The organism is Micromonospora sp. CA-240977 (genome assembly GCF_050942285.1).
Lineage (GTDB): Bacteria > Actinomycetota > Actinomycetes > Mycobacteriales > Micromonosporaceae > Micromonospora.
Genome location: NZ_CP192055.1, coordinates 5,009,855 through 5,065,601, shown reverse-complemented (window position 1 = coordinate 5,065,601; position 55,747 = coordinate 5,009,855). Strand labels below are relative to the sequence as shown.

Sequence of the window (55,747 nt, the reverse complement as noted above, 5' to 3'; positions counted from 1 at the left end):
TCGATGAACCGGAAGACGATGTTCACCGTGAGCCCGAGCAGGCCGGTGACCACGACCAGCGCGTACAGGCCGGCGGCGTCTCCGGCGGACCGGGACAGCTCGATCATGCGCCCGAGGCCGGGGTTACCGATCACCATCTCCGCGGTGATGGCGAGGATGAGCGCGACCGCGGCGGCGAGGCGCAGGCCCGTCATGAGGTACGGCAAGGTGGTGGGCAGGACGAGGTGCGACAACTGCTCCCGCCGGGTCAGACCGAAACTGCGGGCGGTGTCGCGAGCCACCGCGTCGACGTCGGCGACGCCGTAGATCACCTGCACGAACACCTGCCAGAACGACGCGTAGATGATGATGACGAGGGCGGCCTGCCGCTGGATGCCGAACATCAGCACGGCGAGTGGGATGAGGGCGACTGACGGGATCGGTCGCAGGAACTCGACAATCGTGTGCGTCGCGCGCCGCAGGAACGGCACCAACCCGACGACAGTGCCGAGGACGACGGCGGCGACGGTCGCCACCGTCAGGCCGATCGCCCAGGACGTCATGGTGCTGCCCAGCCGTCGCCAGAACGCGAGGTCGACGAGATGCTCGAACAGCCGCGCCAGCACGTCCGTCACGTACGGCAGATACAGCGGGTTGATCAGGCCCAGCGTCGGGATCAGCTGCCAGACGACGAGGAACCCGGTCAGGCCGACGACGCCCAGCATCGCTTTGCGTAAGGCGCGCAGGCGTCGGGTGGGGAACACGCGCATGTCACTCCCGTCGTCAGGCGGGCGGCGAGACCCTCCCCGGTCCGGGGGTCGGGGAGGGCGGGATCGCGCCGGCTACTGCTGCTGGATGAGACGGTCGAGGTTGGGTTGCTTGTCGAGAACCTTGTACTTCTGCGCGAGCTCGGCGAGCGTCTGCAGGCTCGACCGGTCGACCTCCCAACCGAAGGCCGGCAGCCGCACCGACTCGGCGACCGGCGGGGGCAGCTCCAGGTTGTCCTTGATGGCCTGCCGTAGCGCCGCCTCGTTGGCGGGGTCCTTGGCCCACTCCAGCGTCTTCTTCATCGCCGCGGTGAAGTCCTCGACCAGCTTGGCGTCCTTCTCGGTGCGTTCCTTGGTGGTGATGGTGGTGAGCGTGGTCAGGCCGGGCACCACCGCCTGGTAGGGCGCGACGACGAAGGTGTCGCCGCGGGCCTTCAGTTGGGTGACGAAGGGCTCCGGCACCCAGGCGGCGTCGATGTTGCCGGATTCGAGTTGGGCCGGGGCGTCCGGGAAGGCGACCTCGACGAACTTGACTTTCGACGGGTCGCCGCCGTCCTTCTCGACCGCCGCCATGATCGTCACGTCGCCGGCCGCGCCCAGGCTGTTGACCGAGACCCGCTTCCCGGCGAGGTCGGCCGGCCGCTTGATGCCGGACTTCGCGGAGGCGACCACGGCGTTGATGTCGTCGCCGTCGGCGTACGAGGAGGCGTAGTTGCCGATGATGACGACGCCGAGATCCCGCAGGTCGGCCCGGAACGGGCCGAAGGGCTGGCCGATCGCGAAGTCGATGTCGCCGTTCATGAGCGCCGGAATGGCCTGCGCGCCGCCCTGGGCGGGCAGCACCTCGACCTGGAGCCCGCGCTCGGTGAAGATGCCCGCCTTGATGCCGCCCCAGAGCGCGGCGGTCTCGGTGATGGGCAGCGCCGCGACCCGAACCTTGCGCAGGTCGCCCGAGGTCTGGTCGGACGGGTTGGACGCGTCGGAGTCGGTACATCCGGTGAGGGCGATCGCGGTAGCGGCGATCAGCCCGAGAGCCATGACCTTCTTCATTGACGAGGCCCTTCCTGGGCGGGGGTGGTGGGTGCGTCGGAAGTCGGCGGATGCCTCGGATCTGCAGGTGAACTACCGCTGCGTGGGGGCGCACGCCGCTGTGTTGGCCATGGTCAGTCACCCCGGCATTGAAAGTCAATAATATCTGACGCCCGTCATGAATAAGTTGAACAACGCTCTGCTGTGGCGACGTCGCACCAGCTCGCGCTCACACCTCGGGCAGGCCCACGTAGTTCTCGGACAGGCTCCTGGCGTACGCCTCGGAGGTGGCGACGTACCTCAGCGTGGCGGTCTGCAGCTTCGTCTCGTACGGGTCGTCGCGCTCCAGCCGGTGCAGCATGGAGGTCATCCACCAGGAGAAGTGCTGGGCCCGCCAGACCCGGCGCAACGCCGTGGCCGAGTAGCCATCCAGCAGATCGGTGCGGCCCCCGTCGTACCACGCGGCGAAGGCGTCCCCGAGCAGCGCGACGTCGGCGAGGGCAAGGTTCATGCCCTTCGCGCCGGTGGGTGGGACGATGTGCACGGCGTCCCCGGCCAGGAACAGCCGCCGCCACTGCATCGGCTCGACCACGAAGCTGCGCATCCCGGTGATGGACTTCTCCAGGATCGGTCCCTCGTTGAGCGACCATCCCGGCACCGTCTCCAACCGGGCCCGCAGCTCCGTCCAGATCCGCTCGTCCGGCCACGCGGCGATGTCCTCGTCCGGCGCGACCTGCAGGTACAGCCGAGAGATCTCGGGCGAGCGCATGCTGTAGAGGGCGAAGCCCCGTTCGTGGTTGGCGTAGATGAGTTCGTCCACCGCCGGCGCCGCGGCGGCGAGGACGCCCAACCAGGCAAAGGGGTACGCCCGCTCGTAGGTGGTCAGCACCCCCTCGGGCACCGCGCCGCGGCTCACCCCGTGGAACCCGTCGCAGCCAGCCACGAAATCGCAGTGCAGCTCCTCTTCCCTCCCGTCCCGTCTGAAGTGGACGACCGGCGCGTCCGAGTCGAGACCGGCCAGGCGTACCGCGTCGGCCTCGAAGAGGATCGCGCCACCGGCCGCGAGCCGGGCGGCGATCAGGTCTTTGACCACCTCCTGCTGCCCGTAGACGGTGATCGCCCGCCCGGTCAGATCTGCCATCGGCACCCGGTGCGACTCCCCGGCGAAGCGCAGCTCGATGCCCTCGTGGCGCAGTCCCTCCCGTCGCAGCCGCTCACCGACGCCGCTGCGGCAGAGCAGATCGACCGAGCCCTGTTCGAGGACCCCGGCGCGGAGCCGGTGCTCGACGTGGTCGCGGCTGCGGCTCTCCAGCACCACGGACTCGATTCCGCGCAGGTGCAGCAGGTGCGACAACATGAGCCCCGCCGGCCCGGCGCCGACGATGCCGACCTGGGTACGCATTCCCGGCATGCTCCTCTCCTCCCGGCGTCAGAACGGGTACCGCGTGATGGTGCCCTGCACGGTGAGCCACTGGGTCTCGGTGAACGCCTCGACGTTCGCCGCGGGCCCACCGAACCGGGAGCCGGTGCCGGACGCCCCCACCCCACCGAACGGCGCCACCGCCTCGTCGCTCACCGTCTGATCGTTGATGTGCACGATCCCGCTGGGAATCCGGTCGGCGAGGGCCATCGCCCTCATCACGTCGCGGCCCAGGATTCCCAGCGACAGGCCGTACTCGGTCTGCCGGGCCAACTGCACGGCCTCGTCCTGGTCGGCGAAGGTGATCACCGGCGCGACCGGGCCGAAGACCTCCTGGGCGTACGCCGGGGTCGCGGGGGTGACGTCGGTGAGCACCGTCGGCCGATAGAACAGCCCCTCGTACGTGCCCCCGGCCGCCAACCGGGCACCCGCGTCGACGCTCGCCGTGACCAGTGCATGGACCTTGTCGCGCTGGCGCTCGTCGATGATCGGTCCGAGCGCCACCTGCTCCTTGGCCGGATCGCCGACCGGCAGGTGGTTCGCCTTCTCCGCCAGCCGCTCGACGTACCGCTCGGACAGACTCTCGTGCACCAGGTGCCGGCCGGTGGTCATGCAGATCTGGCCCTGGTGCAGGAACGACCCCCAGGCGCCGGCGGAGACCGCGAGGTCCAGATCGGCGTCGTCGAGCACGATCAGCGCCGAGTTGCCACCGAGTTCGAGGTGCGCGCGTTTGAGGTGGCGTGCCGCCGCCTCGCCGACCTTGCGGCCGGCAGCGGTGGACCCGGTGAAGCTGACCACCCGTACGTTCGGGTCGGCCACCAGCGCCTCCCCGACCTCGACCCCGCCGGGAAGGACGTGCAGCAGCCCGTCGGGCAGGCCGGCCTCCTCGAAGACCCGGGCGATCGAGACACCGCCGCAGACCGCCGTGCGCGGATCGGGCTTGAGCACCACGGCGTTGCCCAGCGCCAGGGCCGGGGCGACGGAACGGGTGGCCAGGATGAGCGGGAAGTTGAACGGCGCGATGACCCCGACGACGCCGACGGGCAACCGGCGAGCCAGGCTGAGCCGCGGTTGCGCGCTCGGGATGATCTCGCCGAGCGGGTGCGAGGCCAGCGCCGCCGCCTCGTAGCACTCCTGCGCCGCGGTGTCGGTCTCGACGCCGGCCTTGGGTGGGATGGACCCGGACTCCCGCACGATCCAGTCGCCGATCTCGGCGGCGTGCCGCTCGAACAGCTGCCCGGCCCGGCGCAGCACCGCGGCCCGCTCGGCATAGCCGGTGGCGGCCCAGGCGCGCTGGGCGGCGGCGGCGCGGGCGCAGGCGCGCGTCACGTCCGCGGCGTTCGCCACGCCGACCTGGCCGATCTCTTCGCCGGTGGCGGGGGATCGCACGGGTGCCGTGCCGCCGGCCGGTTCCACCCAGCCGTCGCTGTGCAGGGTGCCCTGCCAGGTCGTGACGTCCAGCAGTGTCATGGCGGTCCTCCTCGGAGCGTGGGGCCGGTGGGCTGGTCCCGGGGTGACCGGGCGGACTTCCGCTCACGAAGGGCCCGAAGGTGTTCGCTTACCGAACGGCCGTTCTCTCCATGAACGTTGGCACGTGGCCCGGCTCGCGTCAACGCATCGCCCGGCGTGATTGCCGCGCACTGTGGACGGCGGGTCCGGCCTGTCGTTGACGGATGTCGTTCCCCGTCGTACGTTCGAGATGAGTACGGCAGTCCGCATAGCGAACGGCTGCGGCGGCATGGTTCGGGCGGGAGGCGGGAGGCCCATGGCGAAGCTCGTCTCGCTGGCAGACGGCGTGGCGGACCTGGTCCGCGACGGCGATGTGGTGGCCCTGGAAGGGTTTACCCACCTCATTCCGTTCGCCGCCGGTCACGAGATCATCCGCCAGGGGCGGCAGGATCTGACCCTCGTGCGGATGACCCCCGACGTCATCTACGACCAGCTCATCGGGGCGGGCTGTGCCCGTCGCCTGGTCTTCTCCTGGGGTGGCAACCCGGGTGTCGGGTCGCTGCACCGCTTCCGGGACGCCGTGCAGCACGCCTGGCCACGTCCACTCGACCTGGAGGAGCACAGTCACGCGGGCATGGCCAACCGGTACGTCGCCGGGGCGTCCGGGCTGCCGTTCGCCGTCCTGCGCGGCTACACCGGCACCGACCTGCCCGGGCACACCACCAACATCCGGCCCATCACCTGCCCGTTCACCGGCGAGACGCTGACCGCCGTCCCCGCCCTGCGTCCGGACGTGACGGTGGTGCACGCCCAGCGCGCCGACCGGAACGGCAACGTGCAGATGTGGGGCATCACCGGCGTGCAGAAGGAGGCGGTGCTCGCCGCCCACCGGTCACTGGTCACCGTCGAGGAGATCGTGGACGAGTTGCAACCCGTACCCGGGCAGGTGATCCTGCCCGGCTGGGCGGTCACCGCGGTGGCCGAGGTGCCCGGAGGCGCGCACCCCTCCTACGCCCACGGCTACTCGGTGCGGGACAACGACTTCTACCGGGACTGGGACGCCGTCAGCCGACACCGCGACACCTTCCGCGCCTGGCTGGACGAGCACGTGCACAGGGCCGGCGCGGCGGCATGAGTCAGCCCGGCGAGCGAGGGAACGCGATGGCGGACTGGACCGCGGACGAGATGATGACCGTCGCCGCCGCACGGCAACTACGCGACGGCACCGCCTGCTTCGTCGGGATCGGGCTGCCCAGCACCGCGGCGAACCTCGCCCGGGCGACCCACGCCCCGAACCTGGTGCTCATCTACGAATCCGGGTGCCTCGGCGCGAAGCCGGACCGGCTTCCGCTCTCCATCGGAGACGGGATCCTCGCCGACACCGCTGACGCGGTCGTCTCGGTGCCCGAGGTGTTCAACTACTGGCTCCAGCCCGGCCGGATCGACGTGGGCTTCCTCGGCGCCGCGCAGATCGACCGCTACGGCAACATCAACACCACTGTCGTCGGCGGCGACTACGACGCCCCGACGGTCCGGCTGCCCGGCGCCGGTGGCGCCCCGGAGATCGCCGCCTCCTGCGGCGAGGTCGTGGTGATCGTCCGGCAGGACCTCCGAACGTTCACCGAACGGGTCGACTTCGTCACCTCGGTCGGGTACGGGACGGGCCCGGGCGACCGGGAGCGACTCGGTCTGCGGGGCGGAGGCCCCCGAGTGGTGATCACCGACCTCGGCGTCCTCGAACCCGACCCGGTCACCTGCGAACTCACACTGACCCATCTGCACCCCGGCGTGACCCGGGAGCAGGCGCGGGCGGCCACCGGCTGGGACCTCGCCGTCGCCGGGGGACTGGCCACCGGTGCGCCGCCGACGGCACGCGAACTCGAGGTGCTGCGGGCGCTGGAGGCGACGAAGTCCGACGGGAGACGACAATGACCACTCAGGACACCCGGACCAGCAGCGGCCTGGTGCTACCGCGGTACCGGCGCGACGACGTCGACGCGCACCCGCCCCTGCTCAGCCCCGGCTACAAGTCGACAGTGGCGCGGGCGCCGAGACACCCACTGGTCTACCTACCGCAGCGGCTGACCGAGGTGACCGGGCCGTTGCTGGGGGAGGGGCGGGTCGGTGCGCTCGACCACGACCTGACCCGCCAGCACGACGGCGAGCCGCAGGGACAGCGGATCATCGTGCACGGGCGGGTCCTCGACGGTGACGGCCGACCGGTACCCCACACGCTGGTCGAGATCTGGCAGGCCAACGCCGCCGGTCGGTACCGCGACGCACGGGACACCTGGCCGGCACCGCTCGACCCCCACTTCGAGGGGGTCGGCCGGGCGCTCACCGACGACCAGGGGCGCTACCGGTTCATCACCGTGCAGCCCGGCGCCTACCCCTGGCGTAACCACGACAACGCCTGGCGGCCGGCGCACATCCACTTCTCCCTCTTCGGCCGAGCGTTCACCCAGCGGCTGGTGACGCAGATGTACTTCCCGGGCGACCCCCTCTTCTTCCAGGACCCAATCTTCAACTCGGTCCGTGACCCGAAGGCCCGGGAACGGATGATCGCCCGGTACGACCACGCCAGCACCGCACCGGAGTGGGCGCTGGCGTACGAATTCGACATCGTGCTGCGTGGCCGGGAGAGCACCCCTTTCGAGGACGAGGACGACGATGAGTGAGCGGTTGGGCGTCATGCCCGCGCAGACCGTCGGGCCGTACCTGCACATCGGTCTGCGCTGGCCCGACGGCCCGTACGTGGTGCCCGAGGGCACGCCGGGCGCGTTCTGGATCAGCGGTCGGATCGTCGACGGCACCGGGACGCCGGTGGTCGACGCGATGGTGGAGAGCTGGCAGGCCGACCCGGAGGGCCGGTTCGACCATCCGGACGACCCCCGGGGGGCCCGGCCGCCCGCGCTCGCGGGTTTTCGCGGATTCGGGCGGAGCGAGACCGACGGGCAGGGGTGGTACCGGCTGCTGACCGTCAAGCCGGGTGCGCTGCCCGAGCCGGACGGCGGCACCGAAGCCCCCCACCTGACCCTGTCGGTGTTCGGGCGTGGGCTGCTGCATCGCCTCGTCACCCGGCTCTACTTCCCCGACGAGTCGACGGCGAACGCCGCCGACCCCGTGCTGCGCAGCGTCGACGCCGACCGCCGTGACACCCTGCTGGCCAGTCCTGCCCCGGACGGGCTCCGGTTCGACATCCACCTTCAGGGCGACCATGAGACCGTCTTCTTCGCCCTCTGACGGCCTGCTCGGCGGCCTCTCCGGCACCCCGGACGTCGACGCGGAACTCAGCGACCCGGCCCTGCTCCAGGCGATGCTCGACGTGGAGGCCGCACTCGCCCGGGCCGCGGCGGACGCCGGCATCCTGCCCGTGCCGGCGGCCGAGGCGATCGCCGAGCAGTGCCGCGCCGAACGGTACGACCCGGCGGCGCTCGGCCGGGCCGCCGACGCCACCGGCAACCCGGTCGTCCCGCTCGTGCGGGAGCTGACCGCCGCCGTGCCGGAGCATGCCCGAGCCTGGGTGCATTCCGGAGCGACCAGCCAGGATGTGCTGGACACCGCGCTGGTCCTGGTGGCGGTGCGGGCGCTCGGGCCGCTGCTGGCTCAGCTCGACGTGGCAGTGCACGCCGCCGCCCGGCTGGCCGACGCCCACCGGGACACCGTGATGGTCGCCCGGACACTCGGGCAGCAGGCGGCACCCAGCACCTTCGGGCTCAAGGCCGCCGGCTGGTTGACCGGTCTGGTCCAGGCCCAGGACCGACTGCGTCAGGCCCGCGCCGCACAGCCCGCGCAACTCGGCGGCGCGGTCGGCACCCTGGCCGCGTTCGGCCCGGCCGGCGCCGAGGTCACCGAGCGGTTCGCGGCGCACCTGGGCCTCCCCCCGAGCCCGCTGCCCTGGCACACCCGCCGTCAACCCTGGCTCGATCTGGCCGCCGCCCTCGGTGGGGTCCTGGTGGCCGCCGGCAAGATCGCGCTCGACGTCGGGTTGCTCGCCCAGAACGAGGTGGGTGAGGTCGCCGAGGGCGGCGCCGGACGAGGCGGCTCCTCGGCCATGCCGCACAAGCGCAACCCGGTGGACTCGATCCTCGTCACTGCCGCGGCGCGACGCGGTCCGGGTCTCGTCTCCACCCTGTTCGCCACGGCGGTGCAGGAGCACGAACGGGCCGCAGGCGGCTGGCACGCCGAGTGGGAGCCGCTGCTCGATCTGCTGCACGTGGCCGGTGGCGCCACCGCCCGGTGCGCCCGGATGCTCTCCGGGCTGCAGGTCCGCCCGGAGCGGATGCGGGAGAACCTCGACGCGACCGGAGGCCTTCTGCTCGCCGAGGCGGTCGCCGCGCGCCTGGCGCCCGCCGTCGGTCGCCGCGTCGCACACGACCTGGTGACCCGCGCCGCCGCCGAACCCTCGTTCCGCGCCGCGCTGTTCGCCGATCCCGAGGTCCGCGCCCACCTGTCCGACACGGAGCTGGCCGAGGCGCTCGACCCGTACCGCTGGCTCGGCTCGGCCGGCCGGTTCGTCGACAGTGCCCTGGCCGCCGTCCCGAAAGCGGGCGGATGACCACCCGGTTGCACCTCACCGTCGACGGCCCGGCCGCCGCGCCGGTGCTGCTGCTCGGCAGCTCCCTCGGCACCGCCGCCGCGATGTGGGAACCCCAGGTGTCGGCGCTCGCCCAACGGTTCCGGGTCATCCGGTACGACCACCTGGGCCACGGGCGCTCGGCGGTGCCGCCCGGACCGTACACGCTGGACCTGCTGGGCCGGGAGTTGCTGCGGACGCTGGACCACCTCGACGTGCCGTGGGTCCACTACGCGGGGTTGTCCCTCGGGGGCATGGTGGGCATGTGGCTCGCCACGTACGCGCCCGACCGGGTGCGGCGGCTGGCGCTGCTCTGCACGTCGGCGTCGCTCGGCCCACCAGAGCAGTGGCGGGCACGAGCCGCGACGGTCCGGGCCGACGGCCTGCCGGCGATCGCCGACGCGGTGGTGGCCCGCTGGTTCACCCCGGCCTTCGCCGCCGCCCGGCCGGAGGTGGTCGCCACCCACCGCGCCCTGCTGACCACGACGTCGCCGGCCGGATACGCCGCCTGCTGCGAGGCGATAGCCGCGATGGACCTCCGACCCGACCTCGGCCGGGTCGCCGCGCCGACGCTTGTCATCGCCGGAGCGGACGACCCGGCCACCCCGGTGGAGCACGCCCGCGAGATCGTCGGTCGCATCCCACGGGCCCGGCTGGCGGTGGTCGACGCGGCGGCGCACCTGGCCAACGTCGAGCAACCCGAGCAGGTGTGCCGACTCCTGTTGGAACACTTCCACGAGGGGCGTGATGACGAATGAACGACCGCGAGCGGCACGAGGCGGGCATGACGGTACGTCGACAGGTGCTGGGTGACGCGCACGTGGACCGGGCGATCGCCGGCGCTGACGAGTTCACCGCCGACTTCCAGGACTTCATCACCCGCTACGCCTGGGGGGAGGTGTGGAGCCGGCCGGGCCTCGACCGGCGGACCCGTAGTTGCGTCACCCTCGCCGTACTCGCCACCTTGCACCACGACGAGGAGCTGGCGATGCATGTCCGGGCCGCGTTGCGCAACGGGCTCAGCCCGGAGGAGGTGGCGGAGGTCCTGCTCCAGGTCGGCGTCTACGCTGGTGTACCGGCGGCGAACCGGGCGTTCAAGGTGGCCCGGGAGACCCTGCGGCAGGAGGCCGGGTGAGCGTGAGCGAGGAGGCGACGAGGTCGCCGGAGTTCGTTCAGTCGCTGGAGCGCGGCCTCGCGGTGATCCGGGCGTTCGACGGCGAACATCCGCAGCTCACGCTCAGTGAGGTGGCCAGACGGACCGGGCTGACCCGGGCCGCGGCGCGCCGGTTCCTGCTCACCCTGGTCGAGTTGGGCTACGTGCACACCGACGGCCGGCTCTTCTCGCTGCGGGCCCGGATCCTCGAACTCGGCTACGCCTACCTGTCCAGCCTGAGCCTGCCCGAGGTCGCGCAGCGGCACATGGAGGCGCTGGTCGCGCAGGTGCACGAGTCCTGCTCGGTGTCCGTGCTCGACGGTGACGAGGTGGTCTACGTCGCCCGCGTGCCCACCAAGCGGATCATGACGGTGGGGATCAGCGTCGGCACCCGGTTCCCCGCGTACGCCACCTCCATGGGCCGGGTGCTGCTCGCCGCGCAACCGGTGGAGTGGCTGGACGACTACCTCGCCACCGCGCAGCTGCGGCCGCTGACCCGGCGCACCGTCACCGACCCGGCCAAGCTGCGCGCCGTCCTGACGAAGATCGCCACCCAGGGGTACGCCATCGTGGACCAGGAGTTGGAGGAGGGGCTGCGTTCGGTGGCCGCGCCGATCCACGGCGAGAACGGGTCGGTGATCGCCGCGGTGAACGTCTCCGCGCACGCCAGCCGAGGGTCCTTCGAGATGATCCGTCGAGAACTGCTCCCGCCGCTGCTGGCCGCCGCGAAGCGGATCGAGGAGGACATCCGGGGCGGCCTGAGCCGGACACCGACGGCCGACGCGCGCGGGCTCAGCTCGGCTTGAGGGCCGGCGCGGTGACCACCCGGGCCGGACGGCGCAGGTACCACTCGGCCACCGCAAGGTTGATCAACCAGCCGGCGACCACCAGCCCGGCCCGGAGATTCCCGTCGGGCTGCTCGCCGGTCGCGATGAGGTACGGCGCGTGGGTGAGCGCCTGGGTGCCGGCGCCGAGGCCGATCGCGTAGCCGCGCACCATCCACCTGCGGTGCCGGGCGATGTCCCGGCGGAGCGCGGCGGCGAGACCGACCAGGATCGAGCCGGCCATGGCCGAGCCGAAGATGAGCCGCATACCGGCGGCGTGGCGTCATGACCGGATGTGACGCCGTATCACTGGTCGGGACGGCGAGCCGCCGGATACTGGGATGGTGACCAGCCGTCGCCGCGCGCCTCACCGAGTCGACGCTGAGACGGCTGCGCCGGCTCGTGGAACCAGGAACGTCAGCGACTCGAGGGTGAGGAGTGATTCACATGCGGGGTACGAACTCGGCAAGCACGACGCGCGTGCTGGTGACCGGGGTCCGCGGCAAGACGGGGCTCCCACTGGCGGAACTGCTCGCGGCGCGGTCTGGTGTCGAGGTGCGCGGCGGAAGCAGCGATCCGTCCACGGTCCACCTCGACGGCGTCCGTCCGACCGCGTTCTCCTGGGACGATCCGTCTGGGTGGGCGGCGGCCAAGGACATCGACGCGGTGTACGTGGTCCGGCCGGACCGGGCGGACGCGCCGGAGCTGATTGGCGCGCTGCTGGCCGAGGTCCCCGCCCAGGCCCGGGTCGTGCTGCTCTCGGAGCGGGATCCGGACCACACCGGGCCGGACGGGTGGGCGCCGCGTGCGGAGCGCGCGGTACGGGACAGCGGCCGAACCTGGACGATCCTGCGCCCGAGCTGGTTCATGCAGGTGTTCACCGATCCGCGCTTCTACCGCGACCTGATCGTCGACGCCGGGGAGCTTCCCTTCCCCGCCGAGGACGCAACGGTGGCCTGGATCGACGCGCGGGACATCGCGGCCGTGGCCGAGCGGGCACTGCTCGACGGGGGGCACGCCGGTCAGGTGTACGAGCTCTCCGGCCCGGAGACACTGTCGCTGCCGCGCACCACGGAGCTGCTCTCCGCAGCCGCAGGACGGCCCGTGACCCACCGGCAGGTGACCATCGCCGAGGCGGTCGCCGGCATGAGCGGCTTCGAACGAGATCTCTCCGTATTGACATTCGAACGCGTCCAGGCGGGCCGCTTCGCGGAGGTGACCGAGACGGTCGAGCGGGTCACCGGACGGCCGGCGCGGACGCTGCGGACCTTCCTCGCCGACACCGGATCACTGACCGCATCGCGGTGACGTCACTACAGTGGCCTCCATGACCGCACGTCCGCCTCTTGCCGAGCAGTTCGATCTGCAGCCGCATCCCGAAGGTGGCTGGTTCCGGGAAACCTATCGGTCCGCTGTCGCGTTCGAGCCGGACGGCTACCCGGGCAGCCGTGCCGCCGCAACGGCGATCCTCTTCCTCCTCGAACCGGGTGACTCGTCGGCCTGGCACACCGTGCGGTCGGACGAAATCTGGTTCTGGCACTCGGGTGGCCCGTTGGCGCTGACCGTCGGCAGGGACAGTGTGCCGACAATCCTGAGTGCCGAGTGCCCGCAAATCCTGGTACCGGCGGGCGAGTGGCAGTCCGCGAGACCGGCGGGCGACGAGCACGTTCTCGTCAGCTGCGTGGTGAGTCCGGGCTTCGAGTTCGCCGACTTCCACATGTCGTGAGCAGCAGCACCGCCTCGTCGGTGCTGGTCGGCGGGGGCAGTCAGCGTTGACTGCCCCCACCGACCGATGCGCTACCGGGGTCAGGAAGCCCTTCGGCGCGGCGTCGACCTCGTCGGCGCGGGCGGCGGCGGCCGGGGTGGCCACTCCGCCGCTGCCACACGTCGCACCGACCTGGTTGCATTCATAGGACAAGCGGGCATGACAGGCGGAGGACCAATGGGCGGTTGGGGCAGCGGCAACTTCGACAGCGACACGGCAGCCGACCATCTGGGGAGCTTGACCCACCGACTCATCGCCGAAGTCGCCGAGGCGATGTCCGGCGACCCGGTCAAGATTGAGCCCGACGAATACTGGGGCGTCGCCGTGCCCTGCAACCTCGAACTGCTCCACCTCATTGCCCAACAGAACTACGTCGGGGTCGACCTGCCCGACTTGGACACCATCGCCGACTGGAAAACCAAGTTCCTGACCGTCTGGGACATGGCCATCGACGACCTGGGGCCCACACCCGACCACAAGGAACAGCGACGTGCACACCTCGTCCGAACCTTCGATCAGCTCGCCGAACTGGCCGAGGCCGAACAGGCGTAACGTTCCGGCCGTCCGCACCTCCAGGTCCATCAGACCGAAGACACCGCACTCGACCAGGACGCGATCATCCTGAGCGGCGACCAGCTCAGCCATGCGACAGAGAATAGAGCCGCCCCCAGGTGAGGCGCCTAACCCGGTGGGCACATCACCGGCCGTGCGTGCGCTCCGATCCGGGTAGGCGATCGCGGAGGAACTCGGCGATGTCGCCCCGCGCGGCCTTGGCCTGCGGCACCACGCCCGGCATGCTGAGGAACGCGTGCGTCGCTCCGGGATGTTCGGTGAGCCGCACGGGTGTCCCGGCCTGACGCAGCCGTTCGGCGTACGTACGTCCGTGATCGGCCACCGGGTCGAGTGTTGGCACCACCACGAGTGCAGGGGCCAGCCCACTCAGGTCGTCGGCCCGCAGCGGAGACACCGCACGAGCATCTGTTCCCGGCGGAACGGCCAATCGCTGGAACAGCCGCATCTGTGTGATGGTCAGGGTCGGGCTGTGGGCGTGCCGGGTCATCGAGGCGTGGTCGAACGCTGTCTCGGTCAGATCGAGAGCGGGGTTGACCAATACCTGTGCCCGCAGGAGCAGGCCGGTTTCTCTGGCCCGGATGGCGGCCAGTGCGGCAATCAACGCGCCGGTGCTTTCGCCGACCACCGCGGTCCGCGCCGGGTCGACTCCCCATTCCACGGCGTGCCGCACCAGGTGCCGCAGCACGTCCCAGCCGTCGTCGACGGCCGCCGTCAGTGGAGTCCCCGGAGCGAGAAGACGGTGTTCTACCGAGACGACGACCGCCGGCAACCGTGCGGCGAGGTGGCTGTTCACCCAGTCGCTCTGCACCGCCGTACCGACGAACCCGCCGCCGTGCACGTGCAGCACGAGCGGCAGGTCGGTACGCCCGCCGCCGTGTTTCGTCGACGGCCGGTACACCCGGACCCGAACCCGACGATCCGGCAGCGTCACCTCCTGCCACTGGATCGTGGCGGCGCGGTCCGGGAACCCGGTGACCACGCGGATGAGCCGGGACGCCCGCTTGCGATTCTCCGCGTCGCGGAAGGCGACCAACTCCTCGGTCGTCAACGTCAACCAGTCCCGCTCCTTCGCTAGAGCGTGCAGCACCCGGACACCCAGTGGTGGCCGTTCCGCGCCCGTGACGTCGTTCATGGCTCTCCTCGATCACAGTGTTCCGCTACCATGGGTAGCGAAACTGACAGTAGCATAATTGGTACCGTGCAGGCATGAGCCCAGCGACTCCCGCCGCCAAGCCGCCCGGGCGCCCACGCGTCGGCATCGACGCCGTGGTCTTCGCCGCGACGCTGAACACGGTTCACGAACTGGGCTACGCGGGCGCGACAATGGACCGCATCGCGGCAGCGGCGGGAGTCGCGAAGACGACGATCTACCGCCGATGGGAGTCGAAGGGCGCGCTGATCGTCGACTGCCTCCTCGACGCGTTCGGTCCGCTACCACTGGACAGCGATGATCGCGCCGAGATCCTGACCTCGACCATCCGTTGGATCGCAGCGAAGATCAGCGAGCCGGGGGTCGCCGCGGCGTTCGCCGGTGTGTTCGTGGACGGCGTCAGCGATCCGGTCCTGCGCAGGGTGCTGTCCACCCGCTTTCAGGCCCCATACCTGCGCACGCTTCAGGAAGCGGTGGGCGAGCCCGAGAACCGCGTCCTGCTCTTCATCGACACCGTCGTCGGAACCTTGCTCCACCGGATGGGCATGACCGGCGTGCCGATGATTGACGCGGACATCACCGCATTGAGCGAGATGGTTTTACACCACTTCGGCTGACGACGCCGACCAGCACCAGAACCCCGGTCAGGGCGTGCTGGAGAGCGGTCAGCGGACGCTGTCCTGTTCCACGCGCCCGTCGATCCGCCAGGTCTTCGGCCCCGAGGGTAACCACTCATCAGGCACGATCCAGAGGGCGAGGGCGACTCTGCTGGCCCTCGCCCGCGTTTCTGGAACACAGTTCGACGCCGGAGTGGCATGGCGAAGGTCCCGGTCGCTGGGGGACGTCCGCAACTTCCGCCGAGCGGGCGCGCTGGCGTGGTGGCGCTCGTCGGCCTGCTCGAGTAACGCCGCGATGGTCACTGGCCCCGCTTCGAGGAACTCCTGGTCAAGCTGGTCATGAGGTTCACGACGTTCGACCGGAGCACCTCGGCGTGCCGGCATGCGTTCCTGACGTCGGTGTACACCCATAGTCCTAGCAGCCGACCAATCCCGCCGCCGGCCGGCGCCGAGCTGAGTGGGCGTGGTGTGGCGCCCGGCCCGCCAGGGCAGTCGGCCCAGACGGTGGCGACCTGCTCGTCGCGCAGCGCCCGGTGCTCATCGAGGCGGCGTCCTGGACCCTGGGAGTCGGGCGAGGCCCCGGCCGCCGCAGCGGTCCGGGACGCAACCGTTTGCGCCACAGGTGGTTCCGGTCACCGCCATGCCGGATATCCGACGAATCAGTTTGGCGACGGTCAACGCTCTTCACCTCCTACATCACCTCTGACACTCTGCAATCGCCAAATAACCCAGTGGATAGGGCGGGTCCAGGGCGATGACGAAGCGTTGGTTGATCACGGGGTGTTCAAGTGGACTCGGTCGTGCTCTCGCGGCCCGGCTCGGGGCCGAGGGTGACCAGGTGGTGGCGACGGCACGACGGCCGGAGGCCCTGGACGGGTTGGTGGCTCGGTATCCGGACAACGTGGTGGCCGTCTCCCTGGACGTACGGGATCCGGAGGAGTGCGCCGCAGCGGTCGAGCGGGCGGTGGACGCCTTCGGCGGCGTCGACGTCCTGGTCAACAACGCGGCGTACGGTCAGTTCGGCACCTTCGAGGAGGTGTCCGACGCGGAACTCGCCGCGCAGTTCGACACCAACGTGTTCGGGCCGTGGCGGCTCACCCGCGCGGTGCTGCCGGTGTGGCGGGCGCAGCGCCACGGGCACGCCATCTTCGTCAGCTCGGTCGCCGGCATGGTTCCCTTCCCGGGCCTCGCCGCGTACACCGCGAGCAAGTTCGCGGTGGAGGGGGCGGCCGAGTCGCTGGCCGTCGAGGCTGGGCCCTTGGGGGTGAAGGTGACCATCCTGCAGCCGGGCGGCTTCGCCACCGGGTACAGCGCCAACTTGGTGATGCCGGAGCACCGCATCGCCGACTACACGCAGGTCGACGACGGCATGCTCGACGCGCTGCTCGGCATGAACACCAAGGCGGAAATCAACGCCCCCGAACTCTTCGCCGACGTGGTCTGGCGGCTCGGGCAGATGGACTCGCCGCCCCTGCGGCTGCCGGTAGGACCCGACACGGAGGCGTTCCTGCAACCCGCCTACGACGCCCGACGCAGCGAATATGACCAGGTGATCAAGGCGGGCCATCACACCATTACATGAGCAGGTGCGGCGACGACGCTGAAACCGCCGAGCGGGCGTCAGGGGCCGTACCTGCGAGACCGACAGCGTCAGGCGACCGGCCGTGCCGATGAGCGGATGTTTGCAGGCAGGAGGGGCTGGGGTACCGCCCGCGCATGTTCGAAGGTTTCACCGACGAGCGGATCGACGTCGGAGATGTGGAGCTGCGGGTCCGGTACGCCGGACAGGGTCGCCCGGTTCTGCTCGTCCACGGGCATCCGCGTACCGGATCGACGTGGCACCGGGTCGCGCCGCGACTGGTGGATCATGGATTCACGGTGGTCTGCCCGGACATGCGCGGCTACGGACAGTCCGGAAAGGCGCAGATCCGCCCCGACCACTCCCAACAGTCCAAGCGCACGGTGGCCGGCGACATGCTCCGGTTGATGAACGCGCTCGGCCATCCGACGTTCGCCGTGGTCGGGCACGACCGCGGCTGTTATGTGGCGTTACGCCTGGCGCTGGATCATCCCAACGCGGTCAGCCGGTTGGTGGTCATGGACGGTGTACCCATCAGCGAGGCCCTCGCCCGATGCGACGCGAGGTTCGCCCGAGACTGGTACCACTGGTTCTTCTTCGCCCAACCGGAGAAGCCAGAGCGTGCCATCATGGCCGACCCCGATGCCTGGTACGACAGTGCGGAGCCCGAGCGTATGGGGGCCGAGAACTATCGGGAGTTGCGGGAGGCCATTCACGATCAAGCAACCGTGCGGGCAATGTTGGAGGACTACCGCGCCGGCCTCGGCGTGGACCGGGAGCATGAGGAGGCCGACCGGCGTGCCGGCCGCACCGTCCGTTGTCCGACGCTTTTCCTGTGGTCGACCCGTGACGACATGGAAGATCTGTATGGCGACCCGCTCGCCGTCTGGCGACCTTGGGCCACAGACTTACGCGGCGAACCGATCCTGTCCGGACACCATGTCGCCGAGGAGAACCCTGACGACCTGACAGACGCACTTCACCGCTTCCTCGGATGACCGATGCCACTGTCCCGCATCCGCTTCTGCCGCCGACCACGCGCTGCGCCCTCGGCGCCCCGGTCGCGTTGACAGAACGTCGACCTCGCGCTGCTCGATGGAACAGTGCCGAAGCGGGCCCAAGGTGCCTGGGCGACGCCAGGGCCACGGGCCCGGGAGTGGGGAGCTGGGTGGGATGAAGCGACAGGTACGCCTGATGCGGTTGACCGGGGCGCGCGCCAACGGCGCGGTGGCGACGGGCGCGGTGGCTACCGGCGCGCAGGCTGCGGGGGCGGTCTCGCTCGGTGCCCTCGCCGTGAAGCGCTGGCCGTCGGGGCCGTGGCCGTCGGGGCGTTGACCATCGGGCGGCTGGCGATCCGCCGGGCGGTCGTGCGGGAGCTGCGCGTCGGCCGGTTGGAGATCGACGAGTTGGTGGTGCACAGCCGACCTGCTGCCGAGGGATAACCCACTCCGGCGGCGGGCCGAACCGTCGTCAGCGATGCGTTGGGACGGCGCCGGTGCGCGTCGGCGCCGCCAGGTGATGTGAATGGTGCGCGCCTGGCGCGGCAAGCCCGCGCCGATGACCAGAGCGCGCCGGACGCGCCCACCCCTGCGCGGCGGGCGTCACTTGACGAGCACGTCACGATGACCCTATGAGATCGCGCCGTCACCTCGTGTTATTGATCACCGGACTGCTGGTCGCTGTGCTGGCCACCTCCTTCGTCGTTCTGCGGTGGGACTCGGCCGACAGGATCGCGACTGCGGTGTCCGCGCTGGCGGGGATCGGCGGTGTGGGCGTGGCCTTCTGGGCCGCCCTCCCGGCGGCCCGGTCCGGAGTCCACGCCCGCGAGACGGGAATGGCCCGGGCGCGGGGCACGGGGTACGCCAACTCGGGCATCGACGCCCCGGCCGGCGACACCACGCCGATGAAGGCCTCCCGCACCGGGGACGCCACGGCCGGCGACGGTGGACAGGCGATCAGCGGAATCGTCCGTCGCCGCCGATGAACCGGGATCACTCCGACGCGCTGACCTCGGCCGGGTACGCCCTCACCAACACCGGTGACGCCTGGGCCGACGCCCCGGGCAGCGTCGCCATCTCCGGGTACGTCGACGGCGACGTCATTCTCGGGCAGCCGCACTATCGACTGACCGCCCTGACCGGCGAGGCGCCACGGCCGGCGGAGACCCTGCGTCTCGCCGAGTTGCTCGACGCGCGGCATCGGGTGGTCCGCTTCCTCGGTCGGGACGAGGAGCAACGGTCACTGCGGGACTGGCTGACCGGCACGGGCACCGGGTCGGACCGCGCGGTCCAGCTGATCCACGCGCCGGGCGGGCAGGGCAAGACGCGCCTCGCCGACCAGGTGGCGGAAACGGCTCGTCAGGCCGGCTGGGAGGTCCTGCGGGCCCACCGCGATCCGGGGGAGCCGGATCGCGCCGCGACGCGCGGGCCACGCCGGGTCGCCGGCGGGCTCCTGGTGCTGGTCGACTACGGCGACTGGTGGCCCGCCAGCGACCTGCGCGCGCTGTTCACCGATCCCCAGCTGCACCGCGAGGGCCCGGTGCGGGTGCTGGTGCTGGCCCGATCCGTGGGGTACTGGTGGCAGGCGTTGCGGCACTGGCTGCGGGCCACCCTGGGCATGACTGTCGGCGAATTCGCGCTGGCTCCGTTGGCACCCGACCTGGACACCAGAAGGCGGCTCTTCCACACCGCCGCCGCCCGCTTCGCCACGCTCGTTCCGCATTCCCGAATCGACGCGGTGCGCGTACCGAATCTGGCCGACCCGGCGTACGGAGCGGCGCTGAGTCTCCAACTGGCCGCGCTGGTCGCGGTCGCGGTCAGCCACGATCCGACTTTGCGGGTGCCGTCCACGTTGGTCGACATGTACGGCTGCCTGCTCGACCGTGAGGTCGGGCACTGGCAGCAGTTGCTGGCCGGCGACGGCGGCACCCGCGCAGCCGAGCAGCTCGACCGCGCCGTTCTCGCCGCGATGCTGGCCGGTCCCGTCCCGTACGACGTGGGCCGGGCGATCCTGCACTGCGCCGATGTGGGCGAACCCGGCAGGGTGGCCGAGGTGCTGGCCAACCACTCGACCTGCTATCCGCCCCGGGAAGCCGGGTGGGTGCTGGAGCCGTTGCAGCCCGACCGGCTCGGGGAGGCGTACCTGGCGCTGGCACTTCCCGGTCACCGGTGGTCGTCGTACGCTGCGCGGCCGTGGGCGCTCGGGGTCGTCCGCGCCCTGCTGCGCGGTACGGGCCTGCCCGCCGCGCAGGCGGCCCGGGTCCGGGCTGGCGCGCTCACGGTGCTCGTCGAGGTGGCGTCCGGCTGGCGACACGTGGCCGACACGGTGGTCCTGCCGGCCCTACGCGACGACCCGGCGCTCGCCACCGCCGCCGGCGGGGCGGTGCTCGCGAAGATCGTCGACCTGCCGGGCGTGGACGTCGACCTTCTGGCGCGGATCGAGCCCTTCCTGCCGCCGCGGCGGCACATCGACTTCGACAACGTGGCGCGCGAGGTGGTGTCCCGCCTCACCTCGGCCCGCCTGACCCGGCATCAGAGCCCGGTCGAGCGGGCCCGGTTGCACATCGCGTACGGGCGCCGGTTGGCCACCGCCGGGGACCGCGAGGCAGCGCTGGAGCAGGCCGACCTGGCCGTCGCGGCCGGCGAGGCCGCGGTGGCGGCCGACGCTTCGGCGGAGACGTCCGCACTGCTCGCCCTGGCCCTGCATCTGCGGGCACACCGACTCGCCGCCGTGAACCACTATCCTGCGGCGTTGGGCAGTGCGGAACGGGCCGTGGAGCTGCTCGCCCCGCTCGCCCGGGAAGCGGGCGACGAGGCCGGGTCGATCCGGTGGGCGCTCGCGGAGGCGCTGGACAACCTCGCTCTCCGCCTGTCGAACGTCGAGTCGCACGAGAAGGCCGAGGTGGCGGGTCGACGAGCTGTCGAGTTGTTCAGCGGTGGTCGCAGGACGGCACGGGGTGAGCGGGGCCTGGCCGGGGCGCTCACCAACCTGGCGGTGATCGAGGCGCATCGGGGCCGGGGCGTGGAGGCGCTGGCGACCGTCCGTCGGGCGGAGCGGATCTGGCGCCGCCTCAGTGACGACGAGCCGTCGGTGTACCTGCCCGAGTTGGCGCTCGCCCTGAACACCGTCAGCCTGCGCCACGCCGAACTGGGGCAGGTGAGCGCCGCGGTAACGGCTGCCGAGGAGGCGGTGGGCATCTTCCGCGACCTCGTCCGAGCCAACGCGGTGGCCTTCGAACTCGACCTGGCCGCCGTGCTGGCGAACCTGAGCGGGCACCTCTGGCAGTTGGGCCGTCGCGCCGAGGCGTTCCAGCACAACGCCGAGGCCGAGGAGATCTTCGGCCGCTGGGGCGGGGCGAATCCGCAGGCGTATTCCCTGCACCTGCGCCACCTCCGCGAGAACATCGCGGCGATGCGCGCCAAGCAGTCTCCGGTCGACCTGCGCCGCTGGGAGCTGGGCGCGCAGTCGTTCAACAGTTGACGGCGGGCCGATCACGTACCCGGCGTTCGTGCGCACACCGTGGGGCACTCAGGGCCGTAGCGGGACGTGGTCTTGCAGTTGTTGCCACCGGGTGCAAGGCAGAGAGTCGCCGGGTCAGTGGGCCGCGCTGTCGCGGATATAGCGGGGCAGGTTCAGCCACCAGGTGGCGGCCTGTCGCAGCGGGGCGGGAATGCGCGGGTCGGTGCGCAACTGCCGGAGCAGGGTCTCGTCGCCGTTAATGCCGACGCCGTAGATGACCGCGTCGAGTACGTCCCAGGCCCTGTTGACGGTGGACGGCCCGGTCAACTCCCCGAGTGGCCTGGTCAACGAGTCTGGCGGAGGGTCCGCCGTCGAAGTGTCCGACGCCGGGCGGCGGCGATCATCACCTCGGAAGGGACGCCGACGGCGACGGTAAGCCGTTCGGCGAGGGCCCGTTGGTCCGGGCCGCCGAGGAGCCTGTTCGCCGTCGGCCAGTAGCCGGTTGGCGATGTGTCGGCCGATGCCCTGGCAGCCCTCGATCGCCCAGACCCGGTGCGGCCACTGCCTGGCGTACTTTCGCTCGCCGTGTAGCCGAATTGTCTCGCGGAATTAATCAGCCGCGCTTTGCAACGGTGCCGCTGCCAAGCTGCCACATTTCGTAGTTCCCGCATTCTGCGGTTATCTCGGCCGTCGCCTGAGCCGCGGTGAAGAAATCGTCGACCATCGGCGAGGTGCGCGATGCCGCCACCGCGAGGCACACCTGCTCGGGCGCCAGATCCGGGATGGGCACATAGCTGACGTCCGGATGTGAGTAGAACACGGTTGCCGAACGGGCCAGGAACGAGATGCCTCGGCCGGCCGCGACATGCTCGAGTGTCTCGTCCACCCCGCGTACCAGGTATCCGGCGTTAGGGTGCGGGCGCCTGGTGGGCTGCGTGCTCGTGTCCATATGCCAGACCAGCGGCTCGCCGGCCAGGTCGGCCTCGGTGATCTGCTCCTTGCCGGCCAATCGGTGGCCGGCGGGCAGCACTGCCACACGAGGTTCGGTGTACAGCGGGGTGACGCGTAGGCCGGTCTCGTCGATGGGCAGCCGCACATAGGCGACATCGATGCGGCCGTCGAGCAGCATCGTGGCCTGGTCGTCCCATTCGATCCGCTGCACGTCCACGATCACGTTCGGGTGCTGGGTGGCGAACTCCCGTACCGCAGGGGTGAGCGCAATGCCCGCCCGGAAGCCGACCGTCAGCCGCTGGCTGCCCCGTGCGGCCACGGTCACCCGGTGGCGGACCGCGTGCGCGGAGGCCAGCAGCGGGCCGGCGTCGGTCAGCAACTGCCTGCCCGCATCGGTCAGCATCACGCCGTGGCTGTCCCTTGTCAGCAGCGGGGTGCCGAGATCCTGTTCCAGGGCGCGGATCTGCCGGCTGAGCACTGGCTGCGCGATGTGCAGCTCCTCGGCGGCGCGGCCGAAGTGCAGCTTCTCGGCGACGGCGACGAAGTAGCGCAACTTGCGCAGGTCGAGATCCATGGAGCCTCCCGGTATGGCGATGCCTTCAGGGTATCGCAACCGCTGAAAGAGGTCTTGGACAGCGACTCAGGCCAGTGGCACGCTTAATGCGTACCTGATGGGGGCGGCGCAAATTCCGTATAAGAATTCGCCCTCGGACCTGGTAGTGCGGCCCGCAACCGACATGGGCACCTGATGAATCGATCCGGGTCCGCCACGTCATTCGACGGCATCGATGACATAACCGTCAACAACGGCGATCCGGCCAACCATCGAAACACAGTCTGTACAAAGTCTTGCGAATGCAAGACTGAACTTCAATTAAACGGAGTGATCGTGGGAAAGCTCGATGGCAAGGTAGCGGTGATCACCGGTGGATCCACCGGCATGGCACTGGCCGGCGCCAAACTGTTCGTCGAGGAAGGAGCGCACGTCTTCATTCAGGCCCGGCGGCAGGAAGCACTGGACGATGCCGTCAAGTTGATCGGCCGCAACGTCACCGCCGTCCAGGGTGACGCGGCCGAACTGGACGACCTGGACCGCTTGTACGATACCGTCAAGCGGGAAAAGGGCTCGATCGACGTGCTGTGGGCCAGTGCCGGGATGGGTGAACCCGCTGTCCTCGGCGAGATCACCGAGGAACAGTTCCACCGCGCCTTCTGGCTCAACGCGCGCGGCACCCTGTTCACCGTGCAAAAGGCACTGCCGCTTATCAACGACGATGGCTCGATCCTCATGACCGGATCCAACGCCTCCCTCGGCGCCTTCCCTGGCTGGAGCCTCTACGCGGGAAGCAAAGCCGTCCAGCAGGCATGGGCCCGGGTCTGGCTCAACGAACTGCGCGACCGCAAGATCCGGGTCAACGTCCTGACTCCCGGCCAGGTCGCCACCGCCAAACAGGAAGAACTATTCGACGAGGCAACCAAGGCCGCATTCGAGTCCCTCATCCCCCGAGGCAAGATGGGCCGCCCCGAAGAAATCGCCACCGTCGCCCTTTTCCTCGCCTCCGCCGACTCCAGCTACGTCAACGGCCTGGAACTGGTCACGGATGGCGGCACCACCGCCATCTGAACCACACACCAGGCGCTCGCTGCCGCCCGCCGTCGAAATGCGGGGCCACCTCACGCTCTCGTCGGCATGCAGCCCTGGGACCGTGCACACCAAGGGAAGTCGCCGCCGGTCTCCTGCGCCTGCCCTGGCACGAACAAACAGAATGACACCCTCGAGAACAGGAAGAGAGCACACCTCATGAGCAGCATCACCCTTATCGGTACGGGGAACATGGCCCGCGCCATCGGCACGCTCGCCGTGGCGGGCGGCAACACCGTCGAGGTCATGGGACGCGATCAGTCCAAGGCCGATTTGCTGGCCAAGGCTCTGGGCGGCGGCTCGACGACGGGCAAGTGGGGCGCCGTCCCGGCCGGGGACGTCGTCATTACGGCCCTGTTGTACGGCGGTGTCGTTCCGGTCGTCGCCGAGTACGGAGACGCCCTCGCGGGCAAAATCATCGTCGACATCAGCAACCCCTTCAACGCCTCGTTCGACGGACTGGCCCACAGCGAGGAGACCTCGATCGCGCAGGAAGTCGCCAAGGTGGCCCCGGCCAGCGCCAGCGTGGTAAAGGCATTCAACACCATCTTCCGTAATGTCCTGGAGAAGGGCCGGCCCAACGTCTTCATCGCTGGCGACAATGTGCAGGCCAAGGCGGGCGTGGCCGCATTCATCGAAAGCCTCGGGCTGCGCCCTCTGGACGTCGGCGGCCTGAAAATGGCGCACTGGCTGGAAGGAATGGGCCTGATCACGATGGGCCTCGCCGGCAACGGGGTTGGCCACTGGGACTTCGCCCTCGGCGTCAATGAATTCACCGGCTGATCCCCCCGCCGAGCAGTCGGCGAACAGAGCCCTCTGGATTCCGGCGGCCCGGAGACGGCGCATTGACCGGCAGAGGTAGTCCCGCCCGCACCACCACTTCTCGCGCCACATCATTGACAAGGAATAGCAGCATGCGCGTTTTCGTCACTGGCGGGACCGGCCATTCCGGTTCGTACATCATCCCCGAGCTCATCGCCGCCGGGCACGAGGTCACCGGCCTGGCCCGGTCGGACGCGGCCGCGGCGGCGCTGTCCGCGCTGGGCGCGAAGGTGCGCCGCGGCGACCTCCAGGACCTCGACGGGCTCCAGGAGGCCGCCGCGGACTCCGACGGCGTCATCCACGTCGCGCACCGGCAGGACCTGCTTGTCTACGGCGGGATCGACGCCGTGGCCGCCGCGGAGGTCCCGATCATGTTCGCGTACGGCGAGGCACTGGCGGGAACCGGAAAGCCGCTGGTCGCGGCGGGGAGCATAGGCTCGCCAGGGAACCTGGGCCGGCCGGCCACGGAGGAGGACCCGGCCCTTCCCGGCGGCGATGAGCACAAGGGCACCCTGCGGGCTCGTAACGTCGTGGAAACCGCCGTGGTCGGCCTCGCAGAGCGGGGAGTGCGGTCTTCGGTCGTGCGGATTGCCAACATCGCGCACAGCACGACCGATCGTGCCGGGTTCCTCCCCACACTGATCGCGCTCGCGAAGGAGAAGGGTTTCGTCGGCTACCCCGCAGACGGCACGAACCTGTGGAACGCCGTGCACGTCCGCGATGCCGCCTCCGTGTTCCGCCTGGCGCTGGAGAAGGGGCCGGCCGGCAGATACTGGCACGCGGTCGGGGACGGCGGCATCCCGTTCCGCGAGATCGCCGAGGCGATCGGCGGCCGCCTGGGCCTGCCCGTCGTAAGCGTTCCCGCGGACGTCCTGATGGTGCCGGGATACTTCGGGTTCCTCGCGAACATCGTCACGCAGAGCTACCCGGCGTCCAACCTCATCACCCGCCGAACCCTCGGCTGGGAACCCACTCAGCCCAGCCTGCTCGCCGACCTGGACAACGGCCATTACTTCCCCGCCAGCTGACGGCAGGGACCCGATCTCCAGGGGACTGGCGGATCGGTTCGGCAGCGACGGGCGCGGAGCGGAGCCGGCTCGGCGAGTGCGTGGATCGGGTACCCAGGCCGGTTTCGCGGGTAGGCCGACAGTCAACTTCGGCGGGCGGATTCCGGGGTACGGCCGACAACGAGAAGACCAGCGATGATGGCGATGCGGGCATGACCCACTCGGAAACGATCAACAAGGCGTCGGAACCTTGTTGATGTTCCTAGCCGGTCATGCCCGCGCGAGGTCTTCGATGCTGCGGGTCGGGTGCGGATGCAGTCCCAGTCGCCGGCGTTCATGGGACGCGCGCTGACAAACAGCGAGAACAATCCGACACGCTGTGGTCGAGCACCCAGAACTCCTAGATAATGCCCCAATGTGGCGAGCGCGGATGCGGCCCCTCGCAGTGGTCCTGGCTGTCGTGGCGGTGCTGGCGCTGCTGAACTGGGTCCGGTTGCTGTCCGAGACCGACCTTGACCGCGCTGACCGGATTTCGAGCGTCCTTAGCCTGTCGGTCACCGTCGTCAGCCTGATGCTGACGTGGCGTGCCGCTCGATCATCGGCGGGCGGTGACCTCGATGAGGCAGCCCACGACTACCTCGCGGCGCGGACGAAGTGGCTGCTGAGTGAGGAAACGTCCAGCCGCGACCTCCATCCGCCGTACCTGCAGCCGACTCGCTGGGCCGGCGCCGAACGGACCGGCAGCATCGAAGATGTCGCCGACTACTTCGCCGGTCTGCCGGTGCGCCAACTGGTCATCCTCGGGGCGGCGGGCAGCGGTAAGAGTTCGATGGCCCTGCGGCTCGCTGTCGACCTGCTCGGCAGCGACACCGCAGTTGTGCCGGTGATCGTTGCGGTGTCGACCTGGGATTCGGCGCAGAGCCTGGACGAGTGGCTGACCTCGACAATGCTGCAGATCCATCCCAATCTCGGCGACACACGGCGATTCGGCAAGCGGGCTGCCGCGCGCGCGGCCGAGCGCATCCTGCCGATCCTGGACGGCTTCGACGAGATTCCCGCAGGGGCCCGGCCGCCTGTCCTGCGCCGGCTCCGCGCTGAACTCGCGGCGGGCAGGTCACTCGTTCTGGTCTCCCAAGAGAAGGCGTTCCGGGAAGCGGTGGAAAAGTCCGGGGTGACACTGCCGAGGGCCGCCGAGATCATCGTGCAACCGCTCCGGTCCGAAGAGGCGGTGCACTACCTCCCGGCTGGGCAACACCGCGGCGAGGAGCGGTGGCACGACGTCATCGTGCACATCCAGGAGAAGCCGCGAGGCGGGCTGGCGGTGCTACTCTCCTCGCCCCTGATGATCTACCTCGCCCGCACGGCGTTCGACGACCCGCGGACCGATCCAGGCCTTCTTCTTGCCGGGACCGTCCCGCAGGCGCGCGCCGCGCTCATGGACGCCTTCCTCCCGGCTGTCTACCGCGACCGGAGGAACCCGGCCCTCCGGCGGTACCCTGCCGAACAGGCCATCCGCTGGCTGCGGTTTCTCGCCCGGCGGATGCTGACGCAAAATAGGACCACGCTTCACTGGTGGCAGCTGCCCGATCTCAGCCGGGCTGCGATCCTGCCGCTGCGCGTGGTGGTCTTCCTGACCGCCCTGCAGTTCGTGGGCATGCGGTACGGCCCGTGGATCGGCCTGGCGGCTGCGGTCGTCGTGAGCCAGGTGGTCGGTTCGCTGGTGGTGAATCCCAGGCCGACCCGGCTGGTGCTGCACAGACGTTTGGTCGCCTACGGTGTCGTGGCCGGCGGTGCGATCGGTGCGCTGGTGGGCGTATTTGTCGTACCGGAGGGTCGCCTCGTCGTCACCGTGCTCGCGAGCACGGGGATGTGTCTGGCCGCAGCGCTCCTTGTTGGCGTCGCGTTCGGCCGCGCCCCTGACGACGACGGCACCGACATCGACCGGTCCGTCCGCAACGACCGGAACCTGCTATTGGCTGCGCTGGCCGTGTCCGCGGTGGTGGGGCTGCGTTCGGGCGTTCAGTGGAACTGGTGGATGGGCGTGCAGCAGTTCGTCCGCTTCCTTCTTATCCTGCTGATGCTGTTCGGTTTCGCCAGGGTCGGCGTGCCGTGGCTGAGGTTCGCCTGGGTGCGGCTGATACTGGCGAGCACCGGCCGTTCCCCGTTCCGGCTGTTGCGATTCTTGAACGACGCACACCGACGTGGCGTGCTCAAGCGGACCGGGGCCGGCTACGAGTTCCGCCACTCCACCTTCTTGGCGTACCTCGGTACCAAGGTCCCAGTTCAGCGGTTACTCCAGCCCTCGAACAGCGACCGGGCGCAGGTCAGCCGTACGTCGGGTGCTGCGGCCGGCCAAGCGCCGAGTCCTCCCAGCCTTTCTGACGGCCACACAATGTGAGGTTTCGGATACTGAGGCTGAACAGGATGCGGTCCGGCGACGGGAGCTTCGCCCGGTGGCAGCCCTTAGAACTCCTCAGTCTTTGAGCGTGGGAGTCGGCGCCAGCAGACGATGGCGCAAGCGAGGGTGAGGAACGCTTCGTGGATGTCGTCGCGGATCTCCCAGCGGATGCGCAGGCGGCGGAGACAGTGCAGTAGGGCGATGGTCTGTTCGACGAACCATCGTCGGGTGCCGAGTCCGGAGCCGAGTGCGGTGGCGCGTCGGGCGATGACCGGGGTGATGCCCTTGGCCCGCATCTCGCGGCGGTAGCAGTCGAAGTCGTAGCCGCGGTCTGCGTAGAGCCGGTCGGGGCGTTGGCGTGGCTTGCCGCGGATGCCCCTGATGGGGGGACCTTGTCGACCAGGGGCATGAGCTGGGTGACGTCATGGCGGTTGCCGCCGGTCAAGGACGGAGCCTCCACGTCGTCGACGCCGGGTATCCGGATCTGCCGCCGGCCGTGGGCGCCAGCTACTGGGACGAAGAGCTGGCGCCCGAAGGTTCGGAGACCGTAGTGGTCCCGACTTCAGGGCAGCAGGTACGCGGTTAGCCGGTCGGCGAGTTGCTGCGGGTGGCTGAGTGCCACCGAGTGGCCGCCGTCTATCTCGTCCGGGGTGATGCCGAGTCGGTCGGCGGCCACCCGGCGCTGGAAGTCCGCCGGGAAGAACCGGTCCTCGCGTGCGATGAGCATCGTCGTCGGCACGTTTGGCCAGGCGTCCAGGGGCCACGGTTCGTTTCCTTCCGCGCTGACCTGGTCCCGGCTATGTGCCGCTGCCGCCGCGACAATCTCGGCCGGCACCCCGTTGTAGAACTGCTGCTCCTCGCTGAGCCCTTCCGCGCTGCGGTAGTCGGTGTTGGCCCACCAGTTATTGGGTCTCTCACCGGGCGTGGGGACCATCGGTGTGAGCAGGACGATTAGCCGCACCGGCCGCTTGTCGGCAATGAGCGGCGCGGTGAACGCACCGTACGAGTGTCCGACGACCACGAGGTCGCTCCGGTCGCCGATCGCGTTGACGACCGTCTGGCAGAACTCGGCGAATCCCGCGGATCTGTCCTCGATCGGCAGTTCCGGTACCACCACGTCGTGGCCGCGGTTGGTCAGCTCGGGGACAAGGCGATGCCAGTCCCAGGCGCTGCCCCCGCCGCCGTGGATCAGAACGAAAGTCGCCATGCCCCGGAGCCTCACACACAGGTACGACAGCCACCGGTCGCGGCTTAACCGATGAGCGGATGCTCTCCCGGTCACGCGCTCGAAGGCTTGCCTAGCCGGTTGGGGCGTCGGTCCGTCCGACGTCACCGAGCAGCAGGTGGGCACCGTGACGGACAACGTTCCAGTCGGTCTTCGGGGAGCGGTCGAGGTTCTTGGCAAGCCATTGCCGCCTGTCCTCGTGCTCCCGCCGCAGATGGACGAGGTCGAGGTCCACGCCAGGTAGCCCGCCGCCGCGGCGTTCCAGCTCCTCGACCCGCTGCCCCATGGTGTCCATCAGTTCGCGGTTGAGGGTATGCACGGCCTCAAGGTATGCGCTGGTCGGGACGCTGAGCCGGACTGCGGGGTCGGCGGTGAAACCGATCTCGCCGTCCTCCTCGTGCCGCCAATCCATGGTGATCTCGTCGCGATCGTCGCGGGTGGTCCGCCAGAGCCGGAGATCGGGAGGATTGCGCAGGTAACCGAAGTCCAGGTAGTGCTCGCTGTGCCAGATCCCGGCCGTGACGACCGGATGGTCGGGCACGTCCGCGTTCCCGTCGTCGGTCCGTCTCTCATCCGGTTCTTCCACGAAATCGAGCGGGTCCCACGCCCACTGCGTGGGGTCAGAGGCGATGAACGGCTGCAGATCCTCGGGCACCGGCTCGAGCACCTCGGGTGTAAGGACAATGACGTCTTCCCAGAGCCGGGCCAGGTAGTAGTCGATGTAGGGATGCGGATGAACGTGCCTGGTGCGGCGCAGCAGCTGTTGCCCGCTTGCCTCGAGCCAGTACCGGCCCTCGGTGAGCCCGAACCAGTGGAGTCTCGGTTGGTCACTGCCCCACTGTGACACCTCATCCAGTGGGTACAGCTCGAACCGGAACCTGATCATCGGGGCAGTATCCCGTAACGACCGGCGGTCCATCGAGAGTCCGGATCGGCCGCCCACCGCGCTTCCGACGCGGCCCCCGTCGTGCCGAGATTCGTGCACTCAAGCATGTCGCGGCACCGTGCCGAGATGCCGGCTTGTGTCCTCCTCCCCAGCTCGGGCCGTCAGCGGCGGGCCAAGAGATGCGGCTTGCGGCGGGGCACCTCAACTTTTCTTGACCAATCGATCCAGATACGGATAGGGTCGAGCCGTGGCAAGGACCAAGGAGTTCGATCCGGACGTGGCACTGCGGGCGGCCCTCGACCTGTTCTGGGAGCGGGGGTACGAGGCGACCTCGATGGCCGACCTGGTCGAGCATCTGGGCGTGGCGCGAGCGAGTATCTACGCGACATTCGGCAACAAGCACGATCTCTATCTCAAGGCGCTCGACCGGTACGCCGACCTGGTCGACCCCGGCCTGCTGCGCGATCTGTCGCAGCCGGGCCCGGCGCTGCCGGCCGTACGGGCCCTCGTCGAGCGATATGCGTGCGAGGCCGGCGGCGACAGCGGACGGCGTGGCTGCTTCATCGTCAACACAGCCGTGGAGGTTGCGCCACATGATCGACAGGCGGCGCGTCGCGTGGCGGCGAGCTGGGATTACCTGGAGACCGCGATGACCTCTGCGTTGATCCGAGCGCAGGCCCAGGGTGAACTCGCGCCGGGCAAGGACCCCCGTGCACTGGCCCGGCTTCTGCTCGTGCTCATGCAGGGCATTCGGGTGGTCGGCAGGGTGTCGGCCGAGCCGAGGCGGCTGCGGGACGCCGCCACGCAGGCATTGGCCCTGCTCGACTGACGACGGGCTGCCGAAGCGGACCACTGATCGCCCGCGGGCTCGCCACAGCCGAGATTCGTACCCGGCGGCTCGGTGTCGACCTCCCTTCTCGACCTTGCAGTGTCACTCTCCTGCGTCAAATCTAGAACAACCGTTCCCGAATACCGGAGGTTGAGGAACGATGGCGGCAACGATCCCCGACGTACCGCCGGGCAGGCTCGGTGCGGCGGCGCACGGTCGTGGCCCGTGGCCGCGACTCGGTTACGCAGGTCAGGACGGCGGGCCGGGTAACCCGGCGGTCCGCCCTGCCTTCGTCCTGCTCGGCACGGCGCAGACGACGCTGATCTTCACTATCACCGTCATCTCCGTACCGCTGCCAATGATCGGCCGAGAGTGGGGACTTAGCCAGTCCAGCCTGGTCCTTCTCAGCGCCGCCTACGGGTTGTCCTTCAGCGGCCTGTTGCTCTTCGGCGGTCGGCTCACCGACCGGTACGGCGGACGCCGGATGTTCACCGCCGGTCTCGTTGTCTTCGCCGCCGCCTCGATGGTGGCGGCACTTGCTCCCGGAAGTGCGGCCCTCACCGCCGCACGGTTCGCCCAGGGGGTGGGCGCCGCCCTGGTCGCGCCGGCAGCCGTCGCGGTGCTGCGACGAGTGTTTCCGGACCCCGTCAGCTATGGCCGAGCGATGGCGACCTGGGGCGGGTTGTCGGTACTCGGTGCGACGTTGGGAATTCTCCTCTCCGGGATCGTCGCCGCCTGGTCGTCGTGGCGATGGGTGTTGGCGGTTCCGCTGGTGGTCGCGGCGGTGGCGGCGGTGGTGACGCCGCGGTTGCTGCCCGCGGACACCCGGTACGGCCGGGCCACGCTCGACCTGCCGGGCGCGTTGCTCGCCACCACGGGAATCACGCTGCTCAGTTTTGGCCTGGTGGTGACCGGCGAACACGCGTGGACCTCGGCGATGGTGCTGGCCCCGCTGGCCTCGGGCCTGGTGCTGCTCGGCGCGTTCGTCGCGGTCGAACTGTCCAGCGCCGATCCACTCTTACCGATGTCCTTCCTGGCTGATCTCCGGCGGGTGACCGCACTGCTCGTGATCGCCCTGTCCGCGGCCGGAACCGCCGTCGTCTCCCTCCTACTGGTCCTGTACCTCCAGCAGATCCGAAACTGGACGCCGCTGCGCACCTCGATGGCGTTCCTCCCGTACGCGGTGGTGCTCGTCGTCGCCGGGCGGCTGTCCGGGCGGCTCATCGCCCGCTGGGGAGCCCAGCGCGTTACCTCCGCAGGGCTCGCGCTGGCGGCCGGTGGCCTGCTCCTGCTGGCCGGTGTGGACCCGCAAACCGGATACGGCCTCGGTCTGCTGCCTGGCCTCGTACTCCTGCCGGCCGGAGTCGCGTTGTCTTTCTCCGCCGGGTCGGTGCTCGCGCTATCCGACATACGACCACGGCAAGCAGGGCTCGCTGGCGGCGTGCTGAACACGGCGATGGAGGTCGGACCAACGGCAGGCCTGGCCCTGCTGACCGCGCTCGCCACGGCGCGCACCTCGCACCTCGAGACCGGCGGTGCCGGCCTACCGGACGCGACCACCAGTGGGTACGCCTGGGCATTCGGTGCCGCCGGGTTCGCCTTCGCCGCACTGGCCGCTGTCACTGCACTGACCGGGCGTACCCGCCCCCACCGGTCCGGCTGACGGACCACAACGACCTCGGCCGCCTCGGCCGATGGCGCTCCCAGAGCGCGAACCGCACCAACACTACCGCTCCGACACCCAGAAGGAGTCAACACCATGACCGAGCGATTCACCGGCAAGGTCGCCCTCGTCACCGGCGGCGGCGGAGGAATCGGCCAGGCCGTTGCACGAGCGTTCGCCCGCGAGGGAGCGGCCGTCGTCGTGGCGGGTCGCACGATCGGCTCGCTTGACGGAACCGTCAAGCTCATCGAGGACGAGGGTGGCCGGTCCTCGGCCGTCACCGCCGACGTCACCCGCTCAGCCGACCTGGCCCGGCTGGTGGGCGAGACTACCAGCCGGTACGGCGGGCTCGACATCGCGGTCAACAGCGCCGGCATCCTGGCCGCGGTTGGCCCGGTCGGCGATGTCGACGAGGAGCAGTGGCATCACCTCGTCGCGGTGAACCTCACCGGCACGCTGCTGTCCATGAAGCACGAAATCGCCCACATGCGGGCCCACGGTGGCGGCGTTATCGTCAACATCGCTTCGAACCTCGGCGCTCACGCGCGGCTCGCGGGGCTCGGCGCGTACGTCGCGACAAAGGCTGCGGTGAGTGCGCTGACCCGCAACGCCGCCCTGGACCACATCCGGGAGGGGATCCGGATCAACAGCGTCAGCCCCGGACCCATGGACACCGGGATGTCCCTCCGGCCCGGGGAAAGCCCAGCCGACCGCGCCGACCGGATGGCAGCACAGCTGCCGATCGGCCGCGTCGGCACCCTCGACGAGATCACCGCGGCGGTGCTGTACCTGGCCTCGCCCGACGCCGGCTTCGCCGTCGGCACCGACCTGGTGTTCGACGGGGGAGCCGCCGCGTAGCTGAGGTCGTTAACGGCGTTGAGTTGCAACGCCTCCATCGTTTAGGCGAGCGGCTCGGGGTTCTGTGACGGCATCCGCATCTGCCGCGATCCGCGTGGTCTCGCCGACTGGCCCCCAGAGCCGCCCGGCGCTTGCGGGACCCGAACTCGGTCAGGCCATTGTGCTGGCCGGCGTGGATGCCGGCCACCTCGGGCGGTAGTCAATTATCTGCTTTGGACGGCCCGACCGCAGCCGGCCGGGCCGTCCAGCTCGAACAGCGGCATCCGGGCGTGGTCGGGGTGTGCCAACTGGGCCACCAGCACGGCGGTACCGACGTCGCCCTTGTACAGGCTGTCCCGGCGCATCGTCCACCGGCGTACCCCGGCCACCGCCTCGCCGGTCAGCGCCCGGGCCCGGTTCAGCCAGGCCGGCTCACCGCTGTGCCGGTACTGGCACAGCAGCGCGTACGCCCGGCCGGCCGAACCGCAGCACAGGTCCCCGGCCCTTGCCTCGGTCGCGTCGAACGTGCTCCACGCGGCCTGCCGGGCCAGCCGGGCGTACGCCGCCTCGCCGTACTGTCGGTGCGCCAGGTTCCACAGGTGTACGTAGCCGGCGGTGCCGTTGCACCAACTGGTACCGAGCCCGGGGTCGGGGGCGGGCCCGCCGACCTGGTACGCCCAGTACACCCCTCGACCGGCCGGGACAGCCTGTGCCGCCAACTCCGCCAGCCGCTCGGCCACCCCGTACGGCGGTGCGGTACCGGCCGCGGCGCTCCAGCACAGTAGCGCGTAGAGGTAGCCGGCCCAGCCGTGCGCGACGCCCAGGGTGCGCAGCTCCGCCGCCCGGTCCAGGGGCGGCTGCTGCGCCAACCGGCGCCACAGCGCGTCCCGCAGCGCATCGCCGAGCAGGTACGACACCGCCTCTCCCGAGCCGGGAACCGGCAAGTCAACCGGGCGCTGCACATCATGGCCACGGTTCAGCTGCGCAACCCCACCGAAGGACGCGCCTACTTCGACCGCAAGAAAGCCGCCGGCAAGACATCCATGGAAGCGATGCGAGCGCTGAAACGACGCCTGTCCGACATCGTCTACCGACAACTGATCGACGACGCCACGACGGCCACGGCGACGGGCCCGGGAGGACAACGGGACACGACTACTGACTCCAGCGTGACCAGCTCACATCCCCACGCCGGCTCTTCGGAGAAGTCACTTCCCGGACCCGCCACACCCCAGCCTAGAACAACCCTCGCCGCGGCCTCTTGACACAGAGGGGAGCCAAAACCGGACGCAGTGCGGGTGCTCTGCCGTCACCTTCCGTGGTCACTGAAGAGACAGTCAAACTTCGCCGCCACCCCCGCAACACCGTCTCCAGCGACATCGCGGCCACCGATGCCGGAGCGGCGCATTAACGGTCGTCTCAGATTCGCTCGGTACGAAGTCGGCATCAGATAAGCGGACTGACCCGTATGGAGGAAGCTAGTGATGGCAGTCAAGGCAGCGCCGCCCGGGGAAGCGCCGGCCGGTCGCTTGGCAGGCCGGTGGTTGCCATGGTTGGTGATCGGGTTGTGGGTGGCGCTGGCGGCGGTCATGGTGCCGCTGAGCGGGAAGTTGAGCTCGGTAACCACCGACAGAGCCGTGGACACCCTGCCGGCCAGCGCCGAGTCCACCAAGGTGGCGGTGCTGGAGGACAGCCTCCCCGGCGGTGAGGACAACACGTTCGTCTTCGTGTACCACCGCGCCGGCGGCATGACCGACGCCGACCGCGCGTCGGTCGAGCGCCACCACAACACCCTTGCCAAGCGGTACCCGCCGAAGGCGACGGCGGCGGGCGGCGAGGACGACGAGGGCACACCGACGAGACCCTCCACCGACGGCAAGGCGATGATGTTCACCCTCGACGTGAGCACGACCTACGGCGCACCGGAGACCATCGTCGGCCCATTGCGTGACGCTGCGAAGGACCGCCCCGCCGGCCTGGAACTCGACGTGACCGGACCCGCCGCGGTCGACGGCGACATGGACGCCGTCTTCGACGGCATCGACCTGCAGGTCTTCCTCACCACCGTCGTCGTCGTCACGCTCCTGCTGATCCTCACCTACCGCAGCCCGGTGTTGTGGTTCATCCCGCTCATGGCTGTGGGCGCGGCCGCACTGACCGCGATGGCGACCGTCTACCTGCTCGTCAAGGGCTTCGGCATCGTGATCAACGACCAGAACTCGGCGCTGCTGACGATCCTGGTATTCGGCGTCGGCACGGACTACGCGCTGTTGCTCATCGCCCGGTACCGGGAGACACTGCACCACCACGAGAACGTCCGGGTCGCGATGGTCCACGCGCTACGCGGCGCGGCGCCGGCCATCGTCGCGTCCGCGGCCACCGTGATCGCTGGCCTGCTCTGCCTGCTCGTCGCCGACCTGAACAGCACCAGCGGGTTGGGCCCGATCGGCGCGGCCGGCATCCTGTGCGCGCTGGTGGCCATGCTGACGCTGTTCCCGGCGGTGCTCGTGGTGCTCGGCAGGCGGATCTTCTGGCCGGCCATCCCGCGGTTCAACACGGCCGTCCAGGTGAAGCCGGGGCTGTGGGGACGGCTCGGCACCGCCATCAGTCGCCGCCGGTGGGTGGCGACGCTCGGCTCGCTCGGAGTCCTCGGCGTGCTCGCCATCGGGCTGGCGGGCAACACCGGCGCCCTGCGGGAGCAGGACCAGTTCCTGTCCCCGCCGGAGTCGGTCACCGGCTTCACCGTCCTCCGCCAGCACTTCCCGGAGCTCGGCGGCCAGCCGATGACGATCTTCACGCGGCCGGCGCACCAGGAACGGGTGCTCGACATCGTCCAGGGCACTCGCGGTGTCGCCCTGGCCGTCCCGGGGCAGACCAGCGGAGGCTGGGCCGACATCTCCGTGTTCCCGACCGACGCGCCGGACACCGCCGCGGAGTATGACACGATCAAGCGGGTGCGTACCGCCGTGCACGCGGTGAACGGGGCGGAGGCGATCGTCGGCGGGCCGAGCGCGGAGAACCTCGACACCGAGGTCACCACCACCCGCGACGAGAAGCTGGTGATCCCGCTGGTGCTCACCGTCGTCCTGATCGTCCTCGGGCTACTGCTCCGAGCGATCGTGGCCCCGCTGGTCCTGATGGCGACCGTGATCGTCTCATTCGCGGCAGCCTTCGGCGGCAGCGTGTTCGTCTTCGACACGATCCTCGGGTTCAAGGGCGTCGACTATTCGGTGCCGCTGCTGGCATTCCTGTTCCTGGTGGCGCTCGGCATCGACTACAACATTTTCCTGGCCAGTCGGGCCCGGGAGGAGACCGTGCGCCTCGGCACCAGAGAGGGCGTACTCAAAGCCCTCTCCGCCACCGGTGGCGTCATCACCTCGGCAGGCCTGGTCCTGGCGGCCACGTTCGCGGTCCTCGCCTCACTTCCGCTGGTGATGCTGATCGAGGTCGGGTTCCTGGTCGCCTTCGGCGTGCTGCTCGACGCCTTGCTGGTGCGGTCGGTCCTGGTGCCCGCCCTCACCCTGCTGATCGGCCGGCGGATGTGGTGGCCGAGCCGGTTGTCCCGACCGGTGGAGCTGCCGGACGATCAACGGCCGCTCGTGGAGGGGCCCGCGCCGCAACGGTGAGCGCGGCGGCACACTCGAGATCCGGGACGGGCTCTTGCCCGTCCCGGATCTTTGTCATGGCCCGGCGGCCGTCACCGTGTCCGCCGCCCTTGTCCTGCGGCGGGTCCTGGCACCGCGCGCCGTGGCGGTCCCGGCGCAGTGCCGCAGCGGGTCAGCGCGCCACCGTGTCCACCCCCGCGGTGAGCCGCGTGATCCGAGCGGGCGGGGCGGCGGCCGGAAGGAAGATCCGCAGCAGCGCGCCACCGCGTGCGGATCGGGCGACGGTGACCCGCCCGGCGTGGGCGTCGACGACCCGCTGCACGATCGACAGCCCCAGACCTGATCCCGGCAGCGCCCGGGCGCTGTCGGCACGGTAGAACCTGTCGAACACCCGCGGTACGTCGGCGGCGTCGATGCCCGGCCCGGCGTCGTCGACCTCGAGGACCGCCGACGCGCCCTCGGCACGGAGCCGGACCTGGACCGCCTGGTCAGCGGGGGACCACTTGCCGGCGTTGTCAATGAGGTTGAGCACCGCCCGCTGGAGCGCAGCGGGACGCCCGCTCACCCACACGGAGGTCACGTCGAGCGCGACCCCGATGTCGGGCACGCGGGAACGCACCCGGGTCGCGGCGGCCACCACCACGTCGGCGAAATCGAGCAGCTCGGTGCTCTCGTCGCTGACGTCGCCGCGCGCCAGGTCGGTCAGCTCGGCGGCGAGGGTGCTCAACTCGGCCACCTGTGCGCCGAGATCGTTGAGCAGCCGGGTCCGGCTCTCCGCCGGCAGTGCGCTGTCCAGGGTGCCGCGCCGATCGAGCCGGATCAGCAGCTCAACGTTGAGGCGCAGGCTGGTGAGCGGGGTCTTGAGTTCGTGGGCGGCGTCCTCGGCGAGCAGACGCTGGGCCCGCCGGGAGTCCCGGAGCGCGGCGAGCATGTCGTTGATTGACTGGATCAGCCGCCGGATCTCCCCGCCGCCCTCGTCCGGGATGTCGGCGTCGAGGTCCCGGGTCTGCGCGACACGAACCGCGGCGGCAGTCAGCCGGTCGATCGGTGCCAGCCCGGTCCGCGCCACGGTCCGCCCGACAAGGGCGCCCCCGGCCACGCAGAGCAGTCCGATCAGCAGCATGCCGAACCCGAATTGGTTGATCGGGCTGTCGTCGCTGGTGCGGGCCACCTGGACCGCGCCGTGGCCCGCCCGCAGCGTGTAGATGAGGTAGCCGTCGTCGTCGCTGTCGATCGACTCCATCAGGTCGGCCGACGCGCCCTGCGCCACGCGCCCGGCGTGCCCGCTGACGGGGGGCAGCGCGGGTTGGCCGGCCGGCGTCCGGGTCGAACCGTCGGGCAGGATGACCCGCACCAGCCGACCGGATCCGGGATACGGCGGTAGCTGGACCTGCGCCAGACCGGTGTGCTCCACGGTCGTCGCCAGGACGCGGGAGTCCGCGCGTAGCTGATTCTCGGCGTTGTCCTGCAGTTCCGAGTCCAACAGCTCGCTGGCCACCTGGAAGGCCACGAACACGCTGACCGCGATGGCCGTCGCCGCGATCACCGTCAGCCTGGTCCGCAGGGACCGTCGGCGCCACCATCGGATCAGCCGACGCGGTTCCCGGCCGGCGGGCCTGCTCACGGAGGAGTCTCCCGCAGCGTGTACCCCAAGCCGCGCAGCGTGAAAATCAATCGCGGCTCACCCTCGGCCTCCATCTTGCGGCGCAGATAACTCACGTACACCTGAAGGTTGTTGGCGGTGGTGCTCATGTCGAAGCCCCAGATCGCCTCGAACAGCGCGTCGCGGGTCAACACCCGGGTCGCGTTGCGCACGAGAACCTGTAGCAGGGAGAACTCGGTCCGGGTCAGATACAGCGGCCGCCCACCCCGCCACGCCTCGAACCTGTCGGGATCGAGCCGGACGTCGGCGAACGACAGGATCTGCGACTCGTCGTCGCCCGGCGCGCGGCGGCGCAGCAGAGCCCGGACCCGGGCCAGCAACTCCTCGGTGGCGAACGGCTTGGGCAGGTAGTCGTCGGCGCCCGCGTCCAGCCCCGCGACCCGGTCGGAGACCTGATCCCGGGCGGTCAGCATCAGCACTGGCAGATCCCGACCCGCCGCCCGCAACCGCCGGCAGGTCTCCAACCCGCCGAGGCGGGGCATCATCACGTCGAGGATCAGCAGATCCGGCGCCGCGCCACCGATCCCGTCGAGCACGGCGAGACCGTTGGCGGCGGTGCTGGTGCCATAACCCTCGACCTGAAGCACCCGCTCCAGCGACTCACGGATGGCCACCTCGTCATCGGCGATCATGATCCGCACGCCGGGCCGCTCCCTCCAGTTGATGCTTTTGCGCTCATCCTCCCCGATCAACCTGAGGGCAGGATTAATACTGCAACGGCAGTAGCTGACGGTGACTGCTCCTACCGATCATGATCCTGGTCGAATGGAGACCGCGGTGGATTCGGCTCCAGTGGGTTGCCCTGGCCAACACGTGACCCATCACCGCTACAAGGCGATCCAGTAGCGCCTCACTGGACCTGCCGCTGACAAGGCGGGTGATCGTGAGCGTGCTTCCCGATCGACCGATGCGGCCGCGGGAGCCAGCGCTGGAGCCAACCATAGCGATGGGCGCTGCAGCTCGCGATCGGTCGGCGCTCCGCTGCGAGCCCGGTTTGGGGGAGCAGTGGGGTGCCCGGAACGGCCTTGAAGGGCGTCCAATGGCGTCGAACGGCGCTCGACTGCACCCGCGCCTGCCTGCGGCTCCACGTTGCCGCAGGTCAGAGTGGGTGGAGCGTCCTGTTTCACACCGAAGAGGTCGCTGGTTCGATACCAGCATCGGCCACTCTCAGTTTGCAGAGGTCAGAGGCCGCTTCCCGGGTTCCGGAGGTGGCCTCCATCGTCACGGAGAAGCGGGCGTGCCTCAGCACCTGCATGGCGACTCTGGGGTGGACGTCGAGGTCAGCCTCGTCGCTCGACCAGCCCAAACAGGATGAGACAAGCTCACGGGAGAAGGCCCTGACCGGGATGTGAGTCCCGGTCAGGGCCTTTGGCGTTGCCCAGCTCATCGGTGGTCGGCGCGCCAGCCGTCGGTGGACGGCCAGGACTGGATCGCTTGATGAGGCTGGGGCGCGCCGCCGAGTGGTGGCGCGTCCCAGCAGGTCAGGCCAGCTGCTTGGCGCGGGTCGCGGTCACCGTCGCGGTGCCGGTTGTCGAGAGACCGGAGATCAGGTACGCCCGGTAGGTGCCGTTCGGCAGCACGGTCCACAGGTCCGGGGTGCCGTCGGCGTTGATGTCGGCGGCCTGCAGCGTGCTGATCGCGACGCCGGTGTTCCAGTTCGCCGCCACCTGGTACTGGGTGTGCGTCAACGTGCCGGTGCCGTCACCGTTGTCAACCATGGTGACCCCGGTCCACAGGTACAGGTGACCGGTGCCGGCGTTACGTAGGAAGAGCGCGACCCCCGAGGCGGTCTCGGTGCTGGCGATGTCCCAGTTCTGCCAGTCGGTCCCGCCGGTCGGCGTGGGGTTGGTGAGGTCGGTGACACCCCAGTAGAGGCCCGTTGCGGAGTAGTTGGGGTGGTAGCCGAGTCGGTAACCGTTGGTGGCGTCACCGGCGATGCCGAGCAGATCCGGGATGCCGGTGTCGACGCCGTCAGCCTGGAACGCGTTCGCCAGTTGCAGGGGGCTGTTGCCGTTGGCGTCGATCAGATTTTCGTATCCGATCGTGAACTGGTTGTTGTAGGGGCTGGGCATTGTGCCGTCGCCGGCGCCGCGGATGATGCCGCCGATACCGGCGGCGGTGCCGGTCGGGTAGTAGTACAGGAAGTCCTGGCGGTCGACGCCGGTGAAGCGTCCGGTGAGGATCTGGGCGCCGTCGAAGTCGTCCGGGGATTCGTTCCCGGTGACTCCGTTGCCGAGTAGGCCGATGTTGGTGGCCGGGGTCTGTACCTGGCCGGTGCCGACGCCGGTCTTGCGGGACTTTACGCCGAGCGCCGACCAGACGCCGGAGCTGAGGCCAGTGCCCGGACCGCCGCTGGTGACCAGGTCGGGAACGCCGTCACCGTTGAGGTCCTTGTCGACCGGGCCGGCGGCGGCGGTGGGCCTGGGCTTCGCTGCGGCCTGGGCCGGCAGGGTCGGGGCGAGCGCGCTCAGCGCGAGCGCCACGGGCGCGGCCCAGGCGAGCATGCGGCGGGATCTGAAGGAATTCGTCAAGGGTTCCCCCGGTGTTGTTAGGAGTTTGCCGCTCGGACGGTACTGGATCAGAGCAACGGCCACTACGGCCATTTGGCAGTAGCCCTTGCAGTCGAGACAGCCAGGAGTTAGACGTGGGGCCGGTTCAAAACGTGTATGCCTGACATAGCTCTCGACTGCCTCGTACCGCTCGTCTGGATGCCAGACGTCCCATGAGCGGAGCGGTCGCGGACAACGACAGGGACCGACGGCCTCGCGCGGACAGTCGCCCAAGGTTGTGGATCCGGACGGCCCATCGACGAACACGGTGCCCTTCGTCAGCAAGAAGTCAGCGTGACGCGTGACAACAACCGACAACCGGTGGTGCAGGACGGCAAAGTTGCACTCTCCAATGCCAGTCGCCGACCTTGACCGACAAGGTTCCCAGGCAAATCAGTCCTGCCGCTCGTCCGCATCCTGATCGGGATGGCGCAGATCGGCTGCGTCGCAGGCGCGGCCCAGCACTGCGTGCACAACGGCGAGAGTCTCGTACGTCGCGAACAGTTGACCCGAGGAGATGCGAGGCAGCCGCGCGGCCAACGACTCGTAGAGACGGATCGCCTCATCGACTGCGTCATAAGCTGCCGCGAGATGGTCGTTGACCTTCAGGCACACCCGCGCGTAAACCTGCAGCGAGTTGGCGAGGTCGGGCAGGTACGCGGTGGGGTTCGTGTTGGCTAACTGCCGTCCAATGGTCACAGCTTGCTCGATTGGGGCGAGCGCCTCGTCGTGGCGACCCACCTCGAACAGATTAATGCCGAGGTTGTACAGCGAACTGGCGAGGCCGGGCAGGTGCGCGGTGGCGTTCGTGTCGGCTAGCCGCCGCCGAATGGTCACGGATTGCTCGGTCGGGGCCAGCGCCTCGTCGTGGCGACCCACCTCGGACAGACTGACGCCGAGGTTGTTGAGTGACCTGGCGAGGTCGGGCAGGTAGGCGGTGGGGTTCGTGTCAGCCAGCCGCTGGTAGATGTCAGCGGCTTCCTCGTTCGCGGCCAGCGCCTCGTCCCGGCGATTCACGGCGGCCAGGCGAATGCCGAGGTTGTTGAGTGACTTGGCGAGGTCGGGCAGGTAGGCGGTGGGGTTCGTGTCGACCAACCGCCGCCGAATGGTCACGGATTGCTCGGCTGCCGCCAGCGCCCTGTCCCGGCGATTCACGGCGCCCAGGCGAATGCCGAGGTTGGTAAGTGACTTGGCGAGGTCGGGCAGGTACACGGCAGGGTGCGTCTCGGCCAACCGCCGGTAGATGTCGGCGGACTCCTCGGTCACGGCCAGCGCCTCGTCGTGACGACCCGCCCAGGACAGGCCAATGCCGAGGATGTTCAGCGAGTTGGCGAGGTCGGGCAGGTGCGCGGCGGGGTCCGTCTTGGCTAACCGCCGTCGAATTGTCACGGCTTGCTCGGTGGCCGCCAGCGCCTCGTCGCGGCGACCCACCGCGGACAGGAACGTGCCGAGATTGTTCAATGACATGGCCAGGTCGGGCAGGTGCGCGCCGGGGTTCGCCTCGGCCAACCGCCGTCGAGCGGTCACGGCCTCCTCGGTGGCGGCCAGCGCCTCGTCGCGGCGACCCACCCCGGACAGGAACGCGCCGAGATTGTTCAACGACGTGGCGAGGTCGGGCAGGTACGCGGTGGGGTCTGTCTCGGCCAGCCGCCGGTAGATGCCGGTGGCTTCCTCGGCCGGGACCAGGGCATCGTCGTAGCGCCTGGCGCTGCTGAGCCGCGCGGCGTGCATGGCGAGGAGGGCGGCCTGCTCGGCGGGGTCGGAGGTGAGGCCGAGGTGGTGGCGGGTGAGTCTGGTGCTGACAGCGGCGGAGGCGGTGTCGAGGTCGATGTGCCGCTCAGGCAGCAGCGCGTCGATGGCCTCCAGAACGCTGATGTCGACGTGCGGAAGGTCGGCCAGGCGGGTGATGGTCGTGCCGCCGGCGGCAAGTGCGAGTTCGGGGTGTTGCCGGATCAGTGGGTACAGCACGGTTGTGGCGACGTGGGGCCAGCGGTGTGCGGTCTCGACGAGGACCGTGATCGCGGTCGGTGTCCAGGTGCCGAGGTCACCAGTGAGCAGAGTGTGCGCAGCGGTTGCCGCCCAGTTGTCGGGTGGCCAGTCGTCCGCGCCCGTGTGCGGGTGTCCGGGGGTGGACAGGGCGATGAGGTCCTCGCCGAGTCGGTCCGGCCGCAGGGGCCGCAGGACGGTGTCGAGGTGCGGGTCGCTGGCGGGGTAACAGAACCGGTGGTCGTCGATGATCGTGGTAACACCGGGTTCGGTGACCTGGGTACGGGTCAGCACGGTGATGGCGTCCTCGCGGGTGACACCACCGGTGAGGGTGGCCAGGTAGACCGCGCGACCCATCATCTCCGGGCTGGTAGCCCGGCGGTCTTCGGCCCGGGCGTGCAGGTGGTGCCAGTGGGCGCGTTCCCGGTTGAGCAGGTACGCCGACAGGGCGTGCGGTTGCGTTGGAGGCAGGCGGCCGTGGTGGTGAGAGTCGACAGCGACCAGGGCGGCCATGTGTACCGCGAGGATCTGTCGGAATCCCGCGTCGGTCAGGTCCGGCACGGTGATCTCAGCGGTGTCGGGCACATCAAGTGCGGTGCTGAAACGTTCGCGGGCCTGCTCGAACAGCACCCGGCGGTCGGTGTGCTCGTCCAGGGGCGGCAAGGCTCGGGCCTCGGCGGGGACACCGTGATCGCTGTCGAGCCGGTCGCGCAGCGCGGACCACCAGAACCCGGCCGAGCGGGCCAGCAGCAGCACCCGCAGCACCAGGCCGGTGCGCAGCGACAGCGCGCTCAAATCGGCGATCAGCCGGTTCAGGTCCGAGGCGGGCCACCGGTCGGCGTAGTCCACCACCACCAGCGCCCCGGCGCTGGCTGGCATCTCCTGGGGGCTGCCGGCAGGCGTACCCACTGCGTGCGTGACCTTCCAGGTCACCCAGCCGGCGGTGTCGGCCTGGGCGGCGACGTGCCGGGCCAGGCGGGTCTTGCCCTGCCCGCCGGCTGCGTGGATCAACCGCACGGACACCGGCTCGTCGCCGCCCATCCAGCTGGCGAGCACGTCCAGCTCGCTGTCGCGGCCGACGAACTGCACCAGCTGGTGACGAGCCAGCAGCAGCCGGCTCGGCTGGCGGCGGGCGACGCCCGCCGGCAGCGGCACGGCACCCGGCTGGAAAGCCTCGACCTGGTACGGGGGCCGGTCGGCCACCACGGTCACGGTGCCGGCGACATCTCGGATCTGGTTCACCGAACCGAACACGATACTGTCGGTGACCTGCTGCCCGGTGTTCGCCGGCGATCGCCAGCTCACCGGTCGATGTCCACGTCGCCACCGACGTCGTTGACCTGCTGTACCGGGCCGGCTGTCCACGCCCCCGTGACCGCCTGGCTTGCGGGTTCGCCAGGGCCGGCCGTGCCGGAACCGGGCACCGCGCCAGGCGGAGCAGCAGCGGTGGGTAGGGGCCACGCGGTGCCGCCGATCCGCACGTTGCCGCGCACCTGACCCACCTGCGTGACACCGCCGCCGATCACCGAGCCGGTGACAGACTGCCTGCCCGCGGCGCTGCTGGGCCGGCGGGCCAGCACGACCCCGTACCCGGCCAGCGGCAGCCCGAGCACAGCGACCAACGCGCCGACAACGCTGCCCCACTTGTCCGCGTCATCGAGCCGGGTCACGCCAACGAAAATGCCCAACCCGACCACGACGACACCGACGCTCAGCACCGCTGCCCACACCACGGTCCGCTGCACACCCGTCATTGCCTCATCATGGACCGTCACCGCACCCGGTGATCCAGTTGAGTCGTCATCGAGACTCAACACCATGTGCCGATCGTCCGCGGTGGGCTGAGCCAGGACCAGGCGGCTGCTCTTGTCGAGCCTGACCTGGCCATACGGGCAACATATGCCCAGCACAGCGGAGATCGCGTGCAGCATCCTGCCGCCCCCAACCCGCACGGGCGGCAGCCAGTCAGGTGGGCACACGTACGCCCGCAGGCGCACCCAGTTGCCTCACCTCTTCCGTGCGGGAGAAGGGTGCACGACGCGGCGTGTTAAGCGATCAACGTGTTGCCGAGGCGGTCCAGGCGGGTGCCTGATGTCACGCCGCCTCGATCGGATACTTAATCGCGACGATGTCCTCGTGCAGCCCGGCAACGGTTACCTTCGGGTTCAGAGCTTGCACAAGGACGTCAGTAAGCGGACGGTGCGCGACAACGTGCTCGACCACCGCCGGGTCGACCTCGATCCCGTAGTAGTCCTCGGCGAACGTGACGTACCGGTCGACGATGTCGTCGAGCAGGATCTCAAGCAGGTCAGAGCCGTCCGGGGCGTTGTCGTCGTACGGGCCTCGGGGCGGGGGGAACGTGACGGATTCGCCGGCGTGCCATCGGTCGTCACCGGAGACCCGCCACAGCACAGCGGTGGCGACGAACTGGCCCTCCTCGTCACCGAACGCTGGCTCCTCGATCTGCGTACGAAACACCGCCGGGAGACCGTCGAGCAGCCCGGGCCACAGCTCGTGGTCCGGATCACGATAGGGCGACATCGCCGACTCGTGATCGAATACGCGGATGAACGCGCCATCGGCAGTGAACACTACCGCCCACTCGTCGCCGCTGCCGTTGTTCATTAGTGCCGCCTCGTCGTCGCCCCAAGAGCGGGTGTAGGCGTAGTAGGGCTCGCCGCCGTCGACGATGCGCTCCAGCACGGCGAGTGCCTTGCAGCGGTCCCGCAGCACGTCGATGGAGGGAAGTTTGGCGGCGATGTCGTCGACGGTCACCCGCTGAACCTACGCTCAAACAGCACCGACGCCGTCACGTCACTATCTCGAGGGCGGACCGTTCGGCGAGATGCTGCCTGTTATCGAGGAGGTTGCCGCCCTTGCTCAGCGCGCGCGGGGCGCAGGCGAGGATCTGTATTGCTGGTGCTGCCGATGACTTACCTGGGGCGCTGCCGGGCCCATGCGCACATGCTTCTGGCGATGTGCGGACGTCGGAGTAACGCCTTTCTTCTGCACCGGCACCGGCGGCGTGGCGGGTCAGTCCCACCAGAACGACCACCAGGCCCGGTTCGTGAGGCTCTCGGCGTAACGGATGAGGGTGTCAGTGCTGGACTGCCACACGTTGTCGGGGCAGAACGCGAAGTGTTCCGCAGCGACGCGCAGCGCGTGGTCTGCATCGGTGGGCGGTGCAGCGACGCTGAGGTATAGCTCGGCTGGCCCGAGGCCGACGACTCTGGCACCGAAACGTTCTTCCCAGCTGCGCAGCACCGTGCTGAACTGCGCGGTGTCGTTCTCGTAATTCAACGGCCCACCCCACCCCAGATCGGCCGGGGCATCCGCACCGCGGGAACTGGCAGTCAGCCCGAGGCGCGGCGCGGTCAGCCACGCGTCGGCCATCAGCTGTTCCGCGAACTCGGCAGCCCGAGTCGCGGGATTTTCCTGCAGCGTTCCGGCAGGCGCCAGCCCCGGCCACCGATTACCAAACGGCGCCGTGACGGCCAGCCGCTCCGGCGCGCTGAGCATGTCGTCGTCCTCATCCACAGCCGTGTAGGCAGACCACCACCCGGCAAGCAGTACGTCAGCGTCATGATCGCCCGGCCCGGACTTGATGAGACCCGGGTCGAGTTCACCGGTCGTCCAGGGGCTGCCCGGCTCGTACGAACTTCCCCCGAGGAGCAGCGGCCACAGACCCGTCCGGCCATGGCCCGCCTGAAGTGAGCCCCACAGACCCGCGTCCGGACGGGTGTCGCTGATCCACAGGATCGGCTCCTCGAGAACACCGGCCTCGGTCTCGTGCACGACTCGCCCCGGCGGAAGGTCAAGGCTGAGGGAGCCGCTGCCCGAGTCGTCTCGAAGGTACGTCAACGAATTACCCGCCATTGGACGCAGGGTACAGACCCGCCAAGACCCAGACGGACGTCCGGAGGCGCTGAAACGCCCCCGCCGGCCGAAGTCGGCGGGGCCGCGATCGAGGAGACGGCCGAGCGGCGCCGGCCCCGGAGACCGACCACGGCGGCCAGGTCGACCAACTGTCCCGGGTCAGGACGTTGAGGCGCGCGTACGCGCGTTACCGGATTTCGTTGTCGGGGTGGTCGCTGTCGTAGGCCTGACGGGCTACAGAGATGGCTGCGCGGTGTGCCAGTGACCAGTCGGCGAGTGCTTTGACGAGATGGGTGAGGCTTGTGCCGGTTTCGGTGAGGCGGTAGTCGACCTGGGTGGGCACGGTCGGGTAGGCGGTCCGAAGGACGAGGCCGTCTCGTTCCAGGCGGCGCACGGTGAGGGTGAGCATCCGCTGGGAGATTCCGTCGATGGCGCGCTGGAGTTGGCGGAAGCGTCGCGGCCCGTTGGCGAGTTCGACGATCACGAGAACCGACCACTTGTCGCCCACCCGGTCAAGCACATCTCGGATGCCGCAATCTGGGTGATCCGGCTGTCCGCATGGTTCGAGGTCGGCGGCTCCCGCGGTTACTCCGGTGTGCGTTGGTGACACGAGACTGCCTCCTTGTGGGTCGCCGGACCCGGGTTCAGGCTCTCACTGTAGTTACTGAAGAGAACCACGGCAGGAGACCGAATGATCATGGTGACCGGCGCCAACGGACAGCTCGCCTCGCTCACACTCGCAGAGCTCGGCACGCGAGAGGTACCTGCCCTGGCCGGGAGTCGCACTCCCGCCGGCACACAGCGCCACCTTGACTTCGACGACCCCGCAACCCTCGACCTCACAGGCGTTTCCACAGTGGTCCTCGTTTCGGCCGGGTATGCCGAGGACGACCAGGTCATCGCGCGTCACCGGACTCTGCTCGACGCTGCCGGCCGCGACGGCGTGACCCACGTGATCTACACCAGCCTGACCAGCGCCGGGGACCACCTCGGGTTCGCACTCGCCCATCGGGCCACCGAGCAAATGATCAGAGCCAGCGGGCTCACCTGGACCATCCTGCGAAACGGGCTGTACGCCGAACTCTTCGGTGCCCTGCTCGCGTGGACTCCCGACGGCCTGGAATCAGCATTCGGGGCCGGTGCACTCTCCGCGGTGGCGCGGGCCGACCTGGCAGCTGCCGCAGCCGTCGTCGCGAGCGAGCCCACCGCGCACGTCGGCAAGGTCTACGACCTGGTCGGGGCTCCGATCACCGCTGACGACATCGCCGACCGTGTCGGCGTCGCGCACCGCACGATCGAACTGGGTGAGTATCGCGTCCGCCTTCTCGGCGACGCCAACCTGCTGCCATTCCAGCCGCCGATGCTCGTCTCGATCGCCACCGGTGTCCGCCACGGGTTCCTCGACAACACCAGCCCCGACCTCGCGCGCCTGCTGGATCGACCGCTCACAGATCCCCTCCCCGTCGCTGCGGATGCCACGGCCGCCATGCGCCCTGGCCCGCACTGACACAGATGCTTCAGCTGAGTGCGCCCTTGTCTGGTGAGAGCTGGCGGAGGGCTTGGCGCCGCCGCCGAGAGCAGCGCCACTGAGCACGGGCGGCCGGCGCGCGGAGACGGCTGTGGCCGACGTACAACCTCGGTCTTCTGGGTCGATCAACCGCGCGGGACCATCGCGGCGGATCGCGCGTGACTCCGCGAATCTCAGCGTTCACGGCGCGGGGCAGGACGGGGGCACCGACCCCGACAACCTCCTCGGCCGCCCCCAACGGCCACACCTCCGGGCCGGCGCCGAGGGCCAACAACTGACGTTCGGCACCGGGGAAGGAGGAGTCACCACGTGACCATGCCGGACTACCGGATCGACCTGCCGATGACCGGACAGCCGATCAAGGCTGCCCGGCCATCAAGCGCTGGCGTGGTTCGGACGGCGCGCTGCGTCAGCGGAAGGCGTTGATATTGCGCGTTGCCCAGGCGGCGAAGGGGCGTGGTGATCGGCCCAGGACCGCTGCGACGTCTGGGCTGATCCGCTGTTCGGCGTCGGTCGGTGCGCCCAGGATCGCCAGCGTGCCCTCGACCACCGGTGGCGGCATGAACCGCAGCAGCTGCTCGCGGGCTTCGTCGGGCGTCTGGTCCACGAACCGGATCGGCTCGCCGAGCGCGGCGGCGAGGTCGGCGACCCGTTCGCGTGGCGTGCTCAGCGCCGGGCCGGTCAGTTCGTAGGTGCGGCCGTCGTGCGAGCGGTCGAGCAGGGCGGCGGCCGCCACCTCGGCGATGTCGGTCGGGTCGACCACGGGCAGACCCACGTCGCCGAAGGGTGCGGCCACCATCCGGCTGCCCCGGACCGGGTCAATCCAGGCGAATGCGTTGGAGGCGAAGCCGCCGGGGCGCAGGATCGTCCAGCCGAGCTCGGATCGGCGGACGAGATCCTCGATGGCGCGCAGCGGCGCGTGTGACGGTGACTCCGGCCGGGTGCCGACCGCCTGCGAGGACTGCAACACGATGCGCTTCACGCCACCGGCTGCCGCGACCCGCAGGATTTCGCGCATGTCGAGGTGGGCTCCGGCGCCCTCCACGAGCAGGAACAGCGCCTCGGCGCCGACGAGCGCCGGGCGCAGGCTCTCCGGTCGCTCGAGGTCCGCACGGTGGTGGCGAACCCCGGCCGGCAGGGCGATCGGGCGTCTTCCCCGGGATACCGCCGTCACTGCGGAACCCGCGGCCGCGAGAGTTGACGAGAGCGTACTGCCGACGTTTCCGGTGGCTCCAACCACGACAAACATGTCTCTGTCTCCAGTTCGGCCACGTCGTTCGCGTGGCGCTGGAAACGCTAGTAGCCTCGATATAGTAGGTACCTAGAGGATAGTAATGGGTATGTGACGGAGGCCACGTGCAGCAATCGACGGATCCCGAGCTGGCATGTCCGGTCGCGCCGGTCGTCGACATCGTGTTCAGTCGGTGGACCACGCCCATCCTGTGGGCCCTGCACGAATACGGTCGGCAGCGCTTTGTGGAGCTGGAGCGCCGACTGGCCAGCATCACACCCAAGGTGCTCACGCAGCGGCTCCGCCAGCTCGAACGCGACGGACTCGTGACGCGCACCTACCACGCCGAGGTGCCCCCTCGAGTCGAGTACGAGATCACCGAGTTGGGTGCCAGCCTCGGTCCACTCTTCGCGCACCTGGCGACGTGGGCCGAGGTCAGCCTCGGGGAGGTGGAACGAGCACGGCGCGCCTACGACGCCGGGCGATGACGCACGCCAGCCCGGATCGCGACCGCCAGCGCGCTCGCCACGCCGCAGCGACGCAATTCCCGGGCGGCTCGACATAATCGGGACCATATAGTCCAGGTATGAATTTACCGCGGCAATGATCCCGCGGGTGCAGTCACCTCGGCCACGTCTTCAACTACGACCCCCCGGCAAGGGTGGACTACGCCACCGCATCAACTCCGTGTCGTTGCGGTTTACACCTCGACAACATGGCTAACGCAGGGGTACGGCGAATACCGCGCTGATCACGAGAGACAGCACCGACGACAGGTAAGGAGACGACGTGACCACCGAAAAGGTGATCCTCGCCGGCGGCTGCTTCTGGGGGATGGAGGAGCTCTTCCGTCACCAGCCCGGCGTCGTGTCCACGCGCGTGGGCTACAGCGGCGGCGACGTCCCGAACGCCACCTACCGCAACCACGGCACCCACGCGGAGTCCATCGAGGTCCTCTACGACACCGAGAAGACCGACTTCCGCACGCTGCTCGAGTTCTTCTTCCAGATCCACGACCCCTCGACGAAGAACCGCCAGGGCAACGACATCGGCATCAGCTACCGCTCGGCCATCTTCTACAACAGCGACGAGCAGAAGCGTGTCGCCGAGGACACGATCGCCGACGTCGACGCCTCAGGCCTGTGGCCCGGCAAGGTCGTTACCGAGGTCACCCCGGCAGGCGACTTCTGGGAAGCCGAGCCCGAGCACCAGAACTACCTCCAGACCTACCCCAACGGCTACACCTGCCACTTCCCCCGCCCCGGGTGGAAGCTCCCGAAGCGCGCGGCCTGACACCCCCGGCCGCGGACCCCCAGGTTCCGCGGGCCGGGACCGACGCCCGCCTATCAAGGCTGGTGGGAAGCCCGACGCGGCCCGCCACCGACGTGGACGTCCCCGCGACTGGTGCTGTCGTTGTCACCTTCAGGAGGCCATCTCTTGGATACCGGGATCCAGAACGTCCGACTGAACGCCACGTCGAACGAACAACTCATGGCGCTGGCAAACGCCGGTGCCGCAGCTTTCGGACATACCGCCACACTTCAGGTGGACCGGACCCTGGCCCAACTTCTGCGCCTACGCGTCGCGCAGATCAACAACTGCAGCTACTGCCTTCTGGTGCACCACGCCGCGGCCCGTACCGCCGACATCCCGCCGTCCAAGGTCGAGACCCTCACCGCGTGGTGGGAGACGCAGCTGTTCTCCGAGGAGGAGCAAGCCGCGCTGGCCTACGCCGAGGTGTTGACCCGAGCCGCCGACGCCACCGTCAACAACCGCCTCCAGGACGCCCACGACAGGATGACCACGCACTTCACCGAGGACGAGATCCTGGAGATCGTGGCCATTGTGATCAACATGAACATCTGGACGCGACTCAAGCTCGCCGAGGGTGCCATGCCCACAACGGCGCCTGCCGCGTGAGTTGCCGCCGACCGGAAAACCGGTGCCGGCCCGGGGCTACGACGGCGATGCTCGCTTGGCCGGAGCGGACCGCCGTTGCCTCGCGGTGGCGGGTGCTGCACGATACGGGGCGTGGTTGAGCTGCCGCACGCGTCGGAACGTGTCACCGTCGACGACGCGCGGGCCGGCACCTGGTCCGCCCGGCTCGCCGGGGACGACGTCAAGCTGTCGGGCCGCTGCCCCGGCTGCCGACACGAGACGAACGCAGTCGTCGCCCTGCGGACCGCAGCCCTGGAGGGCGCGGCACCCGACCCGCCCGAGGAACTGACCGTCTCGATCGCCTGTCACTGCCGGCAGCCGCATTCTGGTCGCCCCGACGACGCCTTGGCCGGCTGCGGGCGCTTCTGGAACCTTTTGCTCCGGATAGGACCGGACGCGGTGATCGTGTCACCGGCCGGCGACCCAGAGCTCGACGTCGCCTCCGACGCGTGGCGGGAGGCGACGGCCGCGCAGGTGACGGACGTACGCAACGCGGCGGAGAAGTGGATCGGCGGGATCGCCGCCAGCTATGGACTGTTCGGGCTGGCGGGTGTCGGCATCGCGAAGGAGAGCGTGGCAGCCCTACCGCTGCCCGGCCGGATCGCCGTGGCAATCGCCGTCGCCGTCGCCGTCGCGTTGGCCGGCTGGGCGATCGTCGACGCCTACCGCGCCGCGTACGCCTGGCCCGTGGTGTCGGCGGTGCGCGACAACGACGAGCTGCGCGCCTGGTACGCCGCTCGTCGTACCGTCGGCATCCGCGCGGCCCGTCACCTCCGGGCGGCGATCCGTGCGGCGACAGTGTCGCTGGCCGCCCTGATGGTCGTGGTCGGTCTCATCTGGTTCGTGCCGAGCAAGACGGTGTCGGAACCGCTGGTGCAGCTGACCCGCACCGATGATTCGCGGGTCTGTGGCGCCGTCGTGGCGAGCAGTTCCCGGGCGGCGCTGCGGATGCGCAGAACCGACGGGGAGACTGTCGTGGTGCCGGCCGGCGACATCGTCGCGGTCAAGCCCGTCCGGTCATGCCCCGGGTAAGGCGGGAAACACCAGCTCCGCCAACCCGTCGCGCCGCAACCGGTCACGGATCGCGGCCATCGGAACCGCGATGTTGTGCGTCGGGTCGTGCTCCTGCCGCAGGTCCGGATCGCCGGCGATGTGCAGCGCTACCAGCGTGAGGTCTGCGCTGAAACAGGGCGAGCCGGAGGACCCCCGCTGGGTGTTGACCCGGTGGCGTACCCGGGTGCCGTTGGCGTTGACGTCGAGCACGGTGCCGAACGCGAGTTGCAGCGGGTCCCGCCCCGGATACTGCAACATGATCAGTGGGCGGTCCGCGGCGAGCGCGTCGTCGTGACCCGACGCGGTGAGCCAGCCCCGGCGGGGCGCGTCGGGCAGCGCACCGGCCCGACCGACGGCGTCCACACCGGCCGGTTCGGCGAGCCGGACCAGCGCCACGTCCAGCTCGTCCGGACCGGGCAGCCGGGCCGGATCGGCAGAGCGGTCGGCGGCGCTGGCGGCGTACGTGGCGATCCGCCACTGCCGGGCCAGCGGGTAGGTGGTGCCGTCGTTGACCACCCGTCCGTCGGCCGCCCGCCGGAAGTCGAACCGCGCGACCACCTGCTCGGGCCGCACCCGCCCGTCCCGGAGCGCGGCCACCACGTGGCCCGCGGTCATGCACACGTCCGGCCCGACGAGGAAGCCGCTGCCCAGCGGCCGCGCCGGCGGGCCGACCAGTTCGAGGCGACAGACCTGCCCTTCGAGCGTGCCCAGTCGTTGCCGCCACGGTTGGCTGTCCTGGAACGGCACGTACTCGTCGATGAATCGCTCCGCGTTGTCCGACAGCGCGGTCAGGCCGAGCGCGGTGGCCACGGACCGCAGGCCGGCGTGCGCGGGACGGGCCTCCAGGGCGGCGCCGACCAGGTCGGCGAGCCAGCCTTCGCTGTCGGCCGCCTGGATCAGGTGGAATACCCGGGCCAGGTAGTCGTCGGCCATGGTGATGTCGTGGCGGTGCCGGTCGAGGGAGTGCAGCAGCAGCATGTCGAGGCGGTCGGGCGGACGGAAGGCGTCCCGCAGGGCGTTGTTCAGCTGCTCGGCGGTGTGGCCACGGACAGCGCACACTGTGTGGTTCTCCCTGACGACGTCTGGGCGTACCCGTCGATACTAGGTCGTGGCGGCTGAGCTGTCGGACAGCCGTCTGACCGCCGCCGGCCCTGCCGGCGGCGGGCGCTGGTGCCCTAGGGTCGGACAGATGCGGCGGTGGGCTGGGTCAGCTGGAGGTGAAGCATCAACGGACGACCTACCGGCCCACTGACCGGCGACGAGTTGCGGGAGCTCGAAGCGGCGCTGCTGGACGCCTACCCACGCCGCAACGACCTGGAACGGATGCTCCTGTACGGCATGGGGCGACGGCTGTCCGACTACGTCGGCGGCGACCTCGGCATGCGTGAGGTCATCTTCAAGCTGCTCGAAACCGCGACCGTGGACGACTGGCTCGACCAGCTGATCGACCAGGCGCTTACCGACCGGACCGGCAACGCCCGACTGCGGGACTGGGCGACGGCCCACCGGATGCGTTCGGTCCCCGCCGCGCAGAGCCCACCCCCGCAGGACCTGCAACTACTCGACAGCGCCTTCTTCGACCTGCAACAGCTCAAGCGGGCTGTGCAGGAGGCGAAGATCGCCGCCCCGAGCCGACTGCTGGCGTTCGGCGTGTCCTACTCGGAGATGCTCTTCGTCAACAAGCTCTGCTCCTGGCTGCCCTACTGCCTGGGCGAGATCGAGCGCAAGGAGTGGCTGAGCCTGCGCCCCGAGCTGGCCCCGGTGGACCTGCGGGTCAAGCACGTCCTGCGCTACCTGCCGGACCTGGAGTGGGCAAACGTGCTGTGCCCGGTGCTGACCGACGGGGTGCCCGACGCCGTGGTCGCCGAATTCTGGGACGGCGTACGCCAGCACTGCGGCCAGCATGAGCGCTGGTTCGTGATGGTCTTCGCCGGGGCGATGCCCGGCGGCTACCCGCAGGGCATCACCACCCTGCCCCCGCCTCAGGTGGACCCGGTGGACCTCACGCTGTGGGCACAGGAGGTCGTCTCGCGGCGCGGCTGGCCAGCCACCCTGGCAGAGGCGTGGAGCAGCCTCATCACCGACGAGGCGTGGGACGGGTCCCGCCTGGACCTCCGCCTGGTCTACGAGACCATGGACCGCTCCATCCGCGCCGCCCGCCAGGACGAGACGCGTTTCCGTAGGCAGCTCGAGGAGAGGAGTAACCGTGCAGACCCGTCACCGCGTTGACACGTCCATGTGGTTCGACGCCACCGCCACCCTGCCCGAGTCCCGGCTCATCGAGGCGACCGACACGGAAGTCGTCCCGTTCGGCCCGTCGACTCGTCAGGTCTCCTACGAGCCGTACCTGGCCACCCCGGAGCTGCAGGCCGCGGTGAACCTCGCGATCAGCCTCGGTCGGCCGCTGCTGTTGCAGGGCGACCCCGGCGTCGGCAAGACCCGGCTGGCGTCCGCGGTGGCCTACGCCCTCGGGCTGCCGCTGGAGCAGGCGTACATCAAGTCGACAAGCAAGGGCCGCGATCTGCTGTACACCTACGACGCGATCCGCCGACTGCACGACGCCCAACTCACCCGGTGGCGTGGTCCGGTCAAGGACCTACAGCAGTACGTACGGCTCGGGCCGCTCGGTCGCGCGATCGTCCGCGCCGGTTACGGCCGGCGGTCCGTGCTGTTGATCGACGAGATCGACAAGGCCGACCTCGACTTTCCCAACGACCTG

54 protein-coding genes and 1 pseudogene (2 of these 55 cut by a window edge) are annotated in these 55,747 nt (G+C 69.8%); 33 read left to right on the top strand and 22 right to left on the bottom strand.

What is annotated here, in order from left to right; translation table 11 throughout:
- The 4 genes from ACQPWW_RS22805 to ACQPWW_RS22790 all read right to left on the bottom strand — a co-directional run.
- A protein-coding gene (locus ACQPWW_RS22805; RefSeq protein WP_433125404.1) for an ABC transporter permease crosses the window boundary here: on the bottom strand, positions 1 to 749 show its 5' portion. It extends 52 nt beyond the left edge of the window; 749 of the gene's 801 nt are visible here — the first part of the coding sequence; the start codon lies at positions 747 to 749; its stop codon lies off the left edge, out of view.
- A 72-nt stretch (positions 750 to 821) separates the two neighbouring features.
- Positions 822 to 1,796, bottom strand: a complete 975-nt coding sequence (locus tag ACQPWW_RS22800) for an ABC transporter substrate-binding protein (RefSeq protein WP_433125403.1) — start codon at positions 1,794 to 1,796, stop codon at positions 822 to 824.
- A 208-nt stretch (positions 1,797 to 2,004) separates the two neighbouring features.
- Positions 2,005 to 3,186 (bottom strand): 4-hydroxybenzoate 3-monooxygenase, encoded by a 1,182-nt coding sequence (locus ACQPWW_RS22795; RefSeq protein WP_433125402.1) that lies wholly within the window; start codon positions 3,184 to 3,186, stop codon positions 2,005 to 2,007.
- An 18-nt stretch (positions 3,187 to 3,204) separates the two neighbouring features.
- Positions 3,205 to 4,665, bottom strand: coding sequence for a benzaldehyde dehydrogenase (locus ACQPWW_RS22790; RefSeq protein ID WP_433125400.1), 1,461 nt, complete (start codon positions 4,663 to 4,665; stop codon positions 3,205 to 3,207).
- A 295-nt stretch (positions 4,666 to 4,960) separates the two neighbouring features.
- On the opposite strand from ACQPWW_RS22790, the gene ACQPWW_RS22785 reads away from it, so the two are divergent.
- From ACQPWW_RS22785 to ACQPWW_RS22750, 8 genes are read left to right on the top strand one after another with little or no spacing between them, the layout of a single operon-like run.
- Positions 4,961 to 5,779: a CoA transferase subunit A gene (locus ACQPWW_RS22785; RefSeq protein WP_433125398.1), complete on the top strand. Its 819-nt coding sequence runs from the start codon at positions 4,961 to 4,963 to the stop codon at positions 5,777 to 5,779.
- A 26-nt stretch (positions 5,780 to 5,805) separates the two neighbouring features.
- Positions 5,806 to 6,576: a CoA-transferase subunit beta gene (locus ACQPWW_RS22780; protein WP_433125396.1), complete on the top strand. Its 771-nt coding sequence runs from the start codon at positions 5,806 to 5,808 to the stop codon at positions 6,574 to 6,576.
- Positions 6,573 to 7,322 (top strand): protocatechuate 3,4-dioxygenase subunit beta, encoded by a 750-nt coding sequence (gene pcaH / locus ACQPWW_RS22775; protein ID WP_433125395.1) that lies wholly within the window; start codon positions 6,573 to 6,575, stop codon positions 7,320 to 7,322. The genes ACQPWW_RS22780 and pcaH overlap by 4 nt, the downstream gene beginning before the upstream one ends.
- Positions 7,315 to 7,887: a protocatechuate 3,4-dioxygenase subunit alpha gene (pcaG, locus tag ACQPWW_RS22770; RefSeq protein WP_433125394.1), complete on the top strand. Its 573-nt coding sequence runs from the start codon at positions 7,315 to 7,317 to the stop codon at positions 7,885 to 7,887. The genes pcaH and pcaG overlap by 8 nt, the downstream gene beginning before the upstream one ends.
- On the top strand, positions 7,862 to 9,202 hold the full coding sequence (pcaB, locus tag ACQPWW_RS22765; protein WP_433125392.1) for a 3-carboxy-cis,cis-muconate cycloisomerase: 1,341 nt from the start codon (positions 7,862 to 7,864) through the stop codon (positions 9,200 to 9,202). The genes pcaG and pcaB overlap by 26 nt, the downstream gene beginning before the upstream one ends.
- Positions 9,199 to 9,978: a 3-oxoadipate enol-lactonase gene (gene pcaD / locus ACQPWW_RS22760; protein ID WP_433125391.1), complete on the top strand. Its 780-nt coding sequence runs from the start codon at positions 9,199 to 9,201 to the stop codon at positions 9,976 to 9,978. Before pcaB ends, pcaD begins: the two co-directional genes overlap by 4 nt.
- Entirely contained in the window at positions 9,975 to 10,355 is a 381-nt protein-coding gene (gene pcaC / locus ACQPWW_RS22755) for a 4-carboxymuconolactone decarboxylase (RefSeq protein WP_433125390.1), read from the top strand. Before pcaD ends, pcaC begins: the two co-directional genes overlap by 4 nt.
- Positions 10,352 to 11,179, top strand: coding sequence for an IclR family transcriptional regulator (locus ACQPWW_RS22750; RefSeq protein ID WP_433125388.1), 828 nt, complete (start codon positions 10,352 to 10,354; stop codon positions 11,177 to 11,179). Before pcaC ends, ACQPWW_RS22750 begins: the two co-directional genes overlap by 4 nt.
- Here ACQPWW_RS22750 and ACQPWW_RS22745 read toward each other — a convergent pair.
- Complete coding sequence (locus ACQPWW_RS22745) at positions 11,166 to 11,465, bottom strand: DUF2306 domain-containing protein (RefSeq protein ID WP_433125386.1); 300 nt, start codon at positions 11,463 to 11,465, stop codon at positions 11,166 to 11,168. The two genes, ACQPWW_RS22750 and ACQPWW_RS22745, sit on opposite strands and share 14 nt — an antisense overlap.
- 179 nt (positions 11,466 to 11,644) lie before the next feature.
- Here ACQPWW_RS22745 and ACQPWW_RS22740 point away from each other — a divergent pair, with 179 nt between their 5' ends.
- The 3 genes from ACQPWW_RS22740 to ACQPWW_RS22730 all read left to right on the top strand — a co-directional run bounded on the left by ACQPWW_RS22740 (position 11,645) and on the right by ACQPWW_RS22730 (position 13,514).
- A complete protein-coding gene (locus tag ACQPWW_RS22740) occupies positions 11,645 to 12,505 on the top strand; it encodes a hypothetical protein (RefSeq protein WP_433125385.1) in 861 nt (286 codons plus the stop codon).
- Positions 12,506 to 12,524: 19 nt separating this feature from the next.
- Entirely contained in the window at positions 12,525 to 12,923 is a 399-nt protein-coding gene (locus ACQPWW_RS22735) for a cupin domain-containing protein (protein ID WP_433125384.1), read from the top strand.
- A gap of 216 nt (positions 12,924 to 13,139) precedes the next feature.
- Positions 13,140 to 13,514, top strand: a complete 375-nt coding sequence (locus ACQPWW_RS22730) for a DUF4259 domain-containing protein (RefSeq protein WP_433125382.1) — start codon at positions 13,140 to 13,142, stop codon at positions 13,512 to 13,514.
- Between the two features lie 145 nt (positions 13,515 to 13,659).
- On the opposite strand, the gene ACQPWW_RS22725 is transcribed toward ACQPWW_RS22730, so the two are convergent.
- Positions 13,660 to 14,667, bottom strand: a complete 1,008-nt coding sequence (locus ACQPWW_RS22725; RefSeq protein ID WP_433125381.1) for an alpha/beta hydrolase — start codon at positions 14,665 to 14,667, stop codon at positions 13,660 to 13,662.
- Between the two features lie 74 nt (positions 14,668 to 14,741).
- Between ACQPWW_RS22725 and ACQPWW_RS22720 the strand changes: the two genes are divergently transcribed.
- From ACQPWW_RS22720 to ACQPWW_RS22695, 6 genes are all read left to right on the top strand, one after another.
- Positions 14,742 to 15,302, top strand: a complete 561-nt coding sequence (locus tag ACQPWW_RS22720) for a TetR/AcrR family transcriptional regulator (RefSeq protein ID WP_433125380.1) — start codon at positions 14,742 to 14,744, stop codon at positions 15,300 to 15,302.
- Positions 15,303 to 16,056: 754 nt separating this feature from the next.
- On the top strand, positions 16,057 to 16,884 hold the full coding sequence (locus ACQPWW_RS22715) for an SDR family oxidoreductase (RefSeq protein WP_433125378.1): 828 nt from the start codon (positions 16,057 to 16,059) through the stop codon (positions 16,882 to 16,884).
- Positions 16,885 to 17,018: 134 nt separating this feature from the next.
- Entirely contained in the window at positions 17,019 to 17,879 is an 861-nt protein-coding gene (locus ACQPWW_RS22710; protein WP_433125376.1) for an alpha/beta fold hydrolase, read from the top strand.
- Positions 17,880 to 18,054: 175 nt separating this feature from the next.
- Entirely contained in the window at positions 18,055 to 18,216 is a 162-nt protein-coding gene (locus ACQPWW_RS22705) for a hypothetical protein (protein WP_433125375.1), read from the top strand.
- A gap of 295 nt (positions 18,217 to 18,511) precedes the next feature.
- Positions 18,512 to 18,865: a hypothetical protein gene (locus ACQPWW_RS22700; RefSeq protein ID WP_433125373.1), complete on the top strand. Its 354-nt coding sequence runs from the start codon at positions 18,512 to 18,514 to the stop codon at positions 18,863 to 18,865.
- On the top strand, positions 18,862 to 21,360 hold the full coding sequence (locus ACQPWW_RS22695; protein WP_433125372.1) for a hypothetical protein: 2,499 nt from the start codon (positions 18,862 to 18,864) through the stop codon (positions 21,358 to 21,360). Before ACQPWW_RS22700 ends, ACQPWW_RS22695 begins: the two co-directional genes overlap by 4 nt.
- Before the next feature lie 114 nt (positions 21,361 to 21,474).
- On the opposite strand, the gene ACQPWW_RS22690 is transcribed toward ACQPWW_RS22695, so the two are convergent.
- Entirely contained in the window at positions 21,475 to 21,687 is a 213-nt protein-coding gene (locus ACQPWW_RS22690; RefSeq protein ID WP_433125371.1) for a hypothetical protein, read from the bottom strand.
- Between the two features lie 265 nt (positions 21,688 to 21,952).
- Entirely contained in the window at positions 21,953 to 22,864 is a 912-nt protein-coding gene (locus ACQPWW_RS22685) for a LysR family transcriptional regulator (protein ID WP_433125369.1), read from the bottom strand.
- A 315-nt stretch (positions 22,865 to 23,179) separates the two neighbouring features.
- On the opposite strand from ACQPWW_RS22685, the gene ACQPWW_RS22680 reads away from it, so the two are divergent.
- The 4 genes from ACQPWW_RS22680 (at position 23,180) to ACQPWW_RS22665 (ending at position 28,159) form a co-directional block, all read left to right on the top strand.
- Positions 23,180 to 23,914, top strand: a complete 735-nt coding sequence (locus tag ACQPWW_RS22680) for an SDR family NAD(P)-dependent oxidoreductase (protein ID WP_433125367.1) — start codon at positions 23,180 to 23,182, stop codon at positions 23,912 to 23,914.
- Positions 23,915 to 24,091: 177 nt separating this feature from the next.
- Entirely contained in the window at positions 24,092 to 24,715 is a 624-nt protein-coding gene (locus ACQPWW_RS22675) for an NADPH-dependent F420 reductase (RefSeq protein ID WP_433125366.1), read from the top strand.
- A gap of 131 nt (positions 24,716 to 24,846) precedes the next feature.
- Positions 24,847 to 25,782: an SDR family oxidoreductase gene (locus ACQPWW_RS22670; RefSeq protein WP_433125365.1), complete on the top strand. Its 936-nt coding sequence runs from the start codon at positions 24,847 to 24,849 to the stop codon at positions 25,780 to 25,782.
- Positions 25,783 to 26,221: 439 nt separating this feature from the next.
- The gene (locus ACQPWW_RS22665; protein ID WP_433125363.1) at positions 26,222 to 28,159 is read left to right on the top strand and encodes an NACHT domain-containing protein; all 1,938 of its coding nucleotides are present in this window, start codon (positions 26,222 to 26,224) and stop codon (positions 28,157 to 28,159) included.
- 65 nt (positions 28,160 to 28,224) lie between these two features.
- Here ACQPWW_RS22665 and ACQPWW_RS22660 read toward each other — a convergent pair.
- The 3 genes and pseudogenes from ACQPWW_RS22660 to ACQPWW_RS22650 form a co-directional block, all read right to left on the bottom strand.
- Positions 28,225 to 28,613: pseudogene (locus ACQPWW_RS22660) on the bottom strand (transposase); the annotation flags it as partial.
- A 108-nt stretch (positions 28,614 to 28,721) separates the two neighbouring features.
- Positions 28,722 to 29,366: an alpha/beta fold hydrolase gene (locus ACQPWW_RS22655; protein WP_433125361.1), complete on the bottom strand. Its 645-nt coding sequence runs from the start codon at positions 29,364 to 29,366 to the stop codon at positions 28,722 to 28,724.
- A gap of 91 nt (positions 29,367 to 29,457) precedes the next feature.
- Positions 29,458 to 30,270, bottom strand: coding sequence for a DUF5984 family protein (locus tag ACQPWW_RS22650; protein WP_433125359.1), 813 nt, complete (start codon positions 30,268 to 30,270; stop codon positions 29,458 to 29,460).
- 247 nt (positions 30,271 to 30,517) lie between these two features.
- Here ACQPWW_RS22650 and ACQPWW_RS22645 point away from each other — a divergent pair, with 247 nt between their 5' ends.
- The 3 genes from ACQPWW_RS22645 to ACQPWW_RS22635 all read left to right on the top strand — a co-directional run bounded on the left by ACQPWW_RS22645 (position 30,518) and on the right by ACQPWW_RS22635 (position 33,620).
- A complete protein-coding gene (locus ACQPWW_RS22645; protein WP_433125357.1) occupies positions 30,518 to 31,099 on the top strand; it encodes a TetR/AcrR family transcriptional regulator in 582 nt (193 codons plus the stop codon).
- Between the two features lie 160 nt (positions 31,100 to 31,259).
- Complete coding sequence (locus ACQPWW_RS22640; protein WP_433125355.1) at positions 31,260 to 32,762, top strand: MFS transporter; 1,503 nt, start codon at positions 31,260 to 31,262, stop codon at positions 32,760 to 32,762.
- 96 nt (positions 32,763 to 32,858) lie between these two features.
- Positions 32,859 to 33,620, top strand: coding sequence for an SDR family NAD(P)-dependent oxidoreductase (locus ACQPWW_RS22635; RefSeq protein ID WP_433125354.1), 762 nt, complete (start codon positions 32,859 to 32,861; stop codon positions 33,618 to 33,620).
- A 203-nt stretch (positions 33,621 to 33,823) separates the two neighbouring features.
- Here ACQPWW_RS22635 and ACQPWW_RS22630 read toward each other — a convergent pair whose 3' ends face one another.
- Positions 33,824 to 34,516, bottom strand: coding sequence for a lanthionine synthetase LanC family protein (locus tag ACQPWW_RS22630; protein WP_433125353.1), 693 nt, complete (start codon positions 34,514 to 34,516; stop codon positions 33,824 to 33,826).
- A gap of 48 nt (positions 34,517 to 34,564) precedes the next feature.
- Here ACQPWW_RS22630 and ACQPWW_RS22625 point away from each other — a divergent pair, with 48 nt between their 5' ends.
- Both ACQPWW_RS22625 and ACQPWW_RS22620 read left to right on the top strand, forming a co-directional pair.
- On the top strand, positions 34,565 to 34,864 hold the full coding sequence (locus ACQPWW_RS22625) for a hypothetical protein (RefSeq protein WP_433125352.1): 300 nt from the start codon (positions 34,565 to 34,567) through the stop codon (positions 34,862 to 34,864).
- Between the two features lie 219 nt (positions 34,865 to 35,083).
- On the top strand, positions 35,084 to 37,225 hold the full coding sequence (locus tag ACQPWW_RS22620; RefSeq protein ID WP_433125351.1) for an MMPL family transporter: 2,142 nt from the start codon (positions 35,084 to 35,086) through the stop codon (positions 37,223 to 37,225).
- A 151-nt stretch (positions 37,226 to 37,376) separates the two neighbouring features.
- Here the strand turns inward: ACQPWW_RS22620 and ACQPWW_RS22615 are convergent, their stop codons facing one another.
- The 8 genes from ACQPWW_RS22615 to ACQPWW_RS22580 all read right to left on the bottom strand — a co-directional run bounded on the left by ACQPWW_RS22615 (position 37,377) and on the right by ACQPWW_RS22580 (position 47,786).
- Positions 37,377 to 38,828, bottom strand: a complete 1,452-nt coding sequence (locus tag ACQPWW_RS22615) for a HAMP domain-containing sensor histidine kinase (RefSeq protein ID WP_433125350.1) — start codon at positions 38,826 to 38,828, stop codon at positions 37,377 to 37,379.
- Entirely contained in the window at positions 38,825 to 39,499 is a 675-nt protein-coding gene (locus ACQPWW_RS22610) for a response regulator transcription factor (protein WP_433134492.1), read from the bottom strand. The genes ACQPWW_RS22615 and ACQPWW_RS22610 overlap by 4 nt, the downstream gene beginning before the upstream one ends.
- Positions 39,500 to 40,348: 849 nt before the next feature.
- The gene (locus ACQPWW_RS22605; RefSeq protein ID WP_433125349.1) at positions 40,349 to 41,371 is read right to left on the bottom strand and encodes a hypothetical protein; all 1,023 of its coding nucleotides are present in this window, start codon (positions 41,369 to 41,371) and stop codon (positions 40,349 to 40,351) included.
- Positions 41,372 to 41,809: 438 nt separating this feature from the next.
- Positions 41,810 to 44,644 carry a tetratricopeptide repeat protein gene (locus ACQPWW_RS22600; RefSeq protein WP_433125347.1) on the bottom strand — a complete coding sequence of 945 codons (2,835 nt, stop codon included), beginning with the start codon at positions 44,642 to 44,644 and terminating at the stop codon, positions 41,810 to 41,812.
- Between the two features lie 59 nt (positions 44,645 to 44,703).
- Positions 44,704 to 45,333, bottom strand: coding sequence for a hypothetical protein (locus ACQPWW_RS22595; RefSeq protein WP_433125346.1), 630 nt, complete (start codon positions 45,331 to 45,333; stop codon positions 44,704 to 44,706).
- 163 nt (positions 45,334 to 45,496) lie between these two features.
- Positions 45,497 to 46,177, bottom strand: coding sequence for a hypothetical protein (locus ACQPWW_RS22590; protein WP_433125345.1), 681 nt, complete (start codon positions 46,175 to 46,177; stop codon positions 45,497 to 45,499).
- 258 nt (positions 46,178 to 46,435) lie between these two features.
- On the bottom strand, positions 46,436 to 47,197 hold the full coding sequence (locus ACQPWW_RS22585; RefSeq protein ID WP_433125343.1) for a DUF4253 domain-containing protein: 762 nt from the start codon (positions 47,195 to 47,197) through the stop codon (positions 46,436 to 46,438).
- A 268-nt stretch (positions 47,198 to 47,465) separates the two neighbouring features.
- On the bottom strand, positions 47,466 to 47,786 hold the full coding sequence (locus ACQPWW_RS22580; protein WP_433125341.1) for a winged helix-turn-helix transcriptional regulator: 321 nt from the start codon (positions 47,784 to 47,786) through the stop codon (positions 47,466 to 47,468).
- A gap of 183 nt (positions 47,787 to 47,969) precedes the next feature.
- Here ACQPWW_RS22580 and ACQPWW_RS22575 point away from each other — a divergent pair, with 183 nt between their 5' ends.
- Complete coding sequence (locus ACQPWW_RS22575) at positions 47,970 to 48,785, top strand: NAD(P)H-binding protein (protein WP_433125339.1); 816 nt, start codon at positions 47,970 to 47,972, stop codon at positions 48,783 to 48,785.
- Between the two features lie 430 nt (positions 48,786 to 49,215).
- Here the strand turns inward: ACQPWW_RS22575 and ACQPWW_RS22570 are convergent, their stop codons facing one another.
- A complete protein-coding gene (locus ACQPWW_RS22570; RefSeq protein WP_433125337.1) occupies positions 49,216 to 50,055 on the bottom strand; it encodes an NAD(P)H-binding protein in 840 nt (279 codons plus the stop codon).
- Between the two features lie 107 nt (positions 50,056 to 50,162).
- Here ACQPWW_RS22570 and ACQPWW_RS22565 point away from each other — a divergent pair, with 107 nt between their 5' ends.
- From ACQPWW_RS22565 to ACQPWW_RS22550, 4 genes are all read left to right on the top strand, one after another.
- The gene (locus tag ACQPWW_RS22565) at positions 50,163 to 50,525 is read left to right on the top strand and encodes a winged helix-turn-helix transcriptional regulator (RefSeq protein WP_433125336.1); all 363 of its coding nucleotides are present in this window, start codon (positions 50,163 to 50,165) and stop codon (positions 50,523 to 50,525) included.
- Between the two features lie 301 nt (positions 50,526 to 50,826).
- A complete protein-coding gene (msrA, locus tag ACQPWW_RS22560; RefSeq protein ID WP_433125335.1) occupies positions 50,827 to 51,330 on the top strand; it encodes a peptide-methionine (S)-S-oxide reductase MsrA in 504 nt (167 codons plus the stop codon).
- 144 nt (positions 51,331 to 51,474) lie between these two features.
- Positions 51,475 to 51,957 (top strand): carboxymuconolactone decarboxylase family protein, encoded by a 483-nt coding sequence (locus ACQPWW_RS22555; RefSeq protein ID WP_433125333.1) that lies wholly within the window; start codon positions 51,475 to 51,477, stop codon positions 51,955 to 51,957.
- A gap of 111 nt (positions 51,958 to 52,068) precedes the next feature.
- Positions 52,069 to 53,007: a hypothetical protein gene (locus ACQPWW_RS22550; RefSeq protein ID WP_433125332.1), complete on the top strand. Its 939-nt coding sequence runs from the start codon at positions 52,069 to 52,071 to the stop codon at positions 53,005 to 53,007.
- Here ACQPWW_RS22550 and ACQPWW_RS22545 read toward each other — a convergent pair.
- Positions 52,993 to 54,087: an effector-associated domain EAD1-containing protein gene (locus ACQPWW_RS22545; protein WP_433125330.1), complete on the bottom strand. Its 1,095-nt coding sequence runs from the start codon at positions 54,085 to 54,087 to the stop codon at positions 52,993 to 52,995. The two genes, ACQPWW_RS22550 and ACQPWW_RS22545, sit on opposite strands and share 15 nt — an antisense overlap.
- 204 nt (positions 54,088 to 54,291) lie before the next feature.
- On the opposite strand from ACQPWW_RS22545, the gene ACQPWW_RS22540 reads away from it, so the two are divergent.
- Complete coding sequence (locus ACQPWW_RS22540) at positions 54,292 to 55,257, top strand: effector-associated domain EAD1-containing protein (protein ID WP_433125329.1); 966 nt, start codon at positions 54,292 to 54,294, stop codon at positions 55,255 to 55,257.
- Positions 55,235 to 55,747: the 5' portion of an AAA family ATPase gene (locus ACQPWW_RS22535; RefSeq protein ID WP_433125328.1), read on the top strand. It continues 441 nt past the right edge of the window; 513 of the gene's 954 nt are visible here — the first part of the coding sequence; it begins with the start codon at positions 55,235 to 55,237; its stop codon lies beyond the right edge, outside the window. The genes ACQPWW_RS22540 and ACQPWW_RS22535 overlap by 23 nt, the downstream gene beginning before the upstream one ends.

What these genes read in the sequence shown, in the direction of transcription:
- ACQPWW_RS22720 (WP_433125380.1), top strand. Translation starts at nt 14,742, where the DNA reads ATGAGCCCAGCGACTCCCGCCGCCAAGCCGCCCGGGCGCCCACGCGTC.
- ACQPWW_RS22575 (WP_433125339.1), top strand. Translation starts at nt 47,970, where the DNA reads ATGATCATGGTGACCGGCGCCAACGGACAGCTCGCCTCGCTCACACTC.
- ACQPWW_RS22800 (WP_433125403.1), bottom strand. Translation starts at nt 1,796, where the DNA reads ATGAAGAAGGTCATGGCTCTCGGGCTGATCGCCGCTACCGCGATCGCC.
- ACQPWW_RS22595 (WP_433125346.1), bottom strand. Translation starts at nt 45,333, where the DNA reads ATGCTGCACGCGATCTCCGCTGTGCTGGGCATATGTTGCCCGTATGGC.
- ACQPWW_RS22640 (WP_433125355.1), top strand. Translation starts at nt 31,260, where the DNA reads ATGGCGGCAACGATCCCCGACGTACCGCCGGGCAGGCTCGGTGCGGCG.
- ACQPWW_RS22725 (WP_433125381.1), bottom strand. Translation starts at nt 14,667, where the DNA reads ATGAACGACGTCACGGGCGCGGAACGGCCACCACTGGGTGTCCGGGTG.
- ACQPWW_RS22685 (WP_433125369.1), bottom strand. Translation starts at nt 22,864, where the DNA reads ATGGATCTCGACCTGCGCAAGTTGCGCTACTTCGTCGCCGTCGCCGAG.
- ACQPWW_RS22715 (WP_433125378.1), top strand. Translation starts at nt 16,057, where the DNA reads ATGACGAAGCGTTGGTTGATCACGGGGTGTTCAAGTGGACTCGGTCGT.
- ACQPWW_RS22625 (WP_433125352.1), top strand. Translation starts at nt 34,565, where the DNA reads ATGGCCACGGTTCAGCTGCGCAACCCCACCGAAGGACGCGCCTACTTC.
- ACQPWW_RS22780 (WP_433125396.1), top strand. Translation starts at nt 5,806, where the DNA reads ATGGCGGACTGGACCGCGGACGAGATGATGACCGTCGCCGCCGCACGG.
- ACQPWW_RS22795 (WP_433125402.1), bottom strand. Translation starts at nt 3,186, where the DNA reads ATGCCGGGAATGCGTACCCAGGTCGGCATCGTCGGCGCCGGGCCGGCG.
- ACQPWW_RS22730 (WP_433125382.1), top strand. Translation starts at nt 13,140, where the DNA reads ATGGGCGGTTGGGGCAGCGGCAACTTCGACAGCGACACGGCAGCCGAC.
- ACQPWW_RS22735 (WP_433125384.1), top strand. Translation starts at nt 12,525, where the DNA reads ATGACCGCACGTCCGCCTCTTGCCGAGCAGTTCGATCTGCAGCCGCAT.
- pcaD (WP_433125391.1), top strand. Translation starts at nt 9,199, where the DNA reads ATGACCACCCGGTTGCACCTCACCGTCGACGGCCCGGCCGCCGCGCCG.
- ACQPWW_RS22605 (WP_433125349.1), bottom strand. Translation starts at nt 41,371, where the DNA reads ATGCTCGCCTGGGCCGCGCCCGTGGCGCTCGCGCTGAGCGCGCTCGCC.
- ACQPWW_RS22790 (WP_433125400.1), bottom strand. Translation starts at nt 4,665, where the DNA reads ATGACACTGCTGGACGTCACGACCTGGCAGGGCACCCTGCACAGCGAC.
- ACQPWW_RS22635 (WP_433125354.1), top strand. Translation starts at nt 32,859, where the DNA reads ATGACCGAGCGATTCACCGGCAAGGTCGCCCTCGTCACCGGCGGCGGC.
- ACQPWW_RS22700 (WP_433125373.1), top strand. Translation starts at nt 18,512, where the DNA reads ATGAGATCGCGCCGTCACCTCGTGTTATTGATCACCGGACTGCTGGTC.
- ACQPWW_RS22650 (WP_433125359.1), bottom strand. Translation starts at nt 30,270, where the DNA reads ATGATCAGGTTCCGGTTCGAGCTGTACCCACTGGATGAGGTGTCACAG.
- pcaB (WP_433125392.1), top strand. Translation starts at nt 7,862, where the DNA reads ATGAGACCGTCTTCTTCGCCCTCTGACGGCCTGCTCGGCGGCCTCTCC.
- ACQPWW_RS22695 (WP_433125372.1), top strand. Translation starts at nt 18,862, where the DNA reads ATGAACCGGGATCACTCCGACGCGCTGACCTCGGCCGGGTACGCCCTC.
- ACQPWW_RS22670 (WP_433125365.1), top strand. Translation starts at nt 24,847, where the DNA reads ATGCGCGTTTTCGTCACTGGCGGGACCGGCCATTCCGGTTCGTACATC.
- ACQPWW_RS22655 (WP_433125361.1), bottom strand. Translation starts at nt 29,366, where the DNA reads ATGGCGACTTTCGTTCTGATCCACGGCGGCGGGGGCAGCGCCTGGGAC.
- ACQPWW_RS22710 (WP_433125376.1), top strand. Translation starts at nt 17,019, where the DNA reads ATGTTCGAAGGTTTCACCGACGAGCGGATCGACGTCGGAGATGTGGAG.
- pcaC (WP_433125390.1), top strand. Translation starts at nt 9,975, where the DNA reads ATGAACGACCGCGAGCGGCACGAGGCGGGCATGACGGTACGTCGACAG.
- pcaG (WP_433125394.1), top strand. Translation starts at nt 7,315, where the DNA reads ATGAGTGAGCGGTTGGGCGTCATGCCCGCGCAGACCGTCGGGCCGTAC.
- ACQPWW_RS22740 (WP_433125385.1), top strand. Translation starts at nt 11,645, where the DNA reads ATGCGGGGTACGAACTCGGCAAGCACGACGCGCGTGCTGGTGACCGGG.
- ACQPWW_RS22570 (WP_433125337.1), bottom strand. Translation starts at nt 50,055, where the DNA reads ATGTTTGTCGTGGTTGGAGCCACCGGAAACGTCGGCAGTACGCTCTCG.
- ACQPWW_RS22610 (WP_433134492.1), bottom strand. Translation starts at nt 39,499, where the DNA reads ATGATCGCCGATGACGAGGTGGCCATCCGTGAGTCGCTGGAGCGGGTG.
- pcaH (WP_433125395.1), top strand. Translation starts at nt 6,573, where the DNA reads ATGACCACTCAGGACACCCGGACCAGCAGCGGCCTGGTGCTACCGCGG.
- ACQPWW_RS22620 (WP_433125351.1), top strand. Translation starts at nt 35,084, where the DNA reads ATGGCAGTCAAGGCAGCGCCGCCCGGGGAAGCGCCGGCCGGTCGCTTG.
- ACQPWW_RS22705 (WP_433125375.1), top strand. Translation starts at nt 18,055, where the DNA reads ATGAAGCGACAGGTACGCCTGATGCGGTTGACCGGGGCGCGCGCCAAC.
- ACQPWW_RS22745 (WP_433125386.1), bottom strand. Translation starts at nt 11,465, where the DNA reads ATGCGGCTCATCTTCGGCTCGGCCATGGCCGGCTCGATCCTGGTCGGT.
- ACQPWW_RS22785 (WP_433125398.1), top strand. Translation starts at nt 4,961, where the DNA reads ATGGCGAAGCTCGTCTCGCTGGCAGACGGCGTGGCGGACCTGGTCCGC.
- ACQPWW_RS22675 (WP_433125366.1), top strand. Translation starts at nt 24,092, where the DNA reads ATGAGCAGCATCACCCTTATCGGTACGGGGAACATGGCCCGCGCCATC.